Source organism: Rufibacter latericius (assembly GCF_003721515.1).
Taxonomy (GTDB): Bacteria; Bacteroidota; Bacteroidia; order Cytophagales; family Hymenobacteraceae; genus Nibribacter; species Nibribacter latericius.
Genome location: NZ_RJJD01000001.1, coordinates 692057 through 749727 on the forward strand (window position 1 = coordinate 692057; position 57671 = coordinate 749727).

General features: G+C 50.5%; 47 protein-coding genes and 2 tRNA genes (2 of these 49 running past the window's edge). 31 read left to right on the forward strand and 18 right to left on the reverse strand.

Annotation, left to right across the window (positions count from 1 at the left end):
• The 8 genes from EFB08_RS02685 to EFB08_RS23310 all read left to right on the forward strand — a co-directional run.
• Positions 1-372 carry the final stretch of a YheT family hydrolase gene (locus EFB08_RS02685; protein WP_123125619.1) on the forward strand. 588 nt of this gene lie to the left of the window's left edge, so only the last 372 of its 960 coding nucleotides appear in the window; the start codon falls outside the window, past its left edge; its stop codon occupies positions 370-372.
• 299 nt (positions 373-671) lie between these two features.
• Entirely contained in the window at positions 672-1355 is a 684-nt protein-coding gene (locus EFB08_RS02690; protein ID WP_123125620.1) for a C40 family peptidase, read from the forward strand.
• A 263-nt stretch (positions 1356-1618) separates the two neighbouring features.
• Positions 1619-4855, forward strand: a complete 3237-nt coding sequence (locus tag EFB08_RS02695; RefSeq protein ID WP_227006184.1) for a TonB-dependent receptor — start codon at positions 1619-1621, stop codon at positions 4853-4855.
• Positions 4856-5442: 587 nt separating this feature from the next.
• Entirely contained in the window at positions 5443-8580 is a 3138-nt protein-coding gene (locus EFB08_RS02705; RefSeq protein ID WP_123125353.1) for a TonB-dependent receptor, read from the forward strand.
• A 245-nt stretch (positions 8581-8825) separates the two neighbouring features.
• A tRNA-Ala gene (locus EFB08_RS02710) sits at positions 8826-8899 on the forward strand.
• A gap of 171 nt (positions 8900-9070) precedes the next feature.
• Complete coding sequence (locus tag EFB08_RS02715; RefSeq protein WP_123125354.1) at positions 9071-10213, forward strand: glycosyltransferase; 1143 nt, start codon at positions 9071-9073, stop codon at positions 10211-10213.
• A gap of 173 nt (positions 10214-10386) precedes the next feature.
• Positions 10387-10683: a hypothetical protein gene (locus EFB08_RS02720; RefSeq protein ID WP_125077631.1), complete on the forward strand. Its 297-nt coding sequence runs from the start codon at positions 10387-10389 to the stop codon at positions 10681-10683.
• A gap of 196 nt (positions 10684-10879) precedes the next feature.
• Positions 10880-11149, forward strand: coding sequence for a hypothetical protein (locus EFB08_RS23310; protein WP_125077632.1), 270 nt, complete (start codon positions 10880-10882; stop codon positions 11147-11149).
• 195 nt (positions 11150-11344) lie between these two features.
• On the opposite strand, the gene cysK is transcribed toward EFB08_RS23310, so the two are convergent.
• Entirely contained in the window at positions 11345-12259 is a 915-nt protein-coding gene (gene cysK / locus EFB08_RS02730; RefSeq protein WP_123125357.1) for a cysteine synthase A, read from the reverse strand.
• A gap of 103 nt (positions 12260-12362) precedes the next feature.
• The gene (locus EFB08_RS02735; RefSeq protein ID WP_123125358.1) at positions 12363-13196 is read right to left on the reverse strand and encodes a serine O-acetyltransferase; all 834 of its coding nucleotides are present in this window, start codon (positions 13194-13196) and stop codon (positions 12363-12365) included.
• 274 nt (positions 13197-13470) lie between these two features.
• Here EFB08_RS02735 and EFB08_RS02740 point away from each other — a divergent pair, with 274 nt between their 5' ends.
• Positions 13471-15324 carry an ABC transporter ATP-binding protein gene (locus tag EFB08_RS02740; RefSeq protein WP_123125359.1) on the forward strand — a complete coding sequence of 618 codons (1854 nt, stop codon included), beginning with the start codon at positions 13471-13473 and terminating at the stop codon, positions 15322-15324.
• A 99-nt stretch (positions 15325-15423) separates the two neighbouring features.
• On the opposite strand, the gene EFB08_RS02745 is transcribed toward EFB08_RS02740, so the two are convergent.
• Together EFB08_RS02745 and EFB08_RS02750 are read right to left on the reverse strand one after the other, a co-directional pair.
• Positions 15424-15897, reverse strand: a complete 474-nt coding sequence (locus EFB08_RS02745) for a hypothetical protein (protein ID WP_123125360.1) — start codon at positions 15895-15897, stop codon at positions 15424-15426.
• Positions 15898-15961: 64 nt separating this feature from the next.
• Positions 15962-17143: an MFS transporter gene (locus EFB08_RS02750; RefSeq protein WP_123125621.1), complete on the reverse strand. Its 1182-nt coding sequence runs from the start codon at positions 17141-17143 to the stop codon at positions 15962-15964.
• A gap of 156 nt (positions 17144-17299) precedes the next feature.
• Here EFB08_RS02750 and EFB08_RS02755 point away from each other — a divergent pair, with 156 nt between their 5' ends.
• Together EFB08_RS02755 and EFB08_RS02760 are read left to right on the forward strand one after the other, a co-directional pair.
• Positions 17300-19243: a peptidylprolyl isomerase gene (locus EFB08_RS02755; protein WP_123125361.1), complete on the forward strand. Its 1944-nt coding sequence runs from the start codon at positions 17300-17302 to the stop codon at positions 19241-19243.
• Positions 19244-19348: 105 nt separating this feature from the next.
• Positions 19349-19867, forward strand: a complete 519-nt coding sequence (locus EFB08_RS02760) for a hypothetical protein (RefSeq protein ID WP_165864779.1) — start codon at positions 19349-19351, stop codon at positions 19865-19867.
• An 84-nt stretch (positions 19868-19951) separates the two neighbouring features.
• Here EFB08_RS02760 and rsmG read toward each other — a convergent pair whose 3' ends face one another.
• The 3 genes from rsmG to EFB08_RS02775 all read right to left on the reverse strand — a co-directional run bounded on the left by rsmG (position 19952) and on the right by EFB08_RS02775 (position 22675).
• A complete protein-coding gene (rsmG, locus tag EFB08_RS02765) occupies positions 19952-20593 on the reverse strand; it encodes a 16S rRNA (guanine(527)-N(7))-methyltransferase RsmG (RefSeq protein ID WP_123125363.1) in 642 nt (213 codons plus the stop codon).
• A 352-nt stretch (positions 20594-20945) separates the two neighbouring features.
• Entirely contained in the window at positions 20946-21554 is a 609-nt protein-coding gene (locus EFB08_RS02770) for an RNA polymerase sigma factor (RefSeq protein WP_062542709.1), read from the reverse strand.
• Positions 21545-22675, reverse strand: a complete 1131-nt coding sequence (locus tag EFB08_RS02775; RefSeq protein WP_165864780.1) for a glycosyltransferase — start codon at positions 22673-22675, stop codon at positions 21545-21547. The genes EFB08_RS02770 and EFB08_RS02775 overlap by 10 nt, the downstream gene beginning before the upstream one ends.
• A 170-nt stretch (positions 22676-22845) precedes the next feature.
• On the opposite strand from EFB08_RS02775, the gene tgt reads away from it, so the two are divergent.
• The 3 genes from tgt (at position 22846) to EFB08_RS02790 (ending at position 26246) form a co-directional block, all read left to right on the forward strand.
• Positions 22846-23976 (forward strand): tRNA guanosine(34) transglycosylase Tgt, encoded by a 1131-nt coding sequence (tgt, locus tag EFB08_RS02780; protein WP_123125365.1) that lies wholly within the window; start codon positions 22846-22848, stop codon positions 23974-23976.
• A gap of 16 nt (positions 23977-23992) precedes the next feature.
• Complete coding sequence (locus EFB08_RS02785) at positions 23993-25069, forward strand: LptF/LptG family permease (RefSeq protein WP_123125622.1); 1077 nt, start codon at positions 23993-23995, stop codon at positions 25067-25069.
• 253 nt (positions 25070-25322) lie between these two features.
• Entirely contained in the window at positions 25323-26246 is a 924-nt protein-coding gene (locus tag EFB08_RS02790) for a DMT family transporter (RefSeq protein WP_123125366.1), read from the forward strand.
• Here EFB08_RS02790 and ispE read toward each other — a convergent pair.
• Positions 26223-27038, reverse strand: coding sequence for a 4-(cytidine 5'-diphospho)-2-C-methyl-D-erythritol kinase (gene ispE / locus EFB08_RS02795; RefSeq protein ID WP_123125367.1), 816 nt, complete (start codon positions 27036-27038; stop codon positions 26223-26225). The genes EFB08_RS02790 and ispE overlap by 24 nt on opposite strands.
• Positions 27039-27287: 249 nt before the next feature.
• On the opposite strand from ispE, the gene EFB08_RS02800 reads away from it, so the two are divergent.
• The 3 genes from EFB08_RS02800 to EFB08_RS02810 are packed head-to-tail and all read left to right on the forward strand — an operon-like array spanning position 27288 to position 29673.
• Complete coding sequence (locus EFB08_RS02800) at positions 27288-27884, forward strand: sugar transferase (protein WP_317125578.1); 597 nt, start codon at positions 27288-27290, stop codon at positions 27882-27884.
• Entirely contained in the window at positions 27881-28540 is a 660-nt protein-coding gene (locus EFB08_RS02805) for an acetyltransferase (RefSeq protein ID WP_123125369.1), read from the forward strand. Before EFB08_RS02800 ends, EFB08_RS02805 begins: the two co-directional genes overlap by 4 nt.
• Positions 28537-29673: a DegT/DnrJ/EryC1/StrS family aminotransferase gene (locus EFB08_RS02810; protein WP_123125370.1), complete on the forward strand. Its 1137-nt coding sequence runs from the start codon at positions 28537-28539 to the stop codon at positions 29671-29673. Before EFB08_RS02805 ends, EFB08_RS02810 begins: the two co-directional genes overlap by 4 nt.
• A 202-nt stretch (positions 29674-29875) precedes the next feature.
• Here the strand turns inward: EFB08_RS02810 and EFB08_RS02815 are convergent, their stop codons facing one another.
• The 4 genes from EFB08_RS02815 to purL all read right to left on the reverse strand — a co-directional run bounded on the left by EFB08_RS02815 (position 29876) and on the right by purL (position 34090).
• On the reverse strand, positions 29876-30460 hold the full coding sequence (locus EFB08_RS02815) for a 50S ribosomal protein L25/general stress protein Ctc (RefSeq protein ID WP_123125371.1): 585 nt from the start codon (positions 30458-30460) through the stop codon (positions 29876-29878).
• Between the two features lie 51 nt (positions 30461-30511).
• Complete coding sequence (locus EFB08_RS02820) at positions 30512-31444, reverse strand: ribose-phosphate pyrophosphokinase (protein WP_123125372.1); 933 nt, start codon at positions 31442-31444, stop codon at positions 30512-30514.
• Positions 31445-31702: 258 nt separating this feature from the next.
• Positions 31703-31775: transfer RNA gene (locus tag EFB08_RS02825), tRNA-Gln, on the reverse strand.
• Between the two features lie 95 nt (positions 31776-31870).
• Entirely contained in the window at positions 31871-34090 is a 2220-nt protein-coding gene (gene purL, locus EFB08_RS02830; RefSeq protein ID WP_123125373.1) for a phosphoribosylformylglycinamidine synthase subunit PurL, read from the reverse strand.
• Between the two features lie 366 nt (positions 34091-34456).
• Between purL and atpD the strand changes: the two genes are divergently transcribed.
• The 9 genes from atpD (at position 34457) to EFB08_RS02875 (ending at position 44781) form a co-directional block, all read left to right on the forward strand.
• The gene (gene atpD, locus EFB08_RS02835; RefSeq protein ID WP_123125374.1) at positions 34457-35962 is read left to right on the forward strand and encodes a F0F1 ATP synthase subunit beta; all 1506 of its coding nucleotides are present in this window, start codon (positions 34457-34459) and stop codon (positions 35960-35962) included.
• Positions 35963-36055: 93 nt separating this feature from the next.
• On the forward strand, positions 36056-36304 hold the full coding sequence (atpC, locus tag EFB08_RS02840) for an ATP synthase F1 subunit epsilon (RefSeq protein WP_123125375.1): 249 nt from the start codon (positions 36056-36058) through the stop codon (positions 36302-36304).
• Between the two features lie 228 nt (positions 36305-36532).
• Complete coding sequence (locus EFB08_RS02845) at positions 36533-37660, forward strand: trans-sulfuration enzyme family protein (protein ID WP_123125376.1); 1128 nt, start codon at positions 36533-36535, stop codon at positions 37658-37660.
• A 140-nt stretch (positions 37661-37800) separates the two neighbouring features.
• A complete protein-coding gene (gene pth, locus EFB08_RS02850; protein ID WP_123125623.1) occupies positions 37801-38361 on the forward strand; it encodes an aminoacyl-tRNA hydrolase in 561 nt (186 codons plus the stop codon).
• Positions 38362-38649: 288 nt separating this feature from the next.
• Positions 38650-39876, forward strand: coding sequence for an MFS transporter (locus EFB08_RS02855; protein ID WP_125077634.1), 1227 nt, complete (start codon positions 38650-38652; stop codon positions 39874-39876).
• 94 nt (positions 39877-39970) lie between these two features.
• Positions 39971-41185: an MFS transporter gene (locus EFB08_RS02860; protein WP_123125378.1), complete on the forward strand. Its 1215-nt coding sequence runs from the start codon at positions 39971-39973 to the stop codon at positions 41183-41185.
• Positions 41186-41304: 119 nt separating this feature from the next.
• The gene (locus EFB08_RS02865; RefSeq protein WP_123125379.1) at positions 41305-42474 is read left to right on the forward strand and encodes a lactonase family protein; all 1170 of its coding nucleotides are present in this window, start codon (positions 41305-41307) and stop codon (positions 42472-42474) included.
• 4 nt (positions 42475-42478) lie between these two features.
• Positions 42479-43453 (forward strand): NAD(P)H-quinone oxidoreductase, encoded by a 975-nt coding sequence (locus EFB08_RS02870; RefSeq protein ID WP_123125380.1) that lies wholly within the window; start codon positions 42479-42481, stop codon positions 43451-43453.
• 596 nt (positions 43454-44049) lie between these two features.
• Positions 44050-44781, forward strand: coding sequence for an energy transducer TonB (locus tag EFB08_RS02875; protein ID WP_165864781.1), 732 nt, complete (start codon positions 44050-44052; stop codon positions 44779-44781).
• A gap of 81 nt (positions 44782-44862) precedes the next feature.
• Here the strand turns inward: EFB08_RS02875 and metG are convergent, their stop codons facing one another.
• The 4 genes from metG to EFB08_RS02900 form a co-directional block, all read right to left on the reverse strand.
• Entirely contained in the window at positions 44863-46908 is a 2046-nt protein-coding gene (metG, locus tag EFB08_RS02880; protein ID WP_123125624.1) for a methionine--tRNA ligase, read from the reverse strand.
• Between the two features lie 856 nt (positions 46909-47764).
• Entirely contained in the window at positions 47765-48142 is a 378-nt protein-coding gene (locus tag EFB08_RS02890) for a hypothetical protein (RefSeq protein WP_125077635.1), read from the reverse strand.
• Positions 48132-48437: a hypothetical protein gene (locus EFB08_RS02895; RefSeq protein ID WP_123125384.1), complete on the reverse strand. Its 306-nt coding sequence runs from the start codon at positions 48435-48437 to the stop codon at positions 48132-48134. Before EFB08_RS02895 ends, EFB08_RS02890 begins: the two co-directional genes overlap by 11 nt.
• Positions 48438-48502: 65 nt before the next feature.
• Positions 48503-49327 (reverse strand): DUF3050 domain-containing protein, encoded by an 825-nt coding sequence (locus tag EFB08_RS02900; RefSeq protein WP_123125385.1) that lies wholly within the window; start codon positions 49325-49327, stop codon positions 48503-48505.
• Positions 49328-49862: 535 nt separating this feature from the next.
• Between EFB08_RS02900 and typA the strand changes: the two genes are divergently transcribed.
• From typA to EFB08_RS02915, 3 genes are all read left to right on the forward strand, one after another.
• Positions 49863-51662 (forward strand): translational GTPase TypA, encoded by a 1800-nt coding sequence (gene typA / locus EFB08_RS02905; RefSeq protein WP_123125386.1) that lies wholly within the window; start codon positions 49863-49865, stop codon positions 51660-51662.
• A gap of 273 nt (positions 51663-51935) precedes the next feature.
• Positions 51936-52697 carry an NUDIX domain-containing protein gene (locus EFB08_RS02910; protein ID WP_123125387.1) on the forward strand — a complete coding sequence of 254 codons (762 nt, stop codon included), beginning with the start codon at positions 51936-51938 and terminating at the stop codon, positions 52695-52697.
• Between the two features lie 339 nt (positions 52698-53036).
• Positions 53037-54251, forward strand: coding sequence for an OmpA family protein (locus EFB08_RS02915; protein ID WP_123125388.1), 1215 nt, complete (start codon positions 53037-53039; stop codon positions 54249-54251).
• A gap of 146 nt (positions 54252-54397) precedes the next feature.
• On the opposite strand, the gene EFB08_RS02920 is transcribed toward EFB08_RS02915, so the two are convergent.
• Positions 54398-55474 carry an oxidoreductase gene (locus tag EFB08_RS02920; RefSeq protein WP_123125389.1) on the reverse strand — a complete coding sequence of 359 codons (1077 nt, stop codon included), beginning with the start codon at positions 55472-55474 and terminating at the stop codon, positions 54398-54400.
• A 300-nt stretch (positions 55475-55774) separates the two neighbouring features.
• Between EFB08_RS02920 and EFB08_RS02925 the strand changes: the two genes are divergently transcribed.
• Together EFB08_RS02925 and EFB08_RS02930 are read left to right on the forward strand one after the other, a co-directional pair.
• Positions 55775-55966, forward strand: a complete 192-nt coding sequence (locus tag EFB08_RS02925) for a cold-shock protein (protein ID WP_062542753.1) — start codon at positions 55775-55777, stop codon at positions 55964-55966.
• A gap of 345 nt (positions 55967-56311) precedes the next feature.
• Positions 56312-57205 carry a polysaccharide deacetylase family protein gene (locus tag EFB08_RS02930; RefSeq protein WP_123125625.1) on the forward strand — a complete coding sequence of 298 codons (894 nt, stop codon included), beginning with the start codon at positions 56312-56314 and terminating at the stop codon, positions 57203-57205.
• Between the two features lie 183 nt (positions 57206-57388).
• Here the strand turns inward: EFB08_RS02930 and EFB08_RS02935 are convergent, their stop codons facing one another.
• Positions 57389-57671, reverse strand: partial view of a trans-sulfuration enzyme family protein gene (locus EFB08_RS02935; protein WP_123125390.1) — the 3' portion only. The gene runs 887 nt beyond the window's last position; 283 of the gene's 1170 nt are visible here — the last part of the coding sequence; its start codon lies beyond the right edge, outside the window; the stop codon is at positions 57389-57391.

Genomic DNA, 57671 nt, shown 5'->3' on the forward strand with positions numbered 1-57671 from the left:
GAGAAGCTGAAAGAAAAAGCCCAACGTTTTGACCTGGACCTCACCGACTACGAGAAGATCACCACCTTTGAGCAGTTCGATGACCGCTACACCGCACCTCTCCACGGCTTTGAAAACGCCGCCGACTACTACGAGCGATGCAGTTCGGTAGCTCATCTTCATCGTATCAAAGTGCCTACGTTGCTGGTGAACGCCCTTAACGATCCCTTTCTCTCCAAGGAGTGTTTTCCCGTGGAACAGGCCCAGCAGAACCCAAACTTCTACCTGGAGATGCCCAAAGACGGCGGACACGTGGGTTTCACCGAGGATTTCCGGAAAGGCCTTTATTACTCAGAGCGGAGAGCCGTGGAGTTTCTGCAAGGCAAGCTGTAGGCGTTTCTGGGCCCTTCTTTTGAAATCGGCTTAAAAGCTCCAGCTGCGCTTTACTTCATTAAAAAAAATTTTTACTCCGAAAAAGCGAATAGAAGCACTTGAGGCTCAAAGGCATAGCTTACATGCATTTTTGGGTTGCAATTTTTTGGATACTGTCCTATCATTGCAACCGTTACCAGTAGGGGTATTCAGGAAGTAAGGTGTCTTTTGAGTACTTCTTAAAAGAGTAGGTTGGAACGAAGGGTTAGGCCGAAACTTATTTTAGAAAGTGGAATGCTTTAACTTTGAATGATATTGAGATGCGCAGACACAAGACAGCTTTAAAAAACGTAAAGACAACATCTTCCCTTTTCCTTTTAAGTCTGGCCATTTTCCTAGGCTCCTGCGGAAAGTCAACGCATTCTACCTTCAGTAAACCCAACGAGAAATACCGCTCTGCCCGCGAGATTGCGGAACTGAAAAAGCGGGAACGCATGGAGCGCCGCCGCTCCGGCTCCTCTGGCAAACCCCTCAAAGAAATCCGGATCTCCAGCAGAGGCAACAAATCGCCGCGTTCCATTCATATCTCCGGCTCAGGAAACAGAGCATTCCGCCGCGACATTGAGACCGTGATCTCCACCGCCCGTTCCTACACCGGTACCCCTTACCAACTGGGCGGCACCTCCCGCATTGGCATGGACTGCTCAGGCCTGCTGTGCACCTCTTTCCAGGCCATTGATGTCATGCTCCCACGTACCTCCTCAGAGCAAAGTCTGTTTGGTCCGCCTATCTCTACCCAGGAGTTACAGGCAGGTGACCTGGTTTTCTTCAGCTCCTCTAAAAGCGAGTACAACATTACGCACGTAGGCATGGTCACCGAGGTGAAGAACCAGGGTGAAGTCTGGTTTATCCACGCCTCCACCTCTTTGGGGGTAAAAGAAGACAACCTCTATTCTCCTTACTATCATAAAATCTTTGTAAAAGCCGTTCGGCCGGCCATCTAAAGTTATCCTTAGGTTAAATTATTCTTTTTTTCGGAAAGCGGCTCTTTAGGAAAATCGCTAGAAGAACTACGTATTTTTACTAAACCCTCAAAGAAGGAACGAATAGAATAATTGCTAATTAACAACTTCTAAAAACCGTTAGAAAACCCTTAACTCAAAGGGGCTAACTATATTATTTTCTTGCAGCTAAGTTTGAATCTGGTTGCAAAACAAAAGAATTAAGTCTCTATCTTTGCGCCGTCAATTCACTGACCGCCAATAAAATGTTTTCCTCCCATAGGAATTTTGCATTTTCTTCCCTTCTAAATTCTGTTGACATTCTTAATGTTAACTTAACAGTAGTCTCACCTACTTTTCTTTTTACCAATTCTATTTTTGCACAAAAAAAACCCTTTATGAAAAACCTGATTACCCGATTGATGCTCATCGTGGTGATGTGTTTGCCTATGCACCTTAGTTGGGGCCAGGGCGCAACCACTGCCTCAATGAACGGTGTAATTACTGACGCAACTGGAGCTGGCCTGGCCGGTGCAACCATTGTGGCGGTACACACACCTTCTAATACCCAGTATGCAGCCAGTGCTGACGCAAATGGTCGCTACAACTTACAAAACATGCGGGTTGGTGGTCCTTATACCCTTACCTCTACCTACGTAGGGTACCAAGATCAAAAAAGAGAGAACGTGTTCTTGTCTCTTGGTCAAAACCTGAAAGTAGATTTCAATTTGTCTCAGAGTGCCGTTGGCCTTAGCGAAGTACAGGTAGTGTCTGACCGTGGCGCAGTGATCAATGCTGACCGCACGGGTGCCTCAACAAGTGTTTCACGGGAGCAAATCCAAAATCTTCCTACCCTAAACCGTGGCTTATCTGATTTCACAAGACTAACCCCACAAGCCTCTTCTTCTGGCGGAGGAACTTCATTGGGCGGAGCTAACAACCGGTACAACAACATCACCATTGATGGTGCTGTTAACAATGACGTATTTGGTTTAGCCTCTAATGGTGCACCAGGCGGACAGGCTGGTACGCAACCTATCTCCTTAGATGCTATTGACCAGATCCAAATTGTACTTGCTCCTTATGATGTGAAGTTCGGTAACTTTACCGGTGGCGGTATCAATGCTGTTACCCGTTCTGGTACTAACAACCTTGAAGGTTCTATCTATGGCTTTGGACGTAACCAAAGCACTGTTGGTAATGACCCAACCACTGAAATCAAGACAGCAGACTTCAAGGATTATCAAACTGGCTTCAGAATTGGTGGTCCGGTTATCAAGGACAAGTTGTTCTTCTTCTTGAATGGTGAAATCACACGTCGGAGCGAGCCATTGATCAACGGTTTAGGAACTGCTGGATCTCGGGTGCCAACTGATAGTGTGCAACAGATGTACAACTTCCTTCAGACCCAATACGGTTATAATGCAGGTACTTTTGGCAATATTGATCGTAAAACGGAAAGCAATAAGTTATTTGCCCGTTTAGACTGGAATATAACAGACCGTCATCAATTAACGCTTCGTCATAACTTTGTAGACGCTTTTGATGATAACATCACCCGTAGTCTTTCTGCCTTCCGTTTTGGCAATAATGCTTACGTTTTCAATAGTGTTACCAACAGTACTGTTGCAGAGCTACGTAGCCGTTTCTCAGAAAATCTTTCTAACAGCTTAATTGTTGGTTATTCAAGAATTAGAGATAACCGTGATGTACTTGGTCAACTCTTCCCTCAGGTAAGAATCAACTATAGCAATGGCGGTACAGGTACAGTAGATGCTGGTACAGAAAGAAGTTCTATCTACAATGAGCTGGATCAGGATATCTTTGAATTCACTGACAACCTTACTATATTTAGTGGTCGCCATACCTTCACGGTAGGTACGCACAATGAATTCTTCCACTTCCGTAACCTGTTCATCAACAACGCAGCGGGTTATTACCAATTCCCAAGCTTCAAACGCTTTTTTGACCAAGGCTTACCAACAAGATTGCAAGCCACTTACTCAGCAGACACTAACAACCCACAACCGTCTGCAGAATTTGATGCAATGCAATTAGGTTTCTATGCGCAAGATGAGTTCTCTATCACAGATAACTTCAGATTGACAGCTGGTATTCGTTTAGACATTCCGGTAATGCCAGACACCCCGCTTCGGAACGAAAAGGTGGAGACTACTTTTGCCAACACTCAATACAGTGACTTACGGACAGATCAAACCCCAAGTGGCCAATTATTATGGGCTCCTAGAGTAGGCTTCAACTGGGATGTATTTGGTGACAAAACGTTTCAATTAAGAGGTGGTACTGGTATCTTTACAGGACGTGTTCCATTTGTTTGGTTGTCAAACCAATTCACCAACAATGGTATCACCTTTAATAACATTGACTCATCTAGACCAACTAGATTCGAGCCAAACCCTAACAACCAAGCCTCTGTAGCTGGTGCTTCCACTGCCTCTGAAATCAACCTTGTGACTTCAGATTTCAAAATCCCACAAACCTTCCGTACCAACTTAGCAGCTGATTACACTCTTCCTTTTGGTATAGTTGCAACCGTTGAAGGTATTTACTCCAAGACCCTGAATGATATTGTTTACAAGAACATAAACTTGGTAGCCCCATCTGGCAACTTAGAAGGAGCTGATAAAAGACCAATTTACCCTTCAGTTAGACAATTGAACACGGCTTTCACAAACGTAATTCTGCTTGACAATGCCAACAAAGGATATTCTTATAGCTTAACTGGTCAACTGCAGAAGAACTTTGATAATGGTTTGAACACTATGGTTGCTTACACCTACGGAAAGTCTAAAGACTTGAACAGCGGTTCTAGCAGCACTGCAGTATCAAACTGGCAGTTTAACCAGATAGCTTGGGATCCTAATAACCCAGAATTATCTTACTCCCGCTCAGATGTACGTCATCGCATTATTGCAACCGGTGGTTATACAGTGAAATACTTGGATCATTTCGGAACTTCAATCTCCCTGTTCTATGAAGGTCAGTCAGGATTACCTTTCACCTACCTGTACAGAAATGACTTGAACGGTGATGGTCAAAATGGTAACGACTTGATGTATGTACCAAGAGACAGAAGTGAGATGCCTAACATGAGTGAGCAGCAGTGGAATGATCTGAACTCTTACATTGAAGGAGATACCTATCTTAGCAAACGTAGAGGTCAATACACAGAGCGTAACGGTGCCCGTATGCCATGGACACACCAAGTAGATTTGCGTCTTGCACAAGACCTCTACTTCAACGCTGCTGGCAAGAGCAATACCCTGCAACTTACTTTTGATATTTTCAACGTTGGAAACTTGGTTAACAATGATTGGGGACGTCAGTATTCAATCACTAACAGCGCGGTAGAACTAGTTTCTGCAACCCGTAATGGAAGTGGTGCTTCTTACACGTTCAGCAAGCCTGCTGGAAAGGTATGGGGCGAAACCTTCTCATCAAGATGGCAAGGACAAGTTGGTCTGCGTTACATCTTCCAATAAGCAATCAACTTAACCTTATAAAAAAAGGCGAACCTATGGTTCGCCTTTTTTTATGCCCGTTTTTCTAAAAACCCCTCTAAAACAGAATAACCGAAAGTTGCCTTAACACTCGATTATTCCTGTGCACTGCCAGGGCACCAAAGTCCGGCACCCCTTTGGCCTTATCTTCGTTTCCCCGCCTCAGCGAGCCAGACAGAACCCTGCCTGGCTCGCTGAGTTTTTGCCCCGTTTTCTGGAAAGGGATCTTAAAACAAGAAGGCATTTCAATTTTAATAGCCTGCACAGATTACCTGTTCCCGGTTCGCTTTCCATCCCGAGTTCATCTACCCGAAATAAGTTTTAGGCAGATATCAACCTGTCTTGTTTGCCGCCGTAAAGGAAACCAGCTAACTCAATGATTATCTATCAGTTAGTATTTAAAATATTCTATATAAGCGGCACCTCCATCCGGCAGTCCTTGCTGGTCGCCTCCCAGGTTACAGACGGAGGAGTACTTCTGACTTAAGCGCTAGAGCTACCTCTTTTCAACTGCTACTCCCCTTTTCGCTTTTGAGTTCCTCAGCAGTATTGACCAAACAACCCCTTCTATGAAAAAATTATCTACTCTCCTACTCCTCATCCTTCTTCTGTGTCTTTCTACCTCTCTCAGTTGGGGTCAGGGTGCTACAACAGCCTCCATGACGGGTGAGATCACGGATGCCGGAGGTGTAGGGTTGCCCGGGGCCACTATTGTGGCCGTGCATACGCCTTCTAATACCCAATATGCCGCGAGCGCCAATGAAAACGGCCGGTTTAACCTACAGAACATGCGCGTGGGAGGTCCTTACACCATTACGGCCACTTACATTGGCTACCAGGACCAGCGCCGCGAAAACGTGTTCCTGTCCTTGGGGCAAACTCTTCGGTTAGACATAAACCTTGCCGCCAGTGCCGTAGGATTGAGTGAGGTGCAAGTGGTTTCTGAGCGGGGCGCGGTGATCAACGCAGACCGCACCGGAGCCGCCACTAACGTATCGAGGGAGCAGATTGAACGCCTCCCTACCCTCAACCGCTCGTTACAGGACTTCACCCGGCTTACGCCACAGGCTTCGGGTAACTCTTTGGGTGGAGCCAACAACCGGTACAACAACATCACCATTGACGGAGCCGTGAACAATGACGTGTTCGGGATTGGTAGCACGGGTACTCCGGGCGGTCAGGCCGGTACGCAGCCTATTTCTCTGGATGCCATTGACCAGATTCAGGTGGTGCTGGCCCCGTATGACGTTAAATTCGGGAACTTCACCGGGGGCGGAATCAATGCCGTAACCCGCTCGGGCACCAACAACTGGGAAGGCTCTGCCTACGCCTTTGGGAGGAACGAGAAAACAGTAGGCGAGGACCCTGTGACGGAGCAGGAAACCGCCGAGTTTAAGGATTACCAAACTGGTTTCAGGGTGGGTGGCCCGATTTTCAAGGACAAGTTGTTCTTCTTTCTGAACGGCGAGATTACCCGCCGCACCGAGCCCCTATTGTTTAACCTGGGAGATCCTGGCAACATTGTTCCCGCCGAGGATGTGCGGAGAATCGCCGATACGCTCCGCATCCGGTATGGGTATGATCCCGGCACCCTGGGCCCTATCAACCGCCTCACCGAGAGTAACAAGCTTTTTGGCCGACTGGACTGGAACATCACCGACCGGCACCAATTGACGTTGCGCCATAACTTCGTGGATGCCTTTGACGAAAACATCACCCGTACCAACACCACGTTCCGCTTCGGGGGGAATGCCTACCGGTTCAACAGTAAGACCAACAGCACCGTGGCCGAGCTTAGGAGCCGTTTTTCTGAAAGTCTCTCCAACAGCCTGATTGTGGGCTATTCCAGAATCAGGGAAGAACGGGATACGCCCGGCGGTCTATTTCCGCAGGTAACCATTCGGTTTGCCGGAAGCGGCAGCAATACCATCACGGCTGGTACTGAGCGCAGTTCGGCTTTCAATGAGCTGGACCAGGACATCTTTGAGTTCACCGACAACCTGACCATTTTCCGGGGTCGCCACACCATCACCCTGGGTACCCACAACGAGTTCTTCGATTTCCGGAACCTGTTCATCAACAACTACAACGGCTATTACCAGTTTAACAGTGCCGAGGATTTTTACGCCGGCCGGCCGTTCCAGATTGAGCAGACCTATTCGGCCAGCGCCAACAATCCAACCCCGGCCGCTGAGTTCAACGCCATGCAGTTAGGATTCTATGTCCAGGATGAAATGGATGTGCTGCCTAACTTGCGGGTAACGTTGGGGCTGCGCGTGGATGTCCCCATCATCCCTGATGAACCGGCCCGTAACCTGGGCGTGGAAACCGCTTTCGAGAACTATCCGGCGTACACTAACCTGAGAACTGACGTGACTCCAAGCGGACAGGTACTTTGGGCTCCCCGGCTTGGCTTCAACTGGGATGTGCGCGGCGACAAAACCATTCAGGTGCGCGGCGGTACCGGTATCTTCACGGGCAGGGTGCCGTTTGTGTGGCTCTCCAATCAGTTTGTGAACAACGGAATCACGTTCAACTCGCTGCAACTGCGCAACCAGACCGCGCCAAACCAATTCATCACCAACATAGACCAGATCAGGACCTTAGGAGCAGCCAGCAGTTCCACGGAGATCAACCTGATCACCGATGACTTTAAAATTCCGCAGACTTTCCGGACGAACCTGGCCGTGGACTTCACACTTCCCTTGGGCATCATCGCCACGTTGGAAGGGATCTATTCCAAAACCATGAACGACATCGTGTACCGAGACATCAACCTGTTAGACCCCACCGGTAACCTGACAGGACCTGACCAGCGGCCGCTCTATTCGTCGGGCCGGGTTTCCTCAGCGTTCACGAACGTGATTCTGCTGGATAACACCAACCGGGGCTATACCTATACCATCACCGGGCAGCTGCAGAAGAACTTCAACAACGGCATCAACACCATGGTGGCGTACACCTACGGAAGGTCAGAGGACGTGAACAGCGGCACCAGCAGCACGGCCCGCTCTAACTGGCAGTTCAACCAGGTGTACTGGAACCCCAATGACCCTGAGCTTTCTTTCTCCCGGTTTGACATCCGTCACCGCGTGATTGCCTCAGGGGGATACTCCATCAAGTGGCTGAACAACTTCGCAACATCGGTTTCATTGTTCTACGAAGGTCAATCGGGTTTGCCCTTCACGTACCTGTATGCGGGCGATGTGAACAATGACGGCAGCAACGCAAACGACCTGCTCTATGTGCCCCGTACCTTTGAGGAAAGCGGCCTGATTGACCTTACCTCTAGCGGCGTGGTCACTCGCACCGCGGCGCAACAATGGACCGACCTGAATGCCTACATTGAGAATGACGATTACCTGAAGAGCCGACGGGGCCAATACGCGGAAAGACATGGAGCCCGCACCCCCTGGACCCATCGCGTGGACTTACGATTGGCTCAGGACATATTCCATAATTTCGGAGGTAAAAACCACACCCTACAACTCACCTTTGACGTTTTCAACATAGGCAACCTGTTCAACGCCGATTGGGGCCGCAATTACTCCGTCAATAACTCGGCAGTGGAACTAGTCCGCTTCCAACGGCGGGACGAGAACAACCGTCCTTTGTTCACGTTCTCCAATCCTTCCACCTCCGTCTGGACCACCACTTTCTCTTCCAGATGGCAGGGACAAGCCGGAATACGCTACATTTTCCAGTAAGCATTTTAAGGGTACTTTTCAGAAAAGAGGGCGAAAACAGGTTTTCGCCCTCTTTTCTGAAAACAATTTTTACAAGAAAATCATCTACCTATTTTCCAAGGAAGTCAAATTAAATCAACTACTTATCCCAGAAAACCACCTTGGCTATCTGTTTTGGGAGAAAGGAGAAATGATGCAAGAAGCAGAAAAGCCGCAAAAAGATTTTGTAGTTACCAGAAAGGCTATTACTTTTGTAGCATCAAAACGGGGGATTAGCTCAGCTGGCTAGAGCGCTTGCATGGCATGCAAGAGGTCATCGGTTCGACTCCGATATTCTCCACTCGTTAAAACGGCACTTACTTCTCAGTAAGTGCCGTTTTTTTTGCCCAAAATTCAACTATCAACTGCTGGGGTGGTTTCCTTTTTTACCAAAGCGTTATCAAACAAAAATTGGGTTTTCCACTTATTCTAAGTAAATAAAGGTAAAACCAACTTGAGGTAAAACAGCGCTATGTTACTCACTGGCTACGCGGTATTGATCACTTTTGCGTGGGTTATTGTCAGCTTTTACTTACTGATTTATGGCCGTAGAGTGAAGTACCTGAAAAACATTTCACCAAATTCTGGTTTGCTTTTGCCACCGATTGCCATTATAGTGGCTGTGAAAGATGAGGAGGTGGAATTGGAGCAGGCGCTGTCCAGCATCTGCCAGGTTGATTACCCCAAAGCCAGCATCCTGGTCATCAACGATCGGTCTACAGACCGTACTCCGCAGATCCTGGAGAAAATGGTGCGGGAGAACCCGGCTATATCGGTGGTAACGGTGCAGGAGTTGCCACCAGGATGGCTGGGGAAAAACTATGCCTTGTACCAAGGATACCTGGCCACTTCTGAAGAATGGATGCTGTTCACCGATGCCGATGTGATGTATAACCGGCAAGCCTTGAAAAAAGCGATGCAGTACGTAGAAGCCAATCGCTTAGACCACCTGACGGCCATGCCCGAAATCACCTCTCCGTCAGGGTTGTTCAAAAGCGTGATGAGCACGTTTGCCATCATGCTGGAACTTCGGCAGAGGCCGTGGGATGTTCGCAACCCCAAGTCAAATGCTTCCATTGGCATTGGCGCTTTCAACCTGGTGAACCGAACCGCATACGAACAGGCCGGAACCCACCAGGCCTTCTCGCTTCGGCCAGATGATGACCTGAAACTGGGTGAGCGAATAAAGGCAGCGGGACTCCGGCAGGACGTAGTGTACGGCGAAAAGGAAATCTCCCTGAAATGGTATACCAGCCTCCATGAGTTTGTGCGGGGCCTGATGAAAAACACGTTTTCGGTTACAAACTACCACCTCCCCACGGCCGTGGGCATGGCCGTGGCTACGCTTCTGGTCTTTGTGCTTCCTCTCCCCCTGCTCCTGCTAACAGGACCTACGGAGCAGTTGTTGGCCTTGGCGCTGCTTGTCTCCCAGTTTCTTCTCATGCACTCTAAAAGCGGAATTCAGGGTAAAGGATGGCATGCCTTGATGATTCCGTTTGCCGGCGCGGTAATAGTCTATATCTTGATCGCATCGGCCGTTAAGACCATCCGACAGGGCGGCATCTATTGGCGCGACAGCTTCTACCCCCTGGAGGAACTCAAAAAGCAACGGTAAGGAAATAAGGTGTGGTTGATGCTGCCGGCAAAGGGGATTGAAGGATGGTTCTTTTTACCGCTGTTTTCGTCAAAAGAACCCGGAAACAGAGGATACGTAAAAAATGGCAGAAAAGGGACAGCAAGCGCCCCCTCCCCAAAATTCACCACTCAGGTTCTATTCAGCGAAAGACCATGGCCAAGAAAAAGAAAAAAGGCAAGAAGCACCAGACCTTTTACAAAGCCGTAAAGCCCTTTATTAAAGACAACCGGGTAGTGCTGGCGCTGCTGGGAGCAGTGGGTGCGGGCGTGGCTTTGGCATCGGCCTTGGGCCTAGACCGGGCCGGAAACCTGGTTGACGGCATTACGGCCGCAGTAAAACACTTGGCCCATCATACCCCTGCTCAGGAAAAGAAACCGAAGAAGCCTAAAAAGGACCGTCTGCCCAAACAAAAGGACCCTGACAAACCTATTGCCATAGAAGCTACTTAAGGACTACAACTTACCCCTCTTTTGTCTATTTCCATAGAAGGAAAGAGGTCACCTATAGTCCAACTTTCAGGATAAATTTTTCATCCGGAAGAACTTAAAGGCAAGTTAGGCGTAGGTTCTTACTGAGAGGTAAACCACATTTTATACCAGTATTTACCGAGACACCTAGATCTACTAATCTTTAAAAGCAACAGCAATGGGAAAGAACAAGAGCAAGAAAAACAAAGAGACCAAAGTCAAAAAGGATAAGTCATTACTCAGCGGAGTGAAATCCTTGACAAAAAATAAAAAGGTATTGTACTCTCTTTTAGGAGCAGCGGGTGCCGGGATAGCAATTGCTGCCTTAGGCAAAGACAGAAGACGCTCACTGACTGACACAGTAACCAGCTCAGTAAAGGGATTAGGCAGTAGCTTTTCGGGCTCCAAATCAGATATAACCTCTGGCAATTCCTCAAACCAAGGGTAACCTTCAGATAGGGACTGATAGCTGAACCCTATTTGCTTCACCCTACCCCAACTAAGAACTTTGAGAAGAGAATAAGCTTGATTTTCAAAAAGCCTTTTCCTCTTTTTGATTTAGGGCTTGTTTAAGCAAAAGACCCCAAAAACAAAGCCGCTCCTGTATCTTCAGGGGCGGCTTTGTTTTTGGGGCAAGCAGTTCTTAAACGAACAGGCCTTCTACTGATAGGTAACGTTCGCCGGTGTCATAGCAGAAGGTAAGAATACGGGCACCCGGCTCTACCTCGGCAATCTTCTGAGCTACGGCTGCCAGGGAACCTCCGGAGGAAACCCCAATAAAGATTCCTTCCTCTCTGGCGGCTCTGCGAGAATACTCAAAAGCGTCTTTGGGATCTACCTGAATCACCCCGTCCAGCACAGACATGTCCATGATCTTGGGGATGAAGCCGGCGCCAACGCCTTGGATAGGGTGCGGCCCAGGGGCACCGCCGCTCAACACGGGAGACAGGGTGGGTTCTACGGCAAATACCTTTAGGTTAGGGAATTTCTCTTTCAGAACTCTTCCTACGCCGGTGATGTGGCCGCCGGTTCCTACCCCGGTGATCAGGTAATCAAAACCTTCGGGGAAGTCGCGCAGAACCTCTTGGGCGGTGGTTTCTATGTGGATGCGGGTGTTGGCTTCGTTATCGAACTGCATAGGAATCCAGGCGTTCTCGTTCTGGGAGGCCAGCTCGTTGGCCCGCTCAATGGCGCCTTTCATGCCTTTCTCGCGCGGAGTCAGTTCCAGGTGGGCTCCGTAGGCGGCCATCAGGCGGCGGCGCTCAATGGACATAGACTCCGGCATCACCAAGGTTAATTCATAGCCTTTCACGGCGGCTACCATGGCCAGCCCCACGCCGGTATTGCCTGAGGTGGGCTCAATGATATGACTATGGGGTTTCAACAGACCACGTTGCTCAGCGTCTTCAATCATGGACAAAGCAATCCGGTCTTTGATGCTTCCGCCGGGGTTTGCCCGCTCCAGTTTCATCCAGACTTGGGCATCGGGGCCGTAAATTTTGTTGATGCGCACTGTTGGGGTATCCCCGATGGTCTGTAAGATGTTTTCTGCTTTCATGTCGTAAGGTTTACGTTAGAATGAGTACCAGCTTGGAGCAACTGACCTGCTGCGGCTTGGTACAAATGTAAAATTATTTAACTAATCCCATAACGGATTTAGATTAAATTGAGAAATCCAGGATATCCTCCGGAGCCTCGGACCGGCTGACCTTGATTTGGGCGCGGTGATAAAGGCGCGAATAGGCAGGTACGCTTTCGGTGAGCCATACGTTACCCCCAATGATGCTGTGCGCGCCAATGACCGTGTTGCCTCCCAGAATGGTAGCTCCGGCGTAGATAATAACGTTGTCTTCCAACGTGGGATGACGTTTGAGATCGGTCATGTATTTTGCTACGCTCAATGCGCCCAAGGTCACCCCCTGGTACAGTTTCACATTCTTCCCGATGACGGTGGTCTCGCCCACCACCAGGCCGGTACCGTGGTCAATGCAGAACGGAAAATCGATCTGGGCACCGGGGTGGATGTCTATGCCGGTTCGGCTGTGAGCGTACTCGGTTAGAATGCGCGGCAGCAACGGAACACCTTCTTTGTACAGCAGATTGGCGATCCGGTAAACGGCAATGCCATAGAACCCGGGGTAAGAACGCATCACTTCCTCAATGTGCCTGGCCGCAGGATCTTCCTGTAAAATGAAATGGGCATCGGCGATCAGCCGCTCGTGCAGGTGGGGCAATTGAGCCATGAAACGGTCTACCGTCTCGGCGGCAGAGAACGTCCCGATGTGCTGCACCCCTTCCAGCAACGATTCCAATTCCTGCTCCAGAAACGTAGCCTCCTGCTCCAGGGCCTCCACGTTTTTAAAAGGCTGTTCAGTCAGCGGCGGGAAGAGCATCTCCAGCAACCTGTTCAGAAACTGGCACAGAAGGTTGGTGGGTATCCTGAACTGGTTCTGCTGGTGCAGCGTCCAGAGCCGTTGTAAAAATAAGTCTTCCATAAAAGTACCCTACGGATTTATACTCCTGAAGGAAATAAAAACTATATCTGTTTCAAAGGCCACAAAGGTAAAACCACCTGGCGGCAGATAGGTTGTACCTTTGGTTACCTGAAGTATAGTGTTCCTGTTTCAAGGGTGTTTTCTGGAAAACAGGCCTAAAATTTTCAGTACCAAAAACACTATCCTTTTTCTCTTTACGAGAGAAGGACGTAATCATGCAGCACGTTTTCACAAAAACCGCGTAAGTAAAAGGCTTTTCAGTAAATCACCAGCTATGGCATTTTGGGATAATCTATTCGGTAAGAAAAAGAGACGGGAAGGGCAACCGCAATTGTCCGTGAAGGAACGGGTCAGTGCCCTGAAACACCTGCCGCCGTTCCTGAAAATGGTCTGGAAAACCAACCCGCGCATGGCGTTCATCAACGTGGTGCTTCGTTTGTGCCGGGCAGCCGTACCGCTGGCCATGCTGTACGTGGGTCAGCTCATTATTGACGAGGTGGTGCGCCTCACCCAAACCAACGACAAACTGCTGGGCAATCTGCTCACCTTGGTGGCGCTTGAATTTGGGTTAGCGGTTCTGTCTGATTTCCTTAACCGGGGCATTGCTTTAATAGATGGTTTACTGGGCGATTTGTTTGCAAACCAGTCATCGGTGAAACTCATGGAACACGCCGCCGAGCTGGACCTGGATCAGTTCGAAGACTCGGCCTTCTATGACAAACTGGAACGCGCCCGCCGCCAAACCCTGAGCCGCACCATCCTCATGAGCCAGGTGTTGGGCCAGATGCAGGACATCCTGACCATGATTTTCCTGGCCGCCGGACTTATCGCCTTCTACCCTTGGCTTCTATTGTTGCTACTGGTAGCTGTACTACCCGCTTTCCTGGGCGAGTCGCATTTCAACGAACGCAGCTACTCACTAGTCCACGGCTGGACTCCTGAGCGCCGCGAGTTGGATTACCTCCGGCAAACCGGCGCCAGCGATGACACCGCCAAAGAAGTAAAAATCTTCGGGCTGTCTGGTTTTCTGGTAGACCGCTTCCGCACGCTTTCGAATCAGTTTTACAAAGACAACGAAAAACTAGCCATCCGGAGGGCTGGTTGGGGCAGCGTCTTTGCTGCTTTAGGTAGTGCCGGGTACTACGGCGCCTACGTCTACCTGCTCATGCAAACCGTGCAAGGGCAGGTTTCCCTGGGGCAACTCACGTTTCTCTCCGGCTCGTTCATGCGCTTGCGCGGATTATTGGAATCAGTCCTCAACCGGTTCACCAGCGTAGCCGAGGGCGCCTTGTACCTCCAGGATTTCTTCGACTTCTTCGAGCTGCAACCCCGCATCCGGCGATTGGCTTCGGCCCCACCTTTTCCGCGGCCCATTAAGCACGGCTTCACCTTTGAGAACGTAGGTTTCCAGTACCGTAACTCAGAGAAATGGGCGCTCCGTCACCTCAACTTTACTCTGCACGCCGGCGAGAAACTGGCCCTGGTAGGCGAAAACGGCGCCGGAAAAACTACCATGGTCAAACTCCTCTCCCGCCTCTATGACCCCACCGAGGGACGAATTTTGTTGGACGGCATTGACCTGCGCGAGTATGACCCCGCTGATTTGCGACGTGAAATTGGAGTCATTTTCCAGGACTTCGTGCGGTTCCAGATGAGCGCGGGCACCAACATCGCCATTGGGCGGATTGAGGAGAAGGAAAACCAGCCGCGCATCCAAACCTCGGCACAGCAAAGCCTGGCAGATACCGTCATTGCCAAACTTCCCGAAGGCTATGACCAGGTTATCGGCCGGCGGTTCAACAAAGGCGTGGATTTATCTGGCGGTGAGTGGCAGAAAATAGCGTTGGGAAGAGCCTACATGCGCGACGCCCAACTCCTGATTCTGGACGAGCCTACCGCCGCCTTGGATGCCCGCGCCGAGCACGAAGTCTTCCAACGTTTCGCAGAGCTGACCCAAGGCAAAACCGCCGTCCTCATCTCCCACCGCTTCTCCACCGTCCGCATGGCCGACCGGATCCTTGTTATCGAGAACGGCCAATTTGTAGAGATGGGCTCCCACGAAGAACTCATCGCCAAAGGCACCCGCTATGCGGAGTTGTTCAGGTTGCAGGCTAAGGGATATCTGTAAAGGGAGAGTGGTAGATGGAGAGTTTTAGAACTTGCGCAATGATTCAACTTGACGGCGCAAAAGTTACTGCTAGGCTTTTCTAACCGTCTCCACAAGACATTATTTTTTTCTCTTTTTCAATTCAAATTCACCAATCACTTGGCTGAGTTTTTTTGAATCTTCTGATGTCATCATCTTGGTTTGTTCAGCAACACCAATCATATCAGTTACATATTCATATTCAATTCGGCCTTTGATTTTATCTCTTTGCAGTATCTTCTCCAGTTTGTTTTCTCTTTTGAAGTCTAAACCTGCCTCATTCAACTTTTTCCAAAAGAACTCTACAGTTAGCCCAGTTCCCTCCTGAAAATAGGTAAATACATCATTGATTTTATACTTCAAAGAAGCTAGACTTTTAAACTGTGGCTCAGGATTGAGTGTCCGTTCTTTCCATTCTTTATAGCAAGAAATGGTATGCTCTACATGATGTTTCTCCCAAAGTTCTGGAACATGATTCTTGAATGCTTCTATCGCAATATCAATTGCTTTTCCCAGCTTTTCTGCCTCCTCTGTATAGGCTCTTCTCTTTTTCATTTATAATTAACTTCCGCTATTAAAACAGAAACTGCTTCGTTTCTCAAAAACAACCCTGAAACGATTAAGCTTCTACCCTCTTCTGAAACTTGCCTAACATCACGAAAAGGAACGCTACAAAGCACAAGGCAGCAGCACCCCAGAACACGTAAGGAATAGCGCCAATCTCATTTCCGTAAATCCAGCCAGAGGCGAAGGCGCCAATGCCAATCCCAGCCTCCAGGGCGATGTACACAGTAGCCATAGCGCGGCCGCGACGTTCCGGGTGGCTCAGGTCGATGGCCCAAGCGTAGAGCGTGGGCGAGTTCATCCCCGTCCCGAAACCGTACAAAACCGCCGCTCCCAGGAACATGGCTTTGGTTTCTGCCAAGCCCAATACCATCATGGACAACGCCATCAAAAAGGTGGAAATACGCAGGACAGGAACCCGGCCGAAGCGGTCTGAGGCGCGGCCTGCCAGGAAACGCACGCCAATGGAAGAAACGGTGTAGAACGTAAAGAACAGTCCTTTGTTCTGGATGCCCAGGTGCTCGCTAAAATCTGGAGTCACGGTGAGCACCGCGCCGTAGCAGAACAGCGTGAGCAACATCACTATAAAGGTGGGCATCACCCGAGGTTCAAAAATTTCATCCCTCCGGATGCGCAGCAAGCCCAATTTAAATTTCTGCGGATTGGGGAGTGTTTCCTTCAGATTCACCAGCACCAGGATGGAAAGCAATGCCATGCCGGAGGAAGAATAGAAGAGTGCATTTAAAGAGAAATACCGGCTGAACTCTCCTCCAATAGCGGGGCCGGCAGCCAAACCCAAACTTCCGGCCAACCCGAAAATACCAATAGCAGCGCCTCTCCGCTCCAGCGGCACAATATCGGCGATGTAGGCCGCTTCGCCTGTGGGCGTGAAACCAGTGGAAAAGCCGTGGATGAGCCGTAGTAGCAGAAACGCGAAAACGGTGGTGAGCAGCGGGTACAACAGGCTACACAAGATGCAGACCGCAACCCCAAAGTACATGACCGGCAAGCGACCCACGGTGTCGGTAAGCTTTCCGCTGAATGGGCGCGAGAGCCCGGCCGTGAGGGTGAACAATCCGATGATGTAGCCTTTGTAATCAGCCCCTCCGAGGTGTGTCAGGAAGTTAGGCAGCTCCGGAATAATCATGTTGAAACTGGCCGAAAAGAGGAACGAGCTCAGGCACAGCATCCAGAAACGGAACGAGTAAGTGGTGTTGTTGGGGGCAGCGGAAATCATAACGGGCGCAAAGGTCTGCATTTTTAAACAATCCATTTTGCGTTTCTCCCCCAATTTCAGGAAAGCAGGGCAAAAACTGAAATACCGTTACGCCCGGTTTAACGCTTTGCCGAAGACTCAGGACAGTTTTGTATCTTCCGTGCTCAAGTGCTCTTTATGAAAAAACAACTCAGAAACGCCGCTGCCTTGCTTCTACTGGCCGTCGCCTGCCGACAACCTGCCCAGAACAGCGCCACCAATGGCGTAAATAAATTCAGCGATGCGACCCTACGCAAAATCTACACGCTTCAGGACGAACGTAAAACCCAGGACCTGTTGGCTTTTCTGGAACGGCCCGAGACTATGTACAGACGGGAAGCAGCTTTGGCCTTCGGATCAGTGCAGGACAGCACGGCAATTCCGGCGTTAATGCCTTTGCTGCAAGACCCTGAAGCGGAGGTCCGGAAAGCCACGGCGTATGCGTTAGGGCAAATCGGGAATGTAGCGGCGGAGCCGGCCTTGATGGAAGCCTACCAAAAAGAGCAGCATGTACCCACGCGAGCCGAGATCCTGGAAGCCTGGGGTAAATGTGCGACGCAAAATGGTTTGGACATGATCTCCAGGTACACGGCCCAAACCGAGATGCAGGCGGCGCAAGCCTGGGCCATTTACCGGGCCGGTCAGCGGAAACTCAACTACGCGGGCGCTCTTACCAAAGCCGCGGCGCTTCTAACCTCCACCCAGGAGGAAGCCCGATTAGGGGCTTCTCACTTTCTGGGCCGTACCGCCAAATTAGACCCCACCCCTGCTAAAGTGGAGTTGTTCAAGGTGGTGCAACAAGACCCAAGTGCGAACGTGCGCATGGCGGCGGCGCTTGCCCTTAGTAAAATGGCCGATACCGTGGGAATAGCTCAGGTAGTAAACGGAATCTTCCGGAAGGAACCCGATTATCGTGTGCGTATCAACGCCATGCGGGCTTTGCACCAGTTGCCGTACACCGCCGTGCAAGCCACTGCCTGGAATGCCCTGTCAGACAAACATCCGCACGTGGCCCTCAGCGCCGCTGAGTACCTGACTGCCAAAGCGCCAGCCACAGAATCTTCGCGTTTACTGGAAGCGGCAAACAAGCAAAAGGATTGGCGTGTGCGTGCGACTTTGTTTGGGGCCGCCCTGGCCTCAGCTCCGGTGGCGCAAAAGCAAACCGTGGGAAAACAAATTCAACAGCGGTTTGCCTCGGCGAAGAACCCATATGAAAAGGCGGCGCTGCTCACCGCTTTGAGCAAGGAGCAGACAAACTACGCCTTTATTGAACAGCAGACGTTTCAGGCTTCGCACCCAGCCATCAGCACTTCGGGGATAGAAGCCTTGGCAGCCATTAGGGGACAAAAGAACTTTGACGCCTCGGCGGCTCCTGTTTTCAATCAGATTTTCCAAAAAGCAGTCCAATCTGGCGATGTGGCCATGGTGGGCATCGCCGCGGGCGCCATCCGGAATCCTGACCTGAAGATGAAGGACGCCTACGCCGACCGTACTTTCCTGACCCAGGCCCGCGACAAACTCACCCTACCCCGCGACATTGAAACGTACCTGGAACTGCAGAAAACCCTGGATTACCTGGAAGGAAAGACATCGGCTCCTACGCCTGCCACTCCGTTCAGCCATCCTATCAACTGGGCTACGGTAAACAAGCTGCAGAAAAACCAAAAGGTTCGTCTGAAGACCTCCAAAGGCGAGATCGTTTTTGAACTGCTGGTGGAAGACGCGCCCGGCTCCGTGGCAAACTTTGTGGAGTTACTGGAGCAAGGATTTTACAACGGCAAAAACTACCACCGCGTGGTGCCCAACTTCGTGGCGCAGGGCGGCTGTCCGCGCGGCGACGGCTGGGGCTCCACCGACTACGCCATCCGCTCAGAGTTCGCTGATTTGAATTACCTGGAAGGCTACGTAGGAATGGCCAGCGCAGGCAAAGACACCGAAAGCTGCCAATGGTTCATCACCCACTCCCCCACCCCGCACCTGGACGGCAAGTACACCATCTTCGCCCGCGTAGTGAAGGGCATGGATGTGGTGCACCAATTGAACATTGGGGATAGGATTGAGAAGGTAGATTTGGTGAGGTAGTAGTCTGTTTCAAGTGTCAAGTAGCAAGACTTTGTCTCTTCTTTGTCATTCTGAAGGAATCTTGGGATAATTTAGAAAAGCAGATATACTACAACTCCAATTAGTTTGTCATCAAAAATGCCACTACCTTATTTAATAGATATAAATACTTCAAATAAGATAGCTAAAAAACTATCTTTCTTCACCTTGGGGACTGCAGTTATAGGCTCTTGCCTACTCTATTATATTGAACCTTTTATACTACTTACAACAAAGAGCTTACATGAAAACATAGTTTGGAATTACCTTTTCTGGTTCTTTTTTGCATTAGGTATCCTTGCTTTGATTCCAATGGGAATAAAACAAAATCTAAGTGGTTCCCTTTTTATCTATGATAATTACATCGAAGTCAGAGCTAAAGCCTACCATAATAAAATATCCTTCACCCATCTAAAAAGGATTTCATTTATTGTCCCAGCTTTTTTCTTAAAGCCCTATTTGATTGAATTCATGTATTCAGATTCTCAGTACTTACGGATTAGGCCCAAGTCAAAAGAAGAGTTTTATGAGATGATAGATCATCTTTATAGGGTAACCCCAGAAAAACTTGAAAAATATTTTAGCCCAATAGAGTCTGAAGGATAAATTAAAAATTCTAAAATCAGACAAATACAAGAGCCTTCCTTTTATACTTTACCCCTGTTTTCTGAAAAACAGCCCCAAAATGATTTACGCAGTCGGATGCAGCGGCACGTACACCACTTTCTTCGTCTCAAAGAACTCTTCCTGGAAATAGCTGCTCAAGTCAAACACCTCGTGTATCAATCCAGACTCCGCTAGTTCTTCAGTTAAGTCGCCGCCTTTGAGGTAGTACAGTCCTTGGTTGGGCACTGATTCCTTTTTGTAGCTGAACTGAATCCACTGGTAAAAGGTAGCCAATCTCGCTACGGCCCGGCTGACAATGAAGTCATACTTTTCATGCACCTGCTCAGCGCGGGTGTGGGTGGCTTTCACGTTGTGGAGGCGTAATTCCTGGGCAATCTCCTGCACCACATGAATCTTTTTGCCAATGGAGTCTACCAGGTGAAACTTCACCTCGGGGAACAGAATGGCCAAAGGCAAACCTGGTAAGCCGCCGCCGGTTCCTACGTCCATCACCGAAGTTCCTGCCGGAAACTGCACCACTTTGGCAATGCCTAAAGAATGCAGCAGATGGTTCACCATCAGATTATCCATGTCCTTGCGGGAAATCACGTTGATTTTGGAATTCCACTCGACATACAGCTCCGCAAGCCGCGCAAACTGCTGCTGTTGCTCTTGGGTGAGGCCGGGGAAGTAGTGAAGTAAGATATCGGTGGAGGTTGGGTTCATAGGCTCAAAGATACTAAACGGAGTTCTGATTCCTGAGTTTGTCAGAGTGCTGCAGCACTCGTGTTCTTTTTTAAGCTTGTTTTTATAAAAAGGGCTAAAAAGCGTCCATGTTGTACATGCCGCAAGTTTGAGCGCAGCGGTAACTTGTGGCTTTTCTTAACAGCCAGTTTGTAACTGGCGCCAGTTGAAAACTGGCAAAAAGGCACCCACAAGTTACCGCTGTGCTCAAACTTGCGGGATTTAACTTTTGTGTTTACAACCCACTTTCAGCAAAACAGCCTATAAACACAGAAAGCAGCCACATGGGCTGCTTTCTGCTAACATTTCAATTTAAAATCTTAAACGCTTGATCCTAGATCAGGTGCTTTTTGTTTTTCACCATGTCATAGAGCAACTCGCGGGCGCGGTGCAGTTGGGCCTTTACGGTTCCAAGCGGGGCGCTGAGTTCAGTGGCGATTTCCTCGTAAGAGAGTTCATCAAAATAACGAAGGGTAACCAGGCGCTGGTACTTATCGGGCAGTTTGCTCACGATGTACTGCATGATCTCAATCTTCTGGTTTTTAATGGCGCTCTCCTGCGGGTTCAGGTTGTTGTCTTTGAAATCAATGGTGATCTCGTCGCCGTTGTCGATCTTGATGGCTGAGTCAATGCTCATGGTCTTGATCTTGTTCTTCCGGATGAAGTCAATACAGTTGTTGGTGGCAATTCGGAACAGCCAGGTACTGAAGGCGTACTCCGGGTTGAATTTGTGCAGGTTGCGGAAGGCTTTCGCGAAAGCTTCAATGGTGAGGTCCTCCGCATCATCTGCGTTGCGCACCATCTTAAGAACCACGTGGTAAACCGGCTTTTTGTAGATCTGCATCAGCTCGGCGTAGGCCTTCTCATCTCCGTCTTCTACAGCTGACTGGATCAGTTTAAAATCGTGTTTCGCTTTCGCGGAGAATTGTTTATTTACTTCCATCTTACCTTTTTAGTCGTTAAAACAGAGATCCCGATCCCTATATAATTGAGGTAATACCCCAGTTCCAGTGCGGGTAACAGCCACCAGGCTAAGGGTTCTCTCAAGCGGCGCGCCACCGGCAAATAAGTACCGTAGAGTGCGGCATACCTCACCCCAATAATGAGGCCAACCCAAAGCAGTTGATACTGTAAACCTAAAAGAACAGGTGATATTACATAAAATAGCCCATTTGACAAGACAAAAAGTCCGAGTCTGAACTGATCCTTCTTCTGGTACTGCCGCCCTGCCGCCAAATGCCTTCGTTTCTGGCGCCACCAGTCGCGCCACCGGGTTTCCGGGGTGCTGCTTGTCTGGGCGCCTTGGTCAATGACAATCTGGACGGCAGAGTTCTTGGCAGCTTCCTGCACAAATAAATCATCGTCCCCTCCCAAGGACCTGATGTGGGAGGAAAAGCCTTTGTTTCGTAAGAACGTTGACTTGGTATACGCTAGATTCCTACCCACTCCCATGTACGCTTGCCCCTGCTTGGCAAACGACAGATACTGCATAGCAGTTAAGAAGGTTTCAAACCGGATCAAATGATTCAAAAATCCGTATATCTGCATATACGGAGAAACGCCTAATACGATGTCTTTTCCGTCTAAAAACCCGTTGGCCATTTGTTGCGCCCACTGGTTAGAGAGGGGCCGGCAGTCGGCATCGGTGAGCAGTAAGTGCTCATGCTGAGCAGCTTTTATCCCTAAGAAAAGCGCATATTTTTTAGGACTCATCAGGGGCGGAGTTTCCTCCACCCGCAGGAGCCGCACGTGCGGGTGCTCCATTTCATATTCCTTCACCAACACATGAGATCCGTCCCAGGAGCGATCGTCTATCACTATAATTTCTAACGCCTGCGGATACTGTTGTTGTATTAAAAGGGGCAGTAATTCCTGCAGATTCTCTACTTCATTGTGCGCTGCCACCAAAATAGACAAGGGCGGCAAGGCCGATGGATTGATTTCCTGCTGCTCTTTATGGAAGGCGAGCGGCAGGAAATAGTAGAATTCATACAACACCTGCACCAGCACACAGGCGATCAGGAGGTAGAACAGAGCGGAAGAAAGGTAAAATATAAAGTCCAAGGCGATGAAAACTGAATCCAAAAATAGCATAAATAGTTGGGAGAGGCATGCTTGCGGGGCGGCAGAACAAAAGGTTGTTTGTATCTTTGCCGTTTGGAGAAGCGGAGGTTTCTGAAAGCCCCCGGTGTTCATCTTTAAAGAAGGCTTCTCCAGCACTTTACCCGTAGTCCATGACCTTTGATTTAGTAGCGAAAGATCCCGCTTCCAAAGCCCGTGCCGGTGAATTGACCACTGCCCACGGAACCATACAAACTCCTATTTTCATGCCGGTGGGCACCGCCGGTACCGTAAAAGCCGTGCACCAGCGCGAGCTGAAAGAAGACGTAAAGGCCCAGATCATCCTGGGTAACACTTATCACCTGTACCTGCGCCCGGGTCTGGGCGTGCTGGAGAAAGCCGGCGGACTGCACAAATTCAACGGCTGGGACTTCCCTATTTTGACTGACAGCGGCGGATACCAGGTGTTCTCGCTTTCGGGCACCCGCAAGATCATTGAAGACGGCGTGAAGTTCCGGTCGCACATTGACGGTTCCTCGCACCTGTTCACGCCCGAGAACGTGATGGACACGCAGCGCACCATCGGCGCTGATATCATCATGGCCTTTGATGAGTGCACGCCCTACCCCTGCGACTACAACTACGCCCGTAACTCTATGGAGCGCACGCACCGCTGGCTACAACGCTGTATTGACCGCTTTGACTCTACCGAGGGCAAGTACGGATACGAGCAAACGCTTTTCCCTATTGTACAGGGCAGCACCTACAAAGACCTGCGCATCCAGAGTGCGGAGACCATCGCTTCCAAAAACCGGCCCGGAAACGCCATTGGTGGATTGTCGGTGGGCGAGCCCGCTGAGATGATGTACGAGATGACCGAACTGGTCTGCGATATACTGCCCAGTGACAAACCGCGTTACCTCATGGGCGTGGGCACCCCTGCTAACATCCTGGAAAACATCGCCCTGGGCGTAGATATGTTTGATTGTGTGTTGCCAACCCGCAACGCCAGAAACGGCATGCTGTTCACTACCCAAGGCATCATCAATATCAGGAATGAGCGCTGGAAAGAAGACTTCTCTCCTATTGATGCGGAACTGGGTGGCTACGTGAGCACGTTTTACTCCAAGGCGTACCTACGCCACCTCATGCACGCCACCGAGATGCTGGGTGCCCAGATTGCCAGCGTGCACAACATCACCTTTTACCTGTGGCTGGTGGGCCAAGCACGTGAGCAGATCGTTGCGGGCACCTTCCGAACCTGGAAGGATGAGATGGTGAAGAAATTGATGACCAGATTGTAAAACATACAAGGTGAAACTGAAGCTATTAGATAACTATATCCTCAAGAAGTTCCTGACCACGTTTGTGTTCGTGGTGATCATCCTAATTGCGGTGATCTGCGTGATTGACTTCGTGGAGAAGAATGACGACTTCATTCAGCATAACCTCTCCGTGAAGATCATTCTGGTGGATTACTACATGAACATGATCCCGCACTACATCAACATGCTGAGTCCCATCACGGTCTTTATTGCCACCGTGTTTGTGACGGCCAAGTTGGCGTCGCACACTGAAATTGTGGCCATTCTTAGCAGCGGGGTTTCCTTTAAGCGGATGCTGGTGCCCTACATCATCGGGTCGGTGGTTATCGGGATTTTCATCTTCTTTTTCGCGTCGTACGTGATTCCTACGGCCAACAAAACGCGGGTGGCTTTTGAGATCAAGTACGTGAAGAACCCTTACACTTTTGAGGGCCGCAACGTGCACTTCCGCATCGGGCCAGATTCTTACGCGTACCTGGAGAGCTATAACAACCACGCCAATGTGGGCTACAAGTTCACTCTGGAAACTATCCGGAAGCAGGAGTTGATCAGAAAGCTTTCCTCCGAATCCATCCGCTGGGACAGCACCAAACAGAAGTGGCACATGGATGCCTACACCCTGCGCACCTTCAACGGCGACAAAGAAACCGTGGTACAGGGCGGCGCCATTGATACTACCTTGAACCTGCTACCTAAGGACTTCGCCAGTACCTACCGCCTCAAAGAAACCCTAACCAACGCCGAACTGAACAAGCTCATTGACGAGAAACTCCTGCGTGGTGCTACCGACGTGGAAATGTACATGACCGAGAAATACGAGCGCATGAGCTATCCATTTGCCATCACGGTACTCACCATTATTGGGGTTATCCTCAGTTCCCGGAAGGTGCGCGGCGGCGTGGGTCTGCAGATTGCCTTGGGCTTTGTGCTGGCGTTCGTTTTTATCATCTTCGTGATGATGAGCCGAAGCTTGGCCTCCGTGGGTGGTATTCCGCCTCAGTTGGCTGCTTTTGTTCCGTTATTTGTATTCAGTATTATCGGGATTGTCTTGTACCGAACCGTTCCCCGGTAATTGCTGGTTGTGGTTGGCCCAGACGCTCGCAGGACCTCCGGACGCTGCGAGGTCTTTTGAGCAGGCGGTACCAGGAACCTCTTTTCTAATCAAGAAAGTGATGAAAAGCCCGCAACCCGTCGTCCTTCATTATGGGATTCTTGCTCGTAGAATAAGCTAAAACCAGTAACTACTGTTTTAAGGCCTTTTTACAGAAAACACCCTTGAAACACCCCTGCCATTCTTAATTCATCATTCTTAATTCCTAATTCTCTTGCAAACCCCTCGGCTCAAAGACTTCCTGGAACTTCACTTCATCATTATACTTTGGGGTTTTACGGCCATTTTAGGGAAATTCATTTCTATTCCGGCAGTGGAGCTAGTGTTTTATCGGACTATTCTTGCGGCAGTGGCGTTGGCAGTGGTCATCAAGCTGCGGAAAGAATCATTCAGGATTGGTCGGCGCAACATTGCTAAAATCCTGAGTGTGGGGTTTCTGATTGCCGCGCACTGGATTCTGTTTTTCGCCTCGGCGCGAGTTTCTTCGGTGTCTATCTGTTTGGCGGGCATGGCAACGGCCAGCCTTTGGACGTCTATTTTAGAGCCGATTTTCACAAACAAGAAGATAAAGCCTCATGAAGTGGCGCTCGCCTTGCTCATTATTGTGGGCCTATACGTCATCTTCCGGTTTGAATTTGACCATGCGGTGGGGATCGCCATGGCCGTGGGCTCGGCGTTTCTGGCCTCCTGTTTCACCATCATCAACAGCAAACTCACCAAACAACACGCCGCCACTACCATCACTTGCTACGAGATGGCCGGTGCCTGGGTCGCCACTTGCCTATTCCTACCGTTTTACCGCGAGTGGATGACCGACACTGGTGAACTTCAGTTATCGCTCACGTGGCTGGATGTGTTCAGCATTGGCATGCTGGGTTTGGCTTGCACCGTGTACGCGTACACAGCGGCCGTGCGGCTCATGCAGAAATTCAGTGCCTATACCATGAACCTTACCGTGAACCTGGAGCCGGTGTATGGCATCTTATTAGCGTGGTTTATTTTCAAGGAAGGCGAGCAGATGTCGGCGGGATTTTATTATGGGGCGGCTATTATCCTGTTCAGTGTGTTTCTGCACCCTATTCTGGAAAGTGTCATCAATCGGCGGCAGCGCAAATTAAAGGACGCCCTGCCAAACTGAGTACTCCTTCGGGAAAGGCAACGGCCCTGCTGGTGGCGTCTGGAACAGCCCATACATGGTAGACCCTGAACCCGACATTGACGCGTACTCAGCGCCCATTTCGTACAATTGCGTTTTCAGGTCTGCTAGCACCTGGTATTTAGGGAAAAGACTTACTTCGAAATCGTTCACTACTTCCTCTTTCCAACTGGCAATATCTTGGCTTAACAGCGTTTTGAGGTCTTTTTCGGGAAAACGGGGCGAAACTCCGGCGTATGCTTCGGCGGTATTGATGGCTAAATTCGGGTACACCAGGAGCAGGTGCCAGCCGGTTAAATCAAGCGGAATGGGCTCAAACACATCGCCTTTTTCTATGGTCAATACAGGTTGGTTTCTGATGAAGAACGCGCAGTCGCTGCCTAATTGACGCGCGTAGTTTTCCAGTGCAGCTTCTGTCAAATTCAGCTTGAACTGTTGGTTCAGAATCTTGAGGGTGAAGGCCGCATCGGCGGAGCCGCCGCCTAAGCCTGCTCCCATGGGAATGACTTTGTGCAGGTGCATCTTGATGGCAGGCAGATTAAAATCCTTTCGCAGGAGCTCGTAGGCTTTCCAGCAAAGGTTGGCGGTGGGGTCGCCGGGCACCGGAAGTCCCGAGAGGGTGAAGGAAGCCTCGCCGTTTGAAGCTGGAAGAATCTCCAGGGCATCGGTCCAGCCTATGGGGTAAAAGCAGGATACCAGGTTATGGAACCCATCGGGGCGTTTCTCTACCAGTTGCAGACCAAGGTTTATCTTCGCGTTCGGGAATTGAATCATGGGTGCAAGTTACTAGTGATTGGTAATTAGTTGTTAGTGTTTAGTACCCATGGATCAGGCAATAGCCATACAAACGCTAACTTTTGTATCTTCCGTTTTGAACCTGTTTTTAGGAAATCAGGCTCAAAACGTCTTCCTTGAAAAGCTATCAATTCTTAATCACTTTATTGCCTGATTTGTCCACCTATTGGCACATCAGCACATTTAAAAATTAGTACATTACCCATGTATCTGCCGTACGGAAAACGTTTGCTTGACCTACTCCTGGCCGGAGGCGCACTGTTGCTCTTGTGGCCCGTGATGGTGCTGGTAGCGGTGGCGCTTTGGATAGGCTTCAACGGGAAAGTTTTGTTCCGGCAGCAACGCCCCGGTCTGCACGGAAAGCCGTTCTGGTTCTACAAATTCGTGACCATGACCGAGGCACGCGATTTGCACGGCCAACTCCTGCCAGATGCGCAACGATTGACACCTTTAGGGAAATTCATCCGCAAAACGTCTTTAGACGAACTACCTCAGCTATTGAACGTGTTACAGGGTCAGATGAGCATGGTAGGTCCTCGGCCGCTGCTCATGGACTACCTTCCGCTGTACTCGCCGGAGCAGGCGCGGCGGCACGAGGTGAAGCCCGGCATCACGGGTTGGGCGCAGGTGAACGGCCGGAACCTTCTGGCCTGGGAAGAGAAATTCGGGTATGACGTATGGTACGTAGAGCATGTGTCTCTGCGGGTTGATTTGCTGGTTTTGGGGCGAACCCTGAAACACCTGTTAAAACCCGAAGGCATTTCGGCCCCGGGCACGGCCACCATGGAGCGCTTTACCGGCTCCTCCAAAACCTCTTCCCCATGAACAATGAAATCAAAAGAATAGCCATTGTAGGCGCCGGCGGATTAGGCCGGGAGGTGCTCATGCTCCTCCACCAGATCAACCACGTCACTCCCAGATGGAAAATGATCGGGTTTTATGACGATGCCTCTCCAGCTGAGCCTACTATCTGTGGTTTTCCGTACCTGGGCACCGTGGACGAACTGAACGATGTAGACAGCCCCATGAACGTGGTGATTGCCATCGGGAACTGTCCCGCTAAAACCGATGTGGCTGACCGGTTAATCAGTCCAATGTTGCATTTCCCGGTGCTCATTCATCCATCGGTTCATGTATATCCTGAGCAGAAAATCCATCTGGGAGAGGGCACCATTATCTGTCAAAACTGTATTCTCACCACCAACGTCACGCTAGGCCGGCACGTATTGCTGAACCTCGCCTGCACCATCGGGCATGACACGGAGATAGGGGATTTCTGCTCCCTGATGCCGCAGGTAGCGGTGAGCGGCGGCGTTTGCCTGGGCATGGGTGTGTACGGCGGCACCAACAGCACCATCTTACAAAACATAGAAGTGGGGGCTTTCACGACCATTGGCGCGGGAGCGGTGGTCACCAAAGAGCTTCCTTGTTACTGCACCGCGGTGGGGGTTCCGGCCCAGATCATTAAACAAACGGCATGAGTCAACCAGACGATTTTATTTACCTCTCGCCCCCGCACATGGGCGGAAGGGAACAACAGTATGTGCAACAAGCCTTTGACCAGAACTGGATTACCACAGCCGGTGCCAATGTGAACGGCTTTGAACAGGAACTGGCAAATCATATAGGAGTAACTTCCGCGGCCGCCTTGTCCTCAGGCACCGCTGCTTTGCATTTGGCTCTGCTGGCTTTGGGTGTAGGTCCCGGGGATGAAGTTTTCTGCTCCACATTCACCTTTGTGGCCAGTACCAACCCCATCCGCTACGTAGGTGCTACCCCCGTTTTGATCGACAGCGAACCCGTTACCTGGAACCTCTGCCCTAAAGCCTTGGAGGAAGCTTTACAGAACCGTCAAAAGAAAGGCAAACTTCCCAAGGCATTGGTCTTGGTGCACCTTTACGGGATGCCCTCCCGCATGCAGGAAATTCAGGAACTCACCCAACACTACGGTGTGCCGATTATTGAAGATGCTGCCGAAGCCTTGGGCTCAAAGTATAAGGAACGGTTTTTGGGCACTTTCGGGAAAGCGGGCATTTTTTCGTTTAACGGAAATAAAATCATCACCACCTCAGGCGGCGGGGCATTGGTCTCAGATGATTCTAAGTTGGTGGAAAAAACCCGTTGGTTAGCTATGCAAGCCAAAGATGATTTGCCTTACTATCATCACACCTCTATGGGCTATAACTACCGCATGAGCAATATCTCAGCGGGTATTGGACGCGGCCAACTGGAAGTGCTGGAAGAGCGGGTTCAGCAAAAAAGAAGGGTGTTTGAAACTTACATACAGCTTTTGCAGGACGTGGAAGAACTGGAATGGCACCAGGAACCCGAAGGATTTTTTTCCAACCGTTGGCTCAGCTGTTTCACTATCCAGAAAGGAAGTTCTGTAACTCCCGAGGCACTTCGGCTGCAGTTATTGGCGGCGAACATTGAGAGCCGTCCGCTTTGGTACCCCATGCATTTGCAGCCTTTGTACAGCGGGTGTGATTATTTTGGCGAGCGTGTGAGTGATGACCTTTTCGCCCGGGGCTTATGCCTACCTTCTGGTTCAAACTTATCTATATCAGACCAGAAATACGTGACAACTGTAATCAAAAAAGCGTTTAGTGGCTGATTTCAGGAAATTGGCTCTGAAACAAACATGGGTAATTCAACATTGAGCAACCACAAGGGATTACCCCTACTCCTACCTTTTTTGCCTATAGGTGTTTTCTAGCTGCTTTCTTCTAGCTGCTTTCTTCAAAACTGGCCTAAAGCAGAAAATCCTGCCCTGCCGAGGCAGAACAGGATTTTCAAAGACTTCAGGAAGCCAAAGACTATTTCTTGCCTTTTTTCTCCTCGGTCTGAGCGCTTTTCAGAGCTCTTGGGATGGTTACCGTAGCCACTGGTGAAAGTGGGTTGGTCAGGATAGTGTAGTTCTCAGGAGTGATTTTGTTCACTTTGATAGACTTACCTAATTCCAATTCAGAGATGTCAACCGCGATTGAATCTGGCAGGTTAGCTGGAAGAGCTTTCACGCGCAGTTTACGCAGTTTAGTAACCAATTTACCACCGGCCATAACTCCTGGAGAAGTACCAGTGAAACGTACCGGCACATCAACTTTCACTTCCTTCTCGTCTTGCAGTAACAGGAAGTCCACGTGCAGCAACATTTCGTTTACTGGGTGGAACTGCAGGTCTTGCATGATGGCTTTGTAGTGCGTGCCTTCCACGTTCAAATCAACCTGGTAAACCTCTGGAGAGTAAACCAAGTCACGGAACAGGATAGCTGGAGAAGAGAAGTGAACCTGCTCTGCACCGCCGTACAACACACATGGAACTTGAGCTTCCTCACGAAGCGCTTTGGCTTCGGATTTACCGAGATTTGCTCTTTTAAACCCTATAATCTCTAAGCTTTGCATAAAAATGAATATAAATAAAAATAAAAAAACTACTCTATGATTCGGTCTCCTCTAGATAAACAGAGAAGAGATTGAATCGTGGGTTACTACGTTGCTGATAGCGCGGGCAAAAAGATCAGAGAAGGTGAGCACTTTGATCTTGGAGCTTTGGCGGCTCAGCGGAATGGTGTCTGAAATCACCAGTTCCTCCAGCACGGAGTTCTCAATACGGTCAATGGCCGGACCAGACAACACCCCGTGAGTAGCAATGGCCCGTACGCTTTTCGCGCCTTTGTCACGCAACAACTCCGCGGCTTTGGTAATGGTTCCAGCGGTGTCAACCAAGTCATCTACCAATACCACGTCCATTCCGTCCACATCCCCAATCACCTGCATAGAGGCGATCTCGTTGGCGCGTTTCCGGTGTTTGTCGCAGACTACCATCTCTACCCCAAAAACCTTCGCGAAGCTTCTGGTTCTTACCACTCCCCCAACGTCTGGCGAAGCGAAGATCAGATCTTGCCCAAGATTCAGGCTTCTCAGATAAGGCACGAAAATCGCCGAGCCATCCAGGTGATCCACCGGAATATCAAAGAAACCCTGGATCTGACCGGCGTGTAAATCGCAGGTCATTAAGCGGTCAGCACCTACGCACTGGATGGCGTTGGCCATCACCTTGGCCCCAATGGAAACACGCGGTTTGTCTTTTCTGTCCTGGCGGGCGTAGCCGTAGTACGGCATCACCACAATCACTTTATGCGCAGATGCCCGTTTGGCGGCGTCTACCAGCAGCATCAACTCAAACAGGTTGTCTGCCGGCGGAAAAGTGGACTGAATTAAAAACACCTCACAACCACGCACTGACTCATTGAAGTGAACCGAGGTCTCTCCGTCTGAGAAATGCTGTACCGTCAGGTCACCGAGGGGCAAGCCGTACGCATCAGCCACTTTTTCAGCGAAATATCTTGAGGCGGTGCCTGAGAAAATCTTAACCGTAGGATTCATGGGAGAAGAGGTTGCCGAATGAAGTCGCAAAAATACTTCTAATTTTGGTAGGCTCAAACCAAGTTAGTAAAAATAAAAAGTACTTTTTCAGGAACCTGCTAGTAGAATTACTGAAAATGCCCCTCCTGCCTCTTTCATCAAACTCTTTCAGGATCACCTACTTACCTTATTGCGTGGTCTGCACCCTATTCTCAACCTGAAACCACACGCTTGAAAAGCAAAAAACCTCTGTCTCTTTGCAGAAACAGAGGTTTTAAGTTGTCCGACCAGGTTTCGAACCTGGACTCTTCTGAACCAAAATCAGACGTGTTGCCAGTTACACCATCGGACAATCTCCGCTGACAACCTGTTGTTGTCGTTTGGTGTTGCAAAGGTAGAAAAGAATTTATTCACCGCAATACACCCAGCGAAAATTTTTCAAAAAATTTATTCCATAATCCGCTCCAGCGCGGTGTCATAGCTGTTTTTGATCACCTGGATGGCATGGAATACCTCGCCGTCAATCTCGCAATAGCGGTCTGTCACGGCACCAATTTTTTTGAAAGTCAGGCCGTTACCGGCTATAGAATTCTCAAATGCCTCTTGTTTTTCGGGCGAAACACTTACCACCACGCGGCCCTGGCTCTCGCCAAACAAATACGCGTCTTTCCGGAAAGTTGAATCGGTAGAGATAGAGAAACCCAGCTCATTGGGCATGGCAGACTCCAACAAAGTGATATACAACCCACCATCAGCGCAGTCGTGAGCCGACTGGATCAACCTTTCTTCAATCAACGATTTCACCGTTTTCTGTACCAGCAATTCCTTCTCCATATCAAAAGCCGGAGCCGGAGACAATTTCACGCCATGGAAAGAATATAAGTATTCACTGGAAGCGATGTCGTTTTGCGGGTCACCTAATAAATAGATAGCGTCGCCCTCCTGCTGGAAAGCCAGCGTCATGGTGTTGGTTTTGTCTTCTACAATACCCAGCATGCCTATGGTGGGCGTTGGGAACACCGGACCTTCATCTGAAGATTGGTTGTAGAAACTCACGTTACCGCCGGTCACCGGCGTCCCGAAAGCCTCGCACGCTTTGCCCATTCCTTTGATGGCACCCACAAATTGCCAGTACACTTCCGGCACGTACGGGTTCCCGAAGTTCAAGCAGTTGGTGATGGCCACGGGTTCGCCACCGGCGCACACGATGTTACGGGCGGCTTCGGCCACGGCAATGGCGGTTCCTTGCTCAGGATCGGCGTTCACGTAGCGGCTGTTACAGTCAACGGTAATGGCAATGGCCTTGTCAGAACCTTTCACCTTCACAATGCCGGCATCGGCTGGGCGGTTGGTGGTCAAGGTCGCGGTGCCAATCATGGAATCATACTGCTTGTACACCCAACGCTTTGACGCGATGTTAGGGTGCGTGGCCAGGAACTCGGCTACCTCTTTATAGTTGGTGGGTTCTTGAACAGAGTCGATGGTGAATTTCTGAGCCTCGGCAAAGTAAGCGGGTTCACGGTATTCGCGGTGATATACCGGGGCGCCACCGCCTAATACCAGGTCCTCGGCAGGCACATCGGCTACCAGTTCGCCTTTCACGTAATAGCGCAGGCGCTTGGTGTCGGTTACTTTGCCAATCTGGGCGCAGGACATGTCCCACTTGTCGCAGATTTGATGGATGAGGTCCTCAGAACCTTTTTCCATCACCACCAGCATGCGCTCCTGGCTTTCAGAAAGAAGGATTTCGAAAGGCTGCATATTGGCTTGGCGCATCGGAACTTTCTCCAGCCAGATTTCCATGCCGCTTTCGCCTTTGGCGCTCATTTCAGAAGTAGAGCAGGTGATACCAGCGGCACCCATGTCCTGCATTCCTACCACCTTGTTTGTGGCCAGAATCTCCAAAGTAGCCTCTAAAAGCAATTTTTCCTGGAACGGGTCACCCACCTGAACGGATGGCAAGTCGTTCACGGAGTCTTCGGTGATGTCTTTAGACGCGAAAGCCGCGCCGTGAATACCGTCTTTACCAGTGGCCGAGCCGATGATGAACACCGGGTTTCCGACCCCGTGCGAGGTGGCGCTGGCAGTTTTACCTACTTCCACAATACCCGCCGAGAAAGCGTTTACCAACGGGTTCACGTTGTAGCAATCATCAAAGAACAGCTCGCCGCCCACGGTTGGGATCCCGAAGGCGTTGCCGTAATCACCGATTCCTTTTACCACACCTCTTAAAAGGCGCTTGGTTTTATCTGAGTTCGGGTTCCCGAAACGCAGGGAGTTCAGCTGCGCGATAGGCCGGGCACCCATCGTGAAGATATCACGGTTGATTCCGCCCACACCGGTGGCCGCACCCTGGTAAGGCTCCAGCGCCGAGGGGTGGTTATGCGACTCTATTTTAAAAGAGCAAGCCAAACCGCCGCCAATGTCTACCAGACCGGCATTCTCCTCGCCTGCTTTCGCCAACATACGGGGCGAATCTTTGGGAAGGGTTTTAAGCCAAACAATGGAGTTTTTGTAAGAACAGTGCTCAGACCACATCACCGAGAAGATACTCAGTTCTGTGAAATTAGGCGTGCGGCCCAGGATTTCTTTGATGCGATCAAATTCTTCAGGCAGGAGGCCCAATTTCTGGGCGGTATCTACAGTAGTCAGGGTCTGGGTTTCCAAGACGGATATTGGTTTGGTAAGACAGGGCAAAAATAAAGATTTCTTTTAGAAGCCACTGCCCTCTTTTCAGATCATTTTGGGCCCGCTTTCTAGAAAACAGCTCTAAAACGAAGAGTACCCGTTTCTATTTCCTGCACCACGACCTTCAGAAGGACCTCCATGGTTCCCGGGCTTTAGGGCAGATTTTCTAAAAAAAGCCCTAAAACGGGCGCAGGCAGACATTTGCACCTTTCTTCACGGCACAGAGGCAGAATGGTATTTCCTGCCAAAACTTTTTCAAGACTTCTATGGAAATGAGGGAAGAATGCCCTATTTTTGCAGCCTGATTGAGAACTGTATCTATCTAAATAATTATAAACCAACCAAATGGCGAATATTGGCAGAATTACCCAGGTGATCGGTCCGGTGGTGGACGTAAGCTTCTCGGGTGAGAATTCTAAGTTGCCCAACATCATGGATGCCCTGGTAGTGGTGAAAGGGAACGGTGCCCGCGTGGTATTGGAGACCCAGCAGCACTTAGGCGAAGACCGCGTGCGTACCATCGCGATGGACGCCACCGAAGGCTTGACCCGTGGCATGGAAGTAACTGACCTTGCGGCTCCTATCTCAATGCCTACCGGCGATAACGTGCTAGGCCGTCTGTTCAACGTAATCGGCGATGCCATTGACGGTATTCCGCAGCCTGCCAGCTTGGTAGACCTGCCAATTCACCGTAACGCACCGCGTTTCGAAGATCTTTCTACCTCTTCTGAGGTATTATATACCGGTATCAAAGTAATTGACCTGATTGAGCCATATTCTAAAGGTGGTAAAATTGGTTTGTTTGGGGGTGCCGGAGTAGGTAAAACCGTATTGATCCAGGAGTTGATCAACAACATCGCCAAAGGCCACGGTGGTCTTTCTGTATTCGCCGGTGTTGGTGAGCGTACCCGTGAGGGAAATGACTTGCTGCGTGAGATGATTGAGTCTGGCATCGTGAAATACGGTGACGAGTTCATGGAATCTATGGAGCACGGCGGATGGGATCTTTCCAAAGTGGACGCCAATGCGTTGAAAGACTCTAAAGCTACCTTCGTATTCGGTCAGATGAACGAGCCTCCTGGGGCGCGTGCCCGTGTGGCCTTGTCAGGTTTGACCATTGCCGAGTCTTTCCGTGACGGTGATGGTACCGGTTCAGGCCGTGACATCCTTTTCTTCATTGACAACATCTTCCGTTTCACCCAGGCAGGTTCTGAGGTATCGGCCCTTTTAGGTCGTATGCCATCTGCGGTAGGGTACCAGCCAACTTTGGCTACGGAAATGGGTGCCATGCAAGAGCGTATCACGTCTACTAAGCGTGGTTCCATTACTTCTGTACAGGCCGTTTACGTACCTGCGGATGACTTGACTGACCCGGCTCCAGCGACCACCTTCGCTCACTTGGATGCTACCACTGTACTTTCCCGTAAGATCTCTGAGCTTGGTATCTACCCTGCGGTAGACCCTCTGGATTCTACTTCCCGTATCTTGACTGCCGATGTAGTAGGCGAAGAGCACTACAACACCGCCCAGCGCGTGAAAGAGATCCTGCAGCGTTACAAAGAATTGCAAGACATCATCGCTATCTTGGGTATGGACGAATTATCTGAAGAAGATAAATTGGTCGTACACAGAGCGCGTCGTGTGCAGCGTTTCTTGTCTCAGCCATTCCACGTAGCCGAGCAGTTCACCGGCTTGAAAGGTGTGTTGGTTGACATCAAAGACACCATCCGTGGCTTCAACGAAATCATGGACGGTCTGCATGACAACCTTCCTGAGGCAGCCTTCAACTTGGTAGGTACCATTGAAGACGCTGTTGCCAAAGGACAGAAAATGCTTGCCGAAGCGAAATAATATTCATTAGTTCTGAGTCTTGAGTTCTGGGTCCTGAGTCTGTGCAAGATTTTGACTCAGAACTCAAGACTCAAGACTCAGAACTCCTAAGAAATGTATTTAGAAATCATCACCCCAGATAGAAGAGTATTTGAAGGCGACGTGACCTCGGTTAAGTTTCCGGGCATCAACGGTGGGTTTGAAGTGTTGAACAACCACGCAGCCCTTATCAGTGCCCTGGCTAACGGACCTTTACGCATCACGCCTGCCACCGGTACTCAAGTGGTGTTCCAGATTGACGGGGGAGTTGTGGAGGTATTGGACAACAAGATCATTGTCCTGGCCGAAGCCGTAACCGCCTAAGATTTCCTGTTTTCATTTAAAAGCCCGCCCTTCTCTCATAGGAGGCGGGCTTTTGCTTTTACGGCTCTTTTCAGGAAAACAGGCCTTAAACAGATTCCTGGAATTTACACTTTCTGCTTACCTTTAGGATTGTTGATTGTCCATTGTTGATTGTTTTTAACCGAAGAACCAATCACCTAGGGACCAACAATCAGCAATTAACAACCAACAATTAATCAAATCAGCTCCGTGTCCATTTCGCCTAAGATCACCCCCATCTATCAAACCTCTGTTTTCACCTTTGATGACCTTAATGCCCTGGAAGCTTATTTTCAGGAGCCGGGCCAGCATTACATGTACACCCGCTACGGCAACCCCAACTCAGAGGAACTTGCGCAGGAAGTAAACAAACTAGAGCGGGGAGCAGGGGCGGTGGCAACTTCATCTGGCATGTCAGCGATCTTGACGGCGGTGCTGGTACACGCGCAGGCCGGCGACCATGTGCTTTGCGCCGAGGAAATCTACGGAGGCTCTTCTTCCCTACTCTCCAATGAGCTTTCCCGCTTGGGAATAGAGGTGACCTACGTACCGACGAATGATATCTACTCACTGGAAGGTTACGTGCGCGACAACACCAAACTGTTCCTGGCCGAAACCATCAGTAATCCTATGATGATGGTGATGAACCTGGCGCAACTCGCGCAGGAGTGCCAAAGCAAAAACATCAAACTGGTGGTGGACAATACCTTCGCCTCGCCTATTCTCACGCGTCCACTGGAACTAGGCGCGGATATGGTCATCCACAGCGTGACCAAATACCTCTCGGGCCACAGTGACGTGACGGCAGGCGTAGTCATTTCCAAAAATGAGGCAGACGCTGCCCGCGCGGGGCAGATCATGCGGACTTGGGGCTTGAACCTGAGTCCGTTTGAGAGCTGGTTGGGAGCCCGCGGCCTGAAAACCCTGAAACTGCGCATGCGCCAGCATTCCACCAATGGCCAGGCCATCGCCGAGTTCCTGGAACAACACCCCAAAGTGCAGGCGGTTTTCTATCCCGGCCTAGCCGATCATCCGCAGCATACCATCGCTGAAAAGCAGGGGAACGGCCTTTTCGGGGGCATGCTGTCTTTCAGGATCGCTGATGATACCGAAGCTGTAAATCGGTTCATGAAAGCCCTTTCGCACATTCCGTTTGCACCTTCGCTGGCCGGGGTTACTACGTCTATCTCGTACCCGTTGGGCACCTCGCACCGCGGTCTTACCCAGGAACAGCAGGAGAAAATGGGCATTAGCGTGGGCCTGATCCGTTTGTCAGTGGGCATTGAGGAGGCCGAAGACCTGATTGCAGACCTGGGTCAAGCACTGGAAGCTATTTAGGCAATCCCCGGTTCAGGGATGTTTTCCAAAAATTAGCCCCAAAACCTCCAAGCCCTTACCTTTGCAGGATGTTTACACGTTTAGTCAACTGGTTTGGCGCGAAGAAGCCTTCATTGCCATCAGATGACATCCCAACCGATATGAAATATTTACTTGTGGGCCTTGGCAACATAGGTCCTGAATACGCAGATACGCGGCACAACATCGGGTTTATGGTGTTGGATTACCTGGCTAAAAAGCATGAGGTTTCTTTTGACACCGGCCGCCATTCCTTCGTGACCGAGTTCAAGACCAAGGGCAAGCATTTCACCCTGGTAAAACCTACCACCTACATGAACCTGAGCGGAAAGGCTGTGGCCCATTGGCTGAGCGTTCTGAAGATCCCGGCGCAGCAGATGCTGGTCATCACCGATGACCTGGCTCTCCCGTTCGGGAAACTTCGCATGCGGGCCAAGGGCAGCGCCGGCGGGCACAACGGCCTCAAACACATTGAAGAAACCTTGGGCAACAACGAGTACCCGCGCCTTCGGTTTGGGGTAGATTCGCAGTTCTCCAAAGGTCGGCAGGTAGATTATGTGCTGAGCCCATTCTCTGAGGACGAGAAGATTGACTTACAGACCTACATTGAGAAAGCCGCCGAGATGAGCCTCTCCTTCGGGACAATCGGGCTGGAGCGCACCATGAACTTCTTCAATAAATAACCGCGGTTAAAGCAGCAAAACGGATCGGCGTTTTGGGGTGGGTTTTCTGAAATCCGCCCCAAAACGCCGATCTCCTTTTCTAGCACAGAAAGTTAGTTTCAGTCAGTCCGCCGGGGTATAGATTTGACGATAATGGCAGCTTGTTTTACGCTCTTAGACACCCTTCTGAAACTTCCTCTGGCGGGCGCAGGATTGGCTTTTTTCATTTTGCATACGCGCATTATTCTTATTAAAGGTTGGCTTTTGGATTAGCCGCATTTGTCTACTTTTGTGCCGCATCATCAGCCCATGGCCCAACTTCTCTCTCTTTACCGTAATGCCTTCCAGGGTCTCTCCCGTGAGGCCTGGCTTCTGGCCTTTGTCATGTTCATCAAACGCAGCGGAGCCATGGTGGTGCCGTTCCTGAGCGTGTACCTCACTGAGTCGCTGGGCTTCAGCTTGCCGCAGGTGGGTGTCCTGATGAGTCTCTTCGGGTTGGGGGCTACAGTGGGCAATCTGCTGGGGGGCTGGCTCACTGACCGGTGGGGCTATGTCAAAGTGCAGCTGCTGAGTTTCTTTTTGGGCGGCTCCTGGTTTCTGGCCATGATTTGGGTGCAGCGGTTCGAGTTGCTAGCCGGGGGCCTGTTCCTGCTGAGCGCCTTAACCGAGAGCCTGTATCCGGCCAATTCTGCCGCGGTGAGTTCCTTTTCCTCACCGGAGAGCGTGACGCGGGCCTTTTCCCTGAACCGGATGGCCATGAACCTGGGCTTCTCCATCGGTCCGGCCATAGGTGGTCTGTTGGCCATGGTATCCTATCAGTTTCTCTTTCTAGCCGATGGGCTCACCTGCTTTGCGGCCGGTGCCGTTTTCTTCCTCTTTTTCCGGAACGGGCCCAAAAACGCATTGCCCGATGCACCTCCAAACCACCCTTCTGAACCTGAAAACTCCTTCTCCAACGTTCGATCATCTGCTTACCGAGACCCCCTTTTTCTGGTTTTCGCGTTTCTGAGTTGCTGTTATTTAGTGGCGTTTTCCCAGTTATTCACCACCATGCCGCTGTACTGGCACCAGGTGCACCATTTGTCTAAGTTTGAGATAGGTGCCTTGCTGGCCTTTGACGGATTACTGGTGGTATCCCTGGAGATGGTCATCGTCTACTGGCTGGGCAAGGTGCAAGGCTTGTGGAAAATGATTGTGGTCGGATTGTTTCTGCTGGCCTTGGCCCTCCTGGCGCTTACCCTAGCCCAAGGTTTTCTCATATTGGTGGTTTCAGTGATTTTTTGGAGCCTCTCTGAGATACTGGTGTTGCCCTTCCTGAGCACCCTCACCGCCCAACGTGCCGGCTCACAGAACCTGGGATCTTACATGGGGCTGTACACGCTCTCCTACTCGGTGGCGTATATCGTTGGTCCGTTGGTGGGCACCAATACCATTGACCAGTTCGGGTTTGACACGCTGTGGTGGGGATGCAGCGCCTTGTGCATACTCGCCGCGGGCGGATTGTACCTGGTGGTGCGCCGCCTTCAGGCTTCCTGACCGAGGATGTTAAGGAAGGCTCCTTCCTTGTAGCTCTGCCGGGGTATTACCGGTATTGGAGACAATTCTCTACTTTTATGCCGCCCAGCTTTACATGAAACGAATTCTATCCCTTTACGCCAACGCTTTCGGGGGCCTCTCCCGCGAGGCCTGGCTTCTGGCGGTCATCATGTTCATCAACCGGAGCGGGGCCATGGTGGTGCCGTTCCTGAGCGTGTACCTCACCGAGGCTCTGGGTTTCACCCTGCAACAAGTGGGGGTGCTGTTGAGTCTGTTTGGGGTGGGCTCTATGTGCGGTACCTTCCTGGGCGGATGGCTCACCGATAAGGTTGGTCATTTCAAGGTGCAGTTCTTCAGCCTGATGCTGGGCGGCGCTTGGTTTTTTGTCATGCTCTGGCTGCAGGAGTTCCACCTTTTTGCGGGAGGCATTTTTCTGCTCAGCCTCTTCACCGAATGCCTGCGTCCGGCCAATGCGTCCTCGGTGAGTTCCTATGCCCGGCCCGAGAACGTAACCCGCGCTTTCTCCCTGAACCGCATGGCTATTAACCTGGGCTTTTCCATCGGGCCGGCCCTAGGCGGCGTGCTGGCCACGGTCTCGTACCAGTGGCTTTTCATGGCCGATGGGATTACCTGCCTGAGCGCGGGCGTTCTATTCTTCTTTTATTTCCGGCACAGACAGGGTCACGCCCCCAGGTCTTCATCGCCCGAAGGCGAAACCCAACCTGCACAAACTACCCGTTCTCCTTACCGCGACGGGCTCTTCTTGCTGTTCACCTTGCTGTGCTGCTGTTTTGCGGTGGCTTTCTTCCAGTTCTTCTCCACCATGCCGCTGTATTACCGAAAAGTGTACCAACTTTCTGAGTTGCAGATTGGCGGTTTGCTGGCGTTCAATGGGCTGCTGGTATTTCTGCTGGAGATGATCATCGTGTACCTCATCGGGGATAAGCATGCGCTCTGGAAGATGATTGTGGCGGGCCTCCTGATGCTGGCTTTGGCGTTTGTGCTGCTCAATGTGGCTCAGGGATTTATAGTGCTGGCGTTGTCGGTGCTGCTCATGAGCCTTTCCGAGATATTCGCGATGCCGTTTATGAGTACTCTTACTGTGCAACGTTCGGGCCCGCAGAACCGAGGCTCCTATATGGGTCTCTACAGCCTTTCCTACTCCGCGGCGCACATCATCGGGCCCTTCGTGGGCACCAGCACCATCGCCCGTTTCGGGTTTGACACGTTGTGGTGGGGTGCCAGCGGGCTATGCGTGGTGGCAGCCATCGGCTTTTATCTGGTGGTAAGGCGTTTGCAGGCGGCGTAAAACCAACGGCGATTTCTGTTTTCCTGCCTTCTTCCGGAAATTGGCCTTAAAACAAGAAAGCCTTTTCTGGTTCTTGATCTTTTTTGGCATCTTTCCTGAAATCTTCGTTAAAACGACCTATGAAAACTCTGACCTCCCTCCTGCTGGGGCTAAGCATAATCCTGGCCGCCTGTACTTCCGTTAAGCAAAAAGCAACTCAGAAAGATATGATGGTCTACATTGGTACATATGCCAAACCAGATGCCGAGAGCATTTTCGCTTATAATTTAAATGAGGAGACAGGCGCCTTGACCCGGTCCTTTGCCGTGAAAGCGGGCGAGAATCCTTCTTTTCTTACCCTGGATGCCGACCGAAAGCACCTGTACGCGGTAAACGAAACCACCGAGTTTGAAGGCCAGAAAAGCGGGGCGGTCAGCGCCTTCGCCATTGATCAGAAAACCGGTAACCTGACCTTTTTGAACCGCCAACCGTCGCTGGGTGGCGCTCCCTGCTACATCAGCCTGGACCACAAAAACAAGGTGGCCTTGGTAGCCAATTACGTGGGCGGGAACATTTCTACCTTCCTGCTGCAAGAAGATGGACGGTTAGGTTCTTCCTCAGACATGGAGCAACACCAAGGAAAAGGACCTCGGCCGCAGCAAGACGCGGCGCACGCCCACTGCATTCTGCCCGATCCTGAGAACAACTTCGCCTTGGCGGTAGATTTAGGCATTGACCAGATCATCAGCTATAGACTAAATAAATCTGATGGCAAGTTGGAGCGGCAGTCTGTGTTTACAGCCAAGTCTGGGGCGGGGCCGCGGCACCTCACGTTCCATCCCAAGAACAAGCGGTTCGCGTACGTGATCAATGAACTGAACTCTACCCTCACTACCTTCACCTACAACCCAGACAACGGCACCCTGACCGAGGTTGAAACCGTTCCTACCCTTCCTGTCGGCTATACCGGGGAAAACGCCTGCGCCGATATCCACGTCTCCGCCGATGGTAAGTTTCTTTATGGTTCTAACCGCGGCCATAACAGCATTGTGGTTTTCTCTATAAACCAGGACACAAACAAACTCACGCTGGTGCAGCACATGGCCACCCAAGTCAACTGGCCGCGTAATTTCACTTTCAGCCCTTCAGGCAGAACCATGCTGGTGGCTAACCAAAAATCCAATAGCATTACCACGTATAAAGTAGATGCGCAAACCGGCAAGCTGACCTATACCGGCAACTCGGCCGCGGTGCCTTCGCCGGTGTATGTGCAGGTGGTGCCTGCCTTCCCTGAAACCCCAAAGCCGTAAAGCCATGAAAGCAGTGGTGATTTCCCAACCCGGAGCACCCGAGGTGCTGCAGATCCAGGAACGCGATAAGCCTATTCCGGCTCCGCACCAGGTGTTGGTACGGGTGCACGCCGCTGGTATCAACCGCCCCGATGTGGCCCAGCGCAAAGGCCATTATCCGCCGCCGGCCGGAGCCCCGGTGGATGTTCCGGGCCTGGAAATCGCGGGCATCATAGAAACCTGTGGGGAGCGAGTGAAGCACCGGAAACCCGGAGAGGCTGTCTGTGCCTTGCTGCCCGGGGGTGGCTACGCCGAATATGCGGTAGTTGATGCTCACCATTGTCTGCCTTTGCCCCGGGGCTGGAGCTTTGAAGAAGCCGCCTCCCTGCCTGAAACCGTGTTCACCGTCTGGCACAATGTTTTCCAACGCGGAAAGCTTCAACCCCGGGAAACCCTGTTGGTACACGGCGGAAGCAGCGGCATCGGGATTACGGCCATCCAGTTGGCAAAGGCCTGGGGTGCCAAGGTCTTCGCGACGGCAGGCAGCGAGGAAAAATGCCGGGCCTGCGAAGCCCTAGGTGCCGACCGCTGCATCAACTACAAAACCGAAGATTTTGAGGAAGAACTGAAAGCCCAGGGCGTAAACGTGATTCTGGACATGGTAGGCGGCGATTACATCCCCAAAAACCTGAACCTGCTCCACCCAGACGGCCGCTTGGTGTTCATCAATGCCATGCATGGTGCCCAGGGCCAGTTCGATGTCCGTCAGGTGATGCAAAAAAGGCTCACTATTACCGGCAGCACCCTACGCCCCCGTGATGCAGATTTCAAAGCCTCCCTCACCGCCGACATAGAAAAGCACGTCTGGCCCTTGCTGGAAGCGGGAAAATTCAAGGCTGTCTTATACAAGAGGTTTGACCTAACCGAGGCTGCCCAGGCCCATGCACTGATGGAAAGCAGCGAACACATCGGGAAGATTGTACTCAAGGTTCGGGAGTAGAAGAGAACCCACGGTAAACTTGGGAGTAAAAGAAAAGGGAAGTTTCCTGTTTATAGCCTCTTTCCAGAAAACAGCCTTAAAAGTGGCTGTTCGCTTGGTTTTACTAGCATCTTCCTTGATTTTCTACCGGCATCTCTCTCCCTGTTTTGTTAGTCTGCATGAATATCGGAATCCTTACGTTCGGTCCTAACATCAAAAATCATTACCCATCGAACTTTGCTTTTCTGGCGTCTCTGCCATCCCAAAGATAACCGGATACCTACGTCTACCCAGACCAATTAAGATAGCAAGGCCACCTGAAAGGCCAAGCGCAGGTATTATGAAACAGGTCTATATGGAAGAACCAAAAGTAGACCTGATTCCTGCTACCATTTTTATACTTTTCTTATACTGCAGCAATAACTTCTTTCTCATATATTCGCAAGCATATATATACAACATCACCATTCGCAATGCGCGTTCTATTTTTCTTCCTGTTCAGCTTTCTTTCTTTAACTGCCTTCTCACAAGAAGTTAAATACTTTTCAAAAAGCTTTCAAACCCGTCGTACCGTAAAGACCGACTTTGAAAGGCACTACTTCTTAGAGGGAAATAAAATGCGGGTAGAAGATTATGAAAGCAATACGCTGAAGCAGAAAAGCTTTATAACCGGCACTGACTCTTTAGACGAAGCCGATGCCTATTTATGGTATGTCAAAGTCCAAGCCGATTATTTGGTAGAGCCTTATTTCAGCAACCTAAAGGCCAAGGTGCATACCTTCACGAATGCTGGACAACCCTCTTCTGACATTATTGCCAATGACACGCGCGTGGTTTACGCACAATTGTGGAATAGTGCCAACAAACCATATTTGGTCAAAGGCACAGGCAACAGCAGTTACTGGAACAAAGACAGCACAGAAAATTCACACTACTTCTATAAAGATTCCCTGCTGGTTTCTGCCTTCACGTACCGGCCGGCTCAGAAAGATTCCATCTTCATTAAGCTGGATAAAATGGCCGAGCCCAAGAATGGCTTAACTGCCTTTAGGAAGAAACTGGCCTCCTCTATCCCCTATCCAGAGGATGAACTCCGTTCTGACATAGAAGCCACCATTTACATACAGTTTACGATAGATGATGAAGGCCACTTGAGAGACTTTGTGGCTCTAAACAACAGCTCATACAACGGTTTCAATAAAGCAGTCCTTCAAAAACTGGAAGCTTCAGCTGCCTGGAACCCTGCCTTGGTAAAGGGTAGACCAGTAAAATCCAGGTACGTAATACCCGTGACCTTCCAGATAATGGACGAGCCCGCAAGACCTGCAAAGAAAAAGCTCCGCTGGTAAATCCAGACGGAGCTTTTCTACTTGATTCCTGTTTCTGGCTTCTTTCTAAGGAAATAGTCCAAAAACGACGGGTACATTCAGTTAACTAACTCCGCCGCCGTTCACGATCATTTTGGACGGTTGCATGAATGCCAGGGAGCCATCGGCGTTCTCGGCCATCAGGAGCATGCCCTGGCTCACGATGCCTTTGATCTCGCGCGGCGCCAAATTCACCAGCACAGACACTTGTTGCCCGATGATTTCCTCAGGGTTGAAGTGCTCCGCGATGCCGCTCACGATGGTGCGCTGGTCCAAGCCGGTGTCTACTTTAAGCTTCAGGAGTTTCTTGGTTTTGGCTACTTTCTCAGCCTCCAGAATAGTCCCTATCCTGATATCGATCTTAGAGAAATCGTCAAAGGTGATATCCTCTTTAGCGGGCGCGGCAACGGCGTTGGCCAATTCGTTTTCCTTTTTGGTATCCAGCAGTTTCTGCACTTGCGCCTCAATCACGGCGTCTTCAATCTTCTCGAACAGCAGCGCGGCTTCCCCGATGGTGTGTCCTGGTTGCAGTAGATCTGCAGAACCCGCCTCGTCCCATTTGCCGGGAGCGTAGTTCAACATGTTGCCGAGCTTATTGGCCGTTTCCGGTAAAAACGGCTCAGACAGGATAGCCAGACTAGCCGAGATCTGCAACGCGATGTTCAGGATGGTTTCTACGCGCACAGCACCGGTTTTGATCAGTTTCCAGGGCTCGGTATCTGCCAGGTACTTGTTACCCAAACGGGCCAGGTTCATGAGTTCGCCCAAAGCTTCCTTGAAACGGTACAGTTCCAAAGACACAGCGATCTTCTCAGGAAAATCAGCCAGTTGGGCCAGCACTTCCTCATCGAAAGGCGTCAACTCGCCGCGTTGCGGAACTGCTCCGTTGTAGTATTTGTGCGTGAGTACCACCGCCCGGTTGATGAAGTTCCCAAAGACCGCGAGCAGCTCGTTGTTGTTCCGGGCCTGGTAGTCTTTCCAGGTGAAGTCGTTGTCTTTGGTCTCCGGGGCATTGGCGCAGAGCACGTAGCGCAGTACATCGGCTTTGCCGGGCAAGTCTTGCATGTACTCGTGCAGCCACACGGCCCAGTTGCGAGAGGTGGAGATTTTGTTGCCTTCCAGGTTCAGGAACTCGTTGGCCGGCACGTTATCGGGCAGTACATAGTCTCCGTGGGCCTTGAGCATGGCCGGGAAGATGATGCAGTGGAATACAATGTTATCTTTCCCGATGAAGTGCACCAATTTGGAATCTTTGTCTTTCCAGTAGGTTTCCCAGTCTGGCGTAAGATCTTTGGTAGCCGAGATATAACCAATTGGCGCATCGAACCACACGTAGAGCACTTTTCCTTCGGCGCCTTCTACGGGTACCGGCACGCCCCAGTCCAGGTCACGGGTTACGGCACGCGGTTGCAAGCCTTGATCGATCCAGCTTTTGCACTGGCCGTACACGTTCGTTTTCCAGTCGTTTTTGTGTCCGTCTACAATCCACTCGCGCAGCCAGGCCTCGTACTGATCCAGGGGCAAATACCAGTGCTTGGTCTCGCGCAACACCGGTGGCTCGCCGCTCAAGGTACTTTTCGGGTTGATCAAATCCGTGGCGTTCAAAGACGTGCCACAGCTTTCGCACTGGTCACCGTAGGCGTTCTCGTTTCCGCACTTGGGGCAAGTGCCCACAATGTAACGGTCGGCTAGGAACTGCTGGGCTTTCTCATCGAAGTACTGCTGGGTGGTCTGCTCGATGAACTTGCCTTCGTCATACAGTTTCCGGAAGAACCCGGAGGCGATCTCGGCGTGCGTCTTGGACGAGGTGCGGGAATAGATATCAAAGGAGATATTGAAATCGGCGAAGGAGCTTTTGATCAGTTCGTGGTACTTGTCCACGGCCTGCTGCGGCGTGATGCCTTCTTTCTTCGCTCTAATAGTAATAGGAACGCCATGTTCATCTGACCCGCAGACAAACTTTACATCGCGGCCGCGGGAGCGCAGGTAGCGTGCGTAAATATCAGCGGGGATGTAGACGCCGGCCAAATGCCCGATGTGTACGGGACCGTTGGCGTAGGGCAACGCCGCGGTGATGGTATATCGTTGGGGATAGGTTGTCTCAGCCATGTTCTTTCTTTGAAAAGGCAAATATAGTGAATTTGCAGGGAGGTTTTTTCTTCGGTTGTTTGGTCAAAAATGGGCTTTCACCAGAGGTGTTTCTTTTCTCAGAACGGTCTTTGGTGGAGGTGTCTGCGGATATCTAAGCTAACAAACAAGACAACCTCTATTCCGTTTCCGCGTCCTTTTCTGGAATACGCTTATTAAATGTGAATTCTCCCTTTGAAGGGGCGAAGCAAATGACTTCTTCTGCTGAGCCTTATAACTACAGGGTTGATTCCAGTCTTTACTTCCTACTTTCTTACCTACTAACTCCTTGGCTGCAGCCGCATCCTGCTGGGGTTTGTCAGGTTGATCCTTGATGCTCAACCTAACCAAAAGAATCAAGAAGAAAGGAAACTCGCTGACGCTCAGACAGTCTTTTCTTCACTTGAGGGTACCACCCGGCTAAGGCTATCTTTTTCATAGTAGACGCGGGCCACTGCTGTATGAGAAGTTCTTCCGTGCGACAAGCCGGTGCTCGGCCCCCTGTAGGCCTTCGCCCCGACCTGCCGCAGTTGGGCTGTTTTCTTTTCCTTGTTTTCCTTTCTCTTTCCTCTATTATGGTTCAAGTCTGCGACTTGGACCCAAAAAGACCTGCAGTTTGTAACTGCAGTGAGGCGAGAGCCTCAAATGGGTCCAACAGTTTCTATACCTTTCTGACACATTCTAGGAATCCCCTCCTTAGAGGGGTTGGGGTGGGTCTGCCGGCAAAAAGCAATAATTGAGCAAGACCCCACCACTAAAACAAAACGCCGCGACCTCTTTAAGAAGGCGCGGCGTTTTGGGGTTGTTTTCAGAAAAACGGCCTTAAACGGCTTTTATACTAATTGCCGGTAGTGGTACCAATGGCGGGTGGCATGGGTGGGCGCCGGATGGTGTCTGGCGCTACCGGCTGTCGGCCCGGTAAGATTTTCTGGCTTCGTACCGCCGGGGTCTGATTGCCGGGTGAGTTGGGGTTGCGGTCCTCTATGTTCTTTTTCTGGTTCACCTGGCTCGCCTGGTTGTTCAGGTCGCGCGTGGTGGGCGTAGTCCGGTAAGTGCGTGCCGGTTCTGCGGCTGCCGGTGGCGGGTTTTCCCTGGACGAGGTACAACCAATGACCAGAATCCCCCATAAAGCGCACAGCACCAACCCAGACGTTTTCCGTCCCTTTTTCCAAAAACTCCTCCTAAACGTCTGCATGGGCGTAAGCTTATCGGGCATTGCTTTGACTTAAATCCTCATCATCCAGCTCCTGTATAGCTTTGTAGCCCACAGGAGTCAACCGCAGCCCGGCCGGATCTGGCGTAGCATAGCCTTGGTTCCGGAGGTGTTCTTCGGCCCGCTTCTGCACATCCTGGTAGTGGAGTTTTTCATCCTCCTGGTGCAGGAAAGGGTAAATTTCAGTCCATTCTAATACTTCTTCGGCTTGGGTGCCCTTGGCTTTGAAGGCTTTTAAAATAAGGTAGCCGGTGTTCTCAATATTCTCGCTGTTGGAGCTAAGGTTCTCTAAATCCATAGTCTTGCGTGTTAAGGTCTGTGCTCTTACAGTACGACAACCCGCTTGCAAAGGATTTGAGCAGCCTAGAAACGCTGGATGCTGGCCAGGATACCATCCCACAGGTGCAGGCGCATCTTCTGGCAGGCCACGGCCACATCACGGCATTCTTCCCACTTGTGCTTGTCATCGCCGCACAGCTCGGCTACCATGCGCATGGCCAAGGGTGAGTGCACTTCGTCGTCTAATTGAATGTGGCGGTCCATGTAGAACTGGAAGGTGTCAAGGGTACCCGGGTAACGGCGGTTCAGGTCACCGATGAGGCAGCGGAACATATCCGGAATCACGTCCTCGCGCCCGAAGGTGAAGGCCGCGGCAATGCGGTGGGCTTGTCCGCTCTGGATGATCTGGAAGGTGTGTTCTACAAAGTCGTGGGTGTTGCCCGGCACTGGCAGGTTCTCCAGTTGCGCAAACACAGATTTGCCTTGGTGCAAGCCTGCCATAAACTCATGGATGAGGCGGGTATCGGCACCGCATTCTTCCATGGCCCGCACATAGAGTTCAAAGTGGCTGATGGGGTTGCCTTCGGGGTCTACATCGGTTTCCTCTTCCAGCACAATCTCATTGATGAGACGGCGGTTAGAAGGGTTTCCGTGCGGAGTCCAGGGCACGTCTACGCAAGTCAGGTGACGCTGCAGGCTCTTCAGCAGGCTCATGAAATCCCAAACGGCAAAGATATGGTGCTCCATGAACGTGCGCAGGTCGGCCAGGTCATAGATTTGCTCGTAGAGCGGGTGTTGCATCAGAGCGGCGCGGTGGGGGCGCAACTCTTGCTGAAGCCAATTTAGCTTTTCCTGGTAAATAGGCTGAAGCGATGCTGAATATCCGGTTTTTTCCAAGAAGACAGGCATAAGTAGGGGGTATAGGTTAAGGTATAGATTCTTTTCTGACCGCGGGTGAGCTGCTGTGTCGGTCCCAAACATTCCTTCTCCTCAAGACACAGATTTGGCTAAGTAAAGATAAGCTTGGAACCCGAAATACGAAATAAACGCACGTTCGTTTTGACATTATTTTATCTAAAATAGCACAAAATTAACCAAATGCTTTCCGCCAAGATCTTCCTCCTACTAAATGGCTTTTAAGTGGCCTGTGAAGGTTTTTTAGATTGATTCAGGCTTTACCAGACCCACCAAGTTTTTTCTTTGGCTGGGGATTCTTTTGCCGTTTGCTTGGGCCTTTGGTTGTGTTGGGCGAGCTGTTTCATTAAAGGGGCAGCCTGTGCAGGTTTCCGCCTGGTGAAGCCGTTCTCAGGAACTTAGTGGGGCGTAGGGCTGTTCTCACCCACAAGCAAATACCCGTAAGTAATTGGGCAAAAGGGCTTTTTCATAAAAAATATAGAAAAGCCTAAGAAAAACCCTACCTTTGCGGGCTGAAAACAACCTCTGAATGCAAAGTATCCGCAACATCGCGATTATTGCCCACGTGGACCACGGTAAGACCACGCTGGTAGACAAGATCATCCACGCCTCAAAGATTTTTGACGCACACCAACAGTTCGACGACCTGATCCTGGACAACAATGACCTGGAGCGGGAGCGCGGCATCACCATCGTTTCCAAAAACGTATCGGTGCGGTACAAAGATGTGAAAATCAACATCATTGATACCCCTGGTCACGCCGACTTTGGAGGCGAGGTAGAGCGCGTTTTGAAAATGGCCGACGGTGTTCTTCTGCTGGTAGATGCCTTTGAAGGCCCTATGCCACAGACCCGTTTCGTGCTTGGGAAAGCTATCTCTCTGGGCTTGAAGCCGATTGTGGTAGTAAACAAAGTAGACAAAGAAAACTGCCGTCCGGACGAAGTACACGAAATGGTATTCGACCTTATGTTCAACCTGGACGCCAGCGAAGATCAATTGGATTTCGTGACCTTGTACGGTTCCAGCAAGCACGGCTGGATGAGCACCGACTGGCAGAAACCAACCGATAACATCATCCCTCTTTTAGAGGCCATCATTGACGTAATCCCTCCGGCTCCTTCAGAAGAAGGCACGCCGCAGATGCAGATTACCTCTTTGGACTACTCTTCTTTCGTGGGCCGTATCGCCATTGGACGCGTGAAGCGCGGCACTTTGAAAGAAGGCGCCAACATGAGCCTTTGCAAGCGTGACGGTTCTATCAAGAAAGTAAAAATCAAAGAACTTCAGGTATTTGAAGGCTTAGGCAAAGTGAAAGTGGAGTCTGTATCTGCCGGCGAGATTTGCGCCGTAACGGGTATTGAAGGCTTTGACATTGGCGATACCTTAGCTGATTTCGAGAACCCAGAGCCATTGGAGCGCATCTCTATTGATGAGCCTACCATGAACATGCTCTTCACTATCAACAACTCTCCTTTCTTCGGGAAAGAAGGTAAGTTTGTAACCTCCCGTCACCTGCGTGACCGTCTGTACAAAGAGACCGAGAAAAACCTGGCTCTGCGCGTAGACGAGACCGACAAAGAAGACACCTTCCTGGTGTACGGACGCGGTATCCTTCACTTGTCTGTACTGATTGAAACCATGCGCCGCGAAGGCTATGAGTTACAGGTTGGTCAGCCACAGGTGATCTTCAAGGAAGTAGACGGCCAGAAAATGGAGCCAATGGAGCACCTGGTAGTGGACGTTCCTGAGGAGTCTGCCGGTAAGGTGATTGAATTGGTAACCCAGCGTAAAGGTGACCTTTTGATCATGGAACCGAAAGGCGATCTGCAGCATTTGGAGTTCAACATCCCAGCCCGTGGTTTGATTGGTCTGCGTAACAACGTCTTGACCGCTACTGCCGGTGAAGCCATCATGAACCACCGTTTCATCAGCTACGAGCCATTCAAAGGCCCTATCCCGGGCCGTATCAACGGTTCTTTGATCGCCATGGAGAATGGTCCAGGAACGGCTTACTCTATTGATAAACTGCAAGACCGCGGTGTGTTCTTTGTGGAGCCAGGCGAAGAAGTGTACATGGGCATGGTAATCGGCGAGCACTCTCGTCAGAATGACCTGACCGTGAACATCCAGAAAGGTAAGCAGCTGACCAACATGCGTGCTTCTGGTTCTGACAACAACGTGAAGATTGTTCCTAAGAAACAATTCTCCCTGGAAGAAGCCATGGAATACATCCAGAAAGATGAGCTTTTGGAGGTAACGCCTAAGAGCATCAGAATGCGTAAAATTTACCTGGACGAGAACGAGCGCAAGCGCTACGGAAACAACTAAGGCGTAGCATTTCTCTTTATAAAAAAGGCCTTACTGCTTCGGTGGTAAGGCCTTTTTGTTTTAGGGCTTCTTTTCGGGAAAAGAGCTAAAAAGCGCTACCCGGTGGGTGGCCCTTATTTAGTTTCATTCAAGCAGAAGAAGATTGTCCTGAAGGCAACTGGTAAGAGAATTTTCTTCGTATGTGGGAAGGGGATCATCTATGAAGGAACGCCGTGTGCTTTCACTTGCCTAAGCCTCACGCATGCTTCAATAAACGAGGAGATTACTGCTTCCATGGAACAGCCATCAGAATTTCAGAGCCTGTTAGAAGAGAGTTCAAGATCAGCCTGGCAGTTGTATGTGCCCCATATTTCTGTTGACTGCGTGGTATTTGGTTTCCATGAGGCGTCTCTCAAGGTGTTGCTCCTGAAAATGAAAGACCAGGAGTTGTGGGGATTGCCCGGAGGCTACATGAAAATAGAGGAGGAACTGAGGGAGGCCGCCGTCCGCATTCTGGAGGAGCGCACCGGGGCCCACAATATCTTTTTACAGCAATTCGGGGTGTTCTCAGACCTTAACCGCTCAGAAGGTTTCTTCCAGGATTTCCCGGATACCCTCTGGATGAAGCAGCGTTTTATCTCAGTTGGGTTCTACGCGCTGGTAGATTACACCAAGGTGCAGCCCCAAGCCGATAACCTTTCCAGCACCTGCGCCTGGCAGGACATAAACCGCCTCCCCGAGTTGATGATGGACCACCGTCAGATCTTTGACGAAGCCCTTTTGACCCTGAGACGGCAACTCAACTACAAACCCATCGGGTACAACCTCTTGCCCGAGGAGTTCACCATGCCCGAGCTTCAAAAACTCTACGAGCTGATTCTGGGCAAAAAGCTTAACCGCGGCAACTTCTACCGGAAAATGGTGGGGTACGATATCTTGGAGAAACTGGACGAACCCAGAAAAAGCGGCGGCGCGTACAAGGCTCCAAACCTATACAAATTCCATGTGGAGAGATACCAAACGGCTTTACAGAATGGGTTCAAAGAAGGCTGGTAAAACTCAGTTCTGTCACAAGCGAATTTTTCACTTTCTCTGTCTTTTATCCCCAACTAACTGCCTCTCATTGCGGCGGGCTGGATGAATATATTCTGGTCCGGATTCCTAAAAAACAGTTCTTTTCAGGAAAACAGGCATTAAACAGGCTCCTTCTCTCTTCTTCCTCCCTCCTAATTCCTCCACCTAGGTTCGTAGCTAACTCCTGTTTCTGATTTCGATGGCCATAGGGGTGTCACGGCAGTTACCTGTCTTAGAGAGCAGCCATGGTTCAACAAACACCCGGCTTGCTTCCTTCAAGGCGCAAATACTGTCTATCACTCACCCTATATCCCTACATGTATGAATTCTAAACTTTCTTTTCTCTGTGGAGCCTTCGTTTTTTCGCTCCTCACGGTGCCTGCCCATGCCCAGTTCAACATCGGCGACAAGCTCAAAAGCAAAGTCAACGAGAAGATTGATGCCAAGATCAACAAAACAGCCGACCAGGTAACCAGCGGCAAAAAAGCATCTGCCACGAGCACAAAAGAAAGCGAAGAAGGAGCATCGGAAGAAACCACCGGTAACGGAGCGGCTGCCACCCCAGAGGCAAACACAAAAGTCTGGACCAAATATGATTTCGTGCCCGGCGACAAAGTGCTGTTCGCAGACAATCTGAAAGGCGAGGAAAACGGCGAGTTCCCTTCGCGGTGGGACCTGAAAAACGGCAATGCCGAGGTCGCTTCTTTTGGCGGGACCGATGTCATCAACCTGGTAAGCAACGGCACCGCCATCAGCCCGCTGATGAAGACCGAGAACTGGTTACCCGAAACCTTCACCGTGGAGATGGACGTCTACTTTGACTCTGACAACCCCAACCTGAACTATGAAATCTATTTCCTGAGCGATTTAAACAAATACAACGAGGCCACCCACGGCATGTTCTGGGACCCGATTATCATTTCGCCGGAAGGGGTTCATTTCAAGAATTTCGGTTCTAATTCTGCCGAGCTGCAGGCCGCCGGTACCAAAAAACAGTGGCGCCACGTGTCCATCGCCTTCAACAAACGCAGCATGAAAGTCTACTTGGATCAGCACCGCCTCATCAACATCCCTAACGTCACCGGCAAACCGGTCAACCTGAAGATAAAGGCAGACCGCCGGATAGAGGGGAATGCCATGGTGAAAAACGTGTTCATCGCCGAGGGCGGCAAAAAACTGTATGACCAGATCCTGGCCAACGGAAAAATTGTGACCTACGGCGTGAAATTTGATACAAACAAAGCCGTGATCCGGCCAGAGTCTTTCGGAACCCTCAACAGCATTGTGAAACTGATGCAGGAACAACCTACGCTTAACTTTAGCGTAGACGGCCATACTGACTCAGACGGAGACGATGCCTCTAACCTGAAACTTAGCCAGCAACGTGCCGAGGCCGTGAAAGCCTACCTCACAAGCCAGGGCATCGCTGATTCCCGCTTAAAAGCAAAAGGCCAGGGCGAAACCAAACCGCTGGACAAAGGCACCACGGTAGAAGCCAAAGCCAACAACCGCAGGGTAGAGTTTGTTAAGATATAAATTACCCATACCCATTACATACAACCAACATGTTCTTTTAACCCCAATAAGGCCGTTTCTTTTTGTAGAGGAATAAGGAACGACTTCTAACCATAAAAAAGGCCCGCTTCATAACAGCGGGCCTTTTTTATGGTGTTTTCTGAAAACTAAGCCTGAAATGAAACTGTCCGTTTTTCCTGGCTGCTCTGCATGATGACTTCCACCACTTTAATCACGTTCCGGGCTTGCTCTGGCGTAACGGCTAATTCGGCTTTTCCTATTATTGCCTGGTACACATTCTCATAGAAGCTGCGGTAATGGCCGGGTTCGCTTTCTATTTTGCCGGTAAAGTGTAGCCCCTGAAACTCAGTGTTCAGGTGGCCCCAAATGCTTTCGGGTTCTATGCCCCAGTTAGGTGTAAGGTGCGGCAAAAATCCATCGTTGAGGGCTTTCTCCTGTACATCCAAGCCGTATTTCAGGAAAGAGCCTTGGTCGCCGTGGAGGGTGTATCGAGGGCTTACCTCCCGCACGAGCAATCCCGCCGATAAAGTCACTTTCAGCCGTTCATAGAACAGGGTGGCCTCAAACTTATCTAATACAGGGCTGTGGGGCCGCTGGATCCTGACATCGGCGGAGATTTCCTGGGGTAGCCCGAACAGCACCAGCGCCTGGTCAATCAGGTGGGAACCTAGGTCGTAGACAATGCCCGAACCCGGCGCGTCTTCCTCTTTCCAGGTATTGCCTTTGAGGGCCGGCCTGAACCGGTCAAAGTGCGCTTTGTATTCCACCACGTTTCCCAACACCCCGCTTTGCAGCACTTTCTGCACGGTTTTGAAATCACTGTCCCATCGGCGGTTCTGGTAAACGGTGAGCACCCGTTGTTTCTGCCGGGCCAGCTGGATCAGTTCACCTGCCTCGGCGGAAGTGGGCGTAAACGGCTTTTCCACCACCACATGTTTGCCGGCGTTTAAGGCCTGTTTTGCCAAAGAAAAGTGAGAACTGTTGGGCGTGGCCACTACTACCAGATCAATGGCTGGGTCCTGCAGAATGTCCTCGGCGCGGGACGTGATTTGCGCCTCTGGGTACCTACTTTGGGCAATCCGGATGTTCTCTTCCCTGGTCTCCCTGATGCGCACCAACTTCAGCCCTTCTACCTGGTGAATGAAAGGTCCATGGAAAATCCGGCCTGCCATGCCAAAGCCAATGAGGCCTACGTTGATGGTCTTACTTGTTTCTGAGGTCATGCTTGTTGTTTCTTTTGATGGTACAGCTCTCGTGGCGAAGGTAAAGCGGAAGAAAAAATTAAGGTTGATTCTTTCTCTGGATTCATTTCTGGAGTTCCTGGAAGTAAAAAGTAATTCTTTAATTCTGTCGGTTCTTCAGCCTGGGAAAACTGCTTTCTAAGTCCCTGGTTTTTGAAAATCGATTGGTATCATGCTTTTACCTGAACCACTCAAAGGGAGGTTCCGTAAATATACTTCGTTTAAAAAGTCTAAGTGTAGAATTTAATCTCTACATTTGTTTATTATTATATTATCACATTGATGAAAAACGGTAAAGTAAAATTCTTCAATGATTCCAAAGGATTTGGTTTCATTAAAGACGCAGACTCCAATGAGGAGTATTTCGTGCACGTGTCTAACCTAGTGGACGAAATCAGAGAAAATGATGAAGTAACTTTTGAGCTGAAAGAAGGCCGCAAAGGTTTAAACGCTGTAAATGTGAAACTTGCTTAAGTTTTAATATACATCAGTCCTCTAAAAGGGCCTCACATAAAGTGAGGCCCTTTTTTATTCAAGGTAGTACCTGAAGAGGGGTGTCTCTGTTCCTATTCTGTGCCGGTACCAAGTTTATCCCTTTTCTCTGCTCTTGGGGAGGATTTCAGTTTCTCCTCACATCAGAGCTGTTTTAAAGCTAATTTCTGTAAAGTACCCCTAAAGCCCTCCGAAAATCCACCAGGATTCTGTAGATTTCGAATGGATTGACGGCCGTTGCTTTTTCTTTTCAAAGACCAGCCTGCTCTTCTTTATCTTCAAGCGTACCAGATACTTTCTTCTTTTTCTATGTCCTTTTCCCTTTGCATGGGCAGGTATTTTCTTTTCGCCGCCCTTGGATTCAGTGTCTTTTCGTGCTCTCCTTCTGAGAAAAAAGCAGACCCGAAAACCCAGGCCTCTACCCCTCCGGTAGTCGCCACCTCGGTTCAACAGAAAGAAACAGATTCAGCCCCGGATTCTTCCTTAGCCCAATCTTCCTCTGATACAAATACAGAACTTGCCACCGCTGAAACCATTCTGGCCCGCCCGCAGGTACCTATCCTGTGCTACCACCAGATACGCGAATGGACTTCCAGCGACGGCAAAGTGGGCAAAGACTACATTGTAAAGCCTAATGATTTCAAGGCCCAGATGAAAATGCTGGCCGATAGCGGGTACCACACCATTCTGCCTGACCAGTTGCAAGCGTACCTTACCAAAGGCACGCCGCTCCCGTCCAAACCCATCATGCTCACCTTTGATGACACCAAACTGGACCAGTACACCGTAGCCAAGCCAGAGTTGGAGAAGTACGGTTTCAAAGGCGTTTTCTTTATCATGACTGTTTCCATTGGCCGGCCCAACTACATGACCAAAGAGCAGATTAAGGAGCTATCGGATGCAGGACACGTAATCGGCTCGCACACCTATGACCACCACAACGTGAAGAAGTACGAAGGCAAAGACTGGATTACCCAGATTGAGAAACCCACCAAGCAACTGGAAGCCATCACCGGTAAGCCCATCAAATACTTCGCCTATCCGTTTGGGTTGTGGAGACCAGAAGCCATTCCGGAACTGAAGAAGCGTGGATTTGCCGCTGCCTATATCCTGGCCACTAAACGCGACCCGAATGACCCGCTCTACACCATCAGACGCATTATTGCCAGCGGCTACTGGAGCACCAAAGGACTGCATAACAGCATTGTGAACAGTTTCTAGTCTGCACAAAAATCATGTAGGGGCAATCCCTTGTAGTTGCCCTCGTGCGTTTGTAATTATGCACAGAAAGGGCAACTACAAGGGATTGCCCCTACAAAAAAGCACTTCGGGCCTGTTTTTCTAAAAACAGGCCCGAAGTGCTTTTTACTAAAAGCTAATTTCTATTACTTAATCATTAAAACATTAGCACTTCTCCAGCGCCTGTAGAATATCGTTTAGGATGTCATCGGCGTACTCCAGGCCCACGGAGATTCTGATCAACCCGGGTGTGATGCTGACGGCCTGGCGTTCTTCCTCGGTGAGTTTGGCGTGGGTGGTGCTAGCCGGGTGCGAGGCGATGCTGCGGGTGTCGCCCAAGTTAGCGGTGAGCGACATCAGTTGCAGGCTGTCCAGAAATTTGCGTCCGCTCTCCAAACCTCCTTTCAACTCGAAACAAAAGAGTCCGCCACCGTTTTTCATCTGTTTT

Coding starts and splice junctions, on each gene's coding strand:
- EFB08_RS02735 (WP_123125358.1), bottom strand. CDS start 13,196: ATGGAAGACTTATTTTTACAACGGCTCTGGACGCTGCACCAGCAGAAC.
- atpC (WP_123125375.1), top strand. CDS start 36,056: ATGTATTTAGAAATCATCACCCCAGATAGAAGAGTATTTGAAGGCGAC.
- typA (WP_123125386.1), top strand. CDS start 49,863: ATGCAAAGTATCCGCAACATCGCGATTATTGCCCACGTGGACCACGGT.
- EFB08_RS02690 (WP_123125620.1), top strand. CDS start 672: ATGCGCAGACACAAGACAGCTTTAAAAAACGTAAAGACAACATCTTCC.
- tgt (WP_123125365.1), top strand. CDS start 22,846: ATGACCTTTGATTTAGTAGCGAAAGATCCCGCTTCCAAAGCCCGTGCC.
- EFB08_RS02695 (WP_227006184.1), top strand. CDS start 1,619: ATGTTTTCCTCCCATAGGAATTTTGCATTTTCTTCCCTTCTAAATTCT.
- EFB08_RS02900 (WP_123125385.1), bottom strand. CDS start 49,327: ATGCCTGTCTTCTTGGAAAAAACCGGATATTCAGCATCGCTTCAGCCT.
- EFB08_RS02820 (WP_123125372.1), bottom strand. CDS start 31,444: ATGAATCCTACGGTTAAGATTTTCTCAGGCACCGCCTCAAGATATTTC.
- EFB08_RS02930 (WP_123125625.1), top strand. CDS start 56,312: ATGGGCAGGTATTTTCTTTTCGCCGCCCTTGGATTCAGTGTCTTTTCG.
- cysK (WP_123125357.1), bottom strand. CDS start 12,259: ATGAAAGCAGAAAACATCTTACAGACCATCGGGGATACCCCAACAGTG.
- EFB08_RS02855 (WP_125077634.1), top strand. CDS start 38,650: ATGGCCCAACTTCTCTCTCTTTACCGTAATGCCTTCCAGGGTCTCTCC.
- EFB08_RS02815 (WP_123125371.1), bottom strand. CDS start 30,460: ATGCAAAGCTTAGAGATTATAGGGTTTAAAAGAGCAAATCTCGGTAAA.
- EFB08_RS02715 (WP_123125354.1), top strand. CDS start 9,071: ATGTTACTCACTGGCTACGCGGTATTGATCACTTTTGCGTGGGTTATT.
- EFB08_RS02750 (WP_123125621.1), bottom strand. CDS start 17,143: ATGATTTCCGCTGCCCCCAACAACACCACTTACTCGTTCCGTTTCTGG.
- EFB08_RS02890 (WP_125077635.1), bottom strand. CDS start 48,142: ATGCCCGATAAGCTTACGCCCATGCAGACGTTTAGGAGGAGTTTTTGG.
- EFB08_RS23310 (WP_125077632.1), top strand. CDS start 10,880: ATGGGAAAGAACAAGAGCAAGAAAAACAAAGAGACCAAAGTCAAAAAG.
- rsmG (WP_123125363.1), bottom strand. CDS start 20,593: ATGAACCCAACCTCCACCGATATCTTACTTCACTACTTCCCCGGCCTC.
- EFB08_RS02745 (WP_123125360.1), bottom strand. CDS start 15,897: ATGAAAAAGAGAAGAGCCTATACAGAGGAGGCAGAAAAGCTGGGAAAA.
- EFB08_RS02705 (WP_123125353.1), top strand. CDS start 5,443: ATGAAAAAATTATCTACTCTCCTACTCCTCATCCTTCTTCTGTGTCTT.
- EFB08_RS02870 (WP_123125380.1), top strand. CDS start 42,479: ATGAAAGCAGTGGTGATTTCCCAACCCGGAGCACCCGAGGTGCTGCAG.
- EFB08_RS02755 (WP_123125361.1), top strand. CDS start 17,300: ATGAAAAAACAACTCAGAAACGCCGCTGCCTTGCTTCTACTGGCCGTC.
- pth (WP_123125623.1), top strand. CDS start 37,801: ATGAAATATTTACTTGTGGGCCTTGGCAACATAGGTCCTGAATACGCA.
- EFB08_RS02910 (WP_123125387.1), top strand. CDS start 51,936: ATGGAACAGCCATCAGAATTTCAGAGCCTGTTAGAAGAGAGTTCAAGA.
- EFB08_RS02805 (WP_123125369.1), top strand. CDS start 27,881: ATGAACAATGAAATCAAAAGAATAGCCATTGTAGGCGCCGGCGGATTA.
- EFB08_RS02865 (WP_123125379.1), top strand. CDS start 41,305: ATGAAAACTCTGACCTCCCTCCTGCTGGGGCTAAGCATAATCCTGGCC.
- EFB08_RS02895 (WP_123125384.1), bottom strand. CDS start 48,437: ATGGATTTAGAGAACCTTAGCTCCAACAGCGAGAATATTGAGAACACC.
- EFB08_RS02720 (WP_125077631.1), top strand. CDS start 10,387: ATGGCCAAGAAAAAGAAAAAAGGCAAGAAGCACCAGACCTTTTACAAA.
- EFB08_RS02740 (WP_123125359.1), top strand. CDS start 13,471: ATGGCATTTTGGGATAATCTATTCGGTAAGAAAAAGAGACGGGAAGGG.
- atpD (WP_123125374.1), top strand. CDS start 34,457: ATGGCGAATATTGGCAGAATTACCCAGGTGATCGGTCCGGTGGTGGAC.
- EFB08_RS02920 (WP_123125389.1), bottom strand. CDS start 55,474: ATGACCTCAGAAACAAGTAAGACCATCAACGTAGGCCTCATTGGCTTT.
- EFB08_RS02810 (WP_123125370.1), top strand. CDS start 28,537: ATGAGTCAACCAGACGATTTTATTTACCTCTCGCCCCCGCACATGGGC.
- EFB08_RS02860 (WP_123125378.1), top strand. CDS start 39,971: ATGAAACGAATTCTATCCCTTTACGCCAACGCTTTCGGGGGCCTCTCC.
- EFB08_RS02915 (WP_123125388.1), top strand. CDS start 53,037: ATGAATTCTAAACTTTCTTTTCTCTGTGGAGCCTTCGTTTTTTCGCTC.
- ispE (WP_123125367.1), bottom strand. CDS start 27,038: ATGATTCAATTCCCGAACGCGAAGATAAACCTTGGTCTGCAACTGGTA.
- EFB08_RS02875 (WP_165864781.1), top strand. CDS start 44,050: ATGCGGGTAGAAGATTATGAAAGCAATACGCTGAAGCAGAAAAGCTTT.
- EFB08_RS02925 (WP_062542753.1), top strand. CDS start 55,775: ATGAAAAACGGTAAAGTAAAATTCTTCAATGATTCCAAAGGATTTGGT.
- metG (WP_123125624.1), bottom strand. CDS start 46,908: ATGGCTGAGACAACCTATCCCCAACGATATACCATCACCGCGGCGTTG.
- EFB08_RS02770 (WP_062542709.1), bottom strand. CDS start 21,554: ATGGAAGTAAATAAACAATTCTCCGCGAAAGCGAAACACGATTTTAAA.